General features: G+C 44.6%; 42 protein-coding genes and 2 tRNA genes (2 of these 44 cut by a window edge). 26 read left to right on the forward strand and 18 right to left on the reverse strand.

Annotation, left to right across the window (positions count from 1 at the left end; all coding sequences use genetic code 11):
- The 4 genes from ACED28_RS06370 to ACED28_RS06385 all read left to right on the forward strand — a co-directional run.
- Nucleotides 1-1,067, forward strand: the 3' portion of a protein-coding gene (locus ACED28_RS06370; protein ID WP_122045983.1) for an ammonium transporter. Its footprint begins 163 nt before the window's first position; only the last 1,067 of its 1,230 coding nucleotides appear in the window; its start codon lies beyond the left edge, outside the window; the stop codon is at nt 1,065-1,067.
- Between the two features lie 164 nt (nt 1,068-1,231).
- Nucleotides 1,232-2,248: a Fe(3+) ABC transporter substrate-binding protein gene (locus ACED28_RS06375; protein ID WP_012604721.1), complete on the forward strand. Its 1,017-nt coding sequence runs from the start codon at nt 1,232-1,234 to the stop codon at nt 2,246-2,248.
- Nucleotides 2,249-2,491: 243 nt separating this feature from the next.
- The gene (locus tag ACED28_RS06380) at nt 2,492-4,117 is read left to right on the forward strand and encodes an ABC transporter permease (protein ID WP_371709511.1); all 1,626 of its coding nucleotides are present in this window, start codon (nt 2,492-2,494) and stop codon (nt 4,115-4,117) included.
- Nucleotides 4,117-5,145 carry an ABC transporter ATP-binding protein gene (locus ACED28_RS06385; protein WP_017097323.1) on the forward strand — a complete coding sequence of 343 codons (1,029 nt, stop codon included), beginning with the start codon at nt 4,117-4,119 and terminating at the stop codon, nt 5,143-5,145. The genes ACED28_RS06380 and ACED28_RS06385 overlap by 1 nt, the downstream gene beginning before the upstream one ends.
- Before the next feature lie 157 nt (nt 5,146-5,302).
- On the opposite strand, the gene ACED28_RS06390 is transcribed toward ACED28_RS06385, so the two are convergent.
- From ACED28_RS06390 to ACED28_RS06450, 13 genes are all read right to left on the reverse strand, one after another.
- Nucleotides 5,303-6,715, reverse strand: coding sequence for a phosphoglucomutase/phosphomannomutase family protein (locus tag ACED28_RS06390; protein ID WP_009847570.1), 1,413 nt, complete (start codon nt 6,713-6,715; stop codon nt 5,303-5,305).
- 74 nt (nt 6,716-6,789) lie between these two features.
- Complete coding sequence (locus tag ACED28_RS06395) at nt 6,790-9,195, reverse strand: GH36-type glycosyl hydrolase domain-containing protein (RefSeq protein ID WP_371709512.1); 2,406 nt, start codon at nt 9,193-9,195, stop codon at nt 6,790-6,792.
- Nucleotides 9,196-9,322: 127 nt separating this feature from the next.
- A complete protein-coding gene (locus tag ACED28_RS06400; protein WP_371709513.1) occupies nt 9,323-11,269 on the reverse strand; it encodes a beta-N-acetylhexosaminidase in 1,947 nt (648 codons plus the stop codon).
- Nucleotides 11,270-11,281: 12 nt separating this feature from the next.
- On the reverse strand, nt 11,282-12,166 hold the full coding sequence (locus ACED28_RS06405) for an N-acetylglucosamine kinase (protein ID WP_017103857.1): 885 nt from the start codon (nt 12,164-12,166) through the stop codon (nt 11,282-11,284).
- Between the two features lie 2 nt (nt 12,167-12,168).
- On the reverse strand, nt 12,169-13,890 hold the full coding sequence (locus tag ACED28_RS06410; protein ID WP_371709515.1) for a glycoside hydrolase family 9 protein: 1,722 nt from the start codon (nt 13,888-13,890) through the stop codon (nt 12,169-12,171).
- 97 nt (nt 13,891-13,987) lie between these two features.
- Nucleotides 13,988-14,983, reverse strand: a complete 996-nt coding sequence (locus tag ACED28_RS06415) for an ABC transporter ATP-binding protein (protein WP_009847565.1) — start codon at nt 14,981-14,983, stop codon at nt 13,988-13,990.
- An 87-nt stretch (nt 14,984-15,070) separates the two neighbouring features.
- Nucleotides 15,071-16,054, reverse strand: coding sequence for an ABC transporter ATP-binding protein (locus tag ACED28_RS06420; RefSeq protein WP_009847564.1), 984 nt, complete (start codon nt 16,052-16,054; stop codon nt 15,071-15,073).
- Nucleotides 16,055-16,056: 2 nt separating this feature from the next.
- Nucleotides 16,057-17,082 (reverse strand): ABC transporter permease, encoded by a 1,026-nt coding sequence (locus ACED28_RS06425; RefSeq protein WP_371709516.1) that lies wholly within the window; start codon nt 17,080-17,082, stop codon nt 16,057-16,059.
- Between the two features lie 2 nt (nt 17,083-17,084).
- The gene (locus ACED28_RS06430; protein ID WP_009847562.1) at nt 17,085-18,071 is read right to left on the reverse strand and encodes an ABC transporter permease; all 987 of its coding nucleotides are present in this window, start codon (nt 18,069-18,071) and stop codon (nt 17,085-17,087) included.
- A 169-nt stretch (nt 18,072-18,240) separates the two neighbouring features.
- Nucleotides 18,241-19,923, reverse strand: a complete 1,683-nt coding sequence (locus ACED28_RS06435) for an ABC transporter substrate-binding protein (RefSeq protein ID WP_009847561.1) — start codon at nt 19,921-19,923, stop codon at nt 18,241-18,243.
- Between the two features lie 710 nt (nt 19,924-20,633).
- On the reverse strand, nt 20,634-24,023 hold the full coding sequence (locus tag ACED28_RS06440; protein WP_135384167.1) for a response regulator: 3,390 nt from the start codon (nt 24,021-24,023) through the stop codon (nt 20,634-20,636).
- Between the two features lie 217 nt (nt 24,024-24,240).
- On the reverse strand, nt 24,241-25,263 hold the full coding sequence (rsmC, locus tag ACED28_RS06445; RefSeq protein ID WP_371709517.1) for a 16S rRNA (guanine(1207)-N(2))-methyltransferase RsmC: 1,023 nt from the start codon (nt 25,261-25,263) through the stop codon (nt 24,241-24,243).
- 110 nt (nt 25,264-25,373) lie between these two features.
- On the reverse strand, nt 25,374-26,459 hold the full coding sequence (locus ACED28_RS06450) for an AI-2E family transporter (RefSeq protein WP_371709518.1): 1,086 nt from the start codon (nt 26,457-26,459) through the stop codon (nt 25,374-25,376).
- A 76-nt stretch (nt 26,460-26,535) separates the two neighbouring features.
- On the opposite strand from ACED28_RS06450, the gene ACED28_RS06455 reads away from it, so the two are divergent.
- A complete protein-coding gene (locus tag ACED28_RS06455) occupies nt 26,536-26,661 on the forward strand; it encodes a hypothetical protein (RefSeq protein WP_009847557.1) in 126 nt (41 codons plus the stop codon).
- A gap of 141 nt (nt 26,662-26,802) precedes the next feature.
- On the opposite strand, the gene hemL is transcribed toward ACED28_RS06455, so the two are convergent.
- Nucleotides 26,803-28,098, reverse strand: a complete 1,296-nt coding sequence (hemL, locus tag ACED28_RS06460; protein ID WP_371709519.1) for a glutamate-1-semialdehyde 2,1-aminomutase — start codon at nt 28,096-28,098, stop codon at nt 26,803-26,805.
- Between the two features lie 296 nt (nt 28,099-28,394).
- On the opposite strand from hemL, the gene erpA reads away from it, so the two are divergent.
- The 3 genes from erpA to ACED28_RS06475 all read left to right on the forward strand — a co-directional run bounded on the left by erpA (nt 28,395) and on the right by ACED28_RS06475 (nt 33,299).
- Entirely contained in the window at nt 28,395-28,736 is a 342-nt protein-coding gene (gene erpA / locus ACED28_RS06465) for an iron-sulfur cluster insertion protein ErpA (RefSeq protein WP_004734539.1), read from the forward strand.
- A gap of 338 nt (nt 28,737-29,074) precedes the next feature.
- Nucleotides 29,075-30,199, forward strand: coding sequence for an efflux RND transporter periplasmic adaptor subunit (locus ACED28_RS06470; RefSeq protein ID WP_371709520.1), 1,125 nt, complete (start codon nt 29,075-29,077; stop codon nt 30,197-30,199).
- A 10-nt stretch (nt 30,200-30,209) separates the two neighbouring features.
- Entirely contained in the window at nt 30,210-33,299 is a 3,090-nt protein-coding gene (locus tag ACED28_RS06475; RefSeq protein WP_102249139.1) for an efflux RND transporter permease subunit, read from the forward strand.
- 96 nt (nt 33,300-33,395) lie between these two features.
- Here ACED28_RS06475 and ACED28_RS06480 read toward each other — a convergent pair whose 3' ends face one another.
- A complete protein-coding gene (locus ACED28_RS06480) occupies nt 33,396-34,685 on the reverse strand; it encodes a peptidoglycan DD-metalloendopeptidase family protein (RefSeq protein ID WP_017097310.1) in 1,290 nt (429 codons plus the stop codon).
- A gap of 129 nt (nt 34,686-34,814) precedes the next feature.
- On the opposite strand from ACED28_RS06480, the gene tyrS reads away from it, so the two are divergent.
- Nucleotides 34,815-36,002, forward strand: a complete 1,188-nt coding sequence (gene tyrS, locus ACED28_RS06485) for a tyrosine--tRNA ligase (protein ID WP_004734518.1) — start codon at nt 34,815-34,817, stop codon at nt 36,000-36,002.
- A 427-nt stretch (nt 36,003-36,429) separates the two neighbouring features.
- Nucleotides 36,430-37,275 (forward strand): magnesium transporter, encoded by an 846-nt coding sequence (locus ACED28_RS06490; RefSeq protein WP_009847552.1) that lies wholly within the window; start codon nt 36,430-36,432, stop codon nt 37,273-37,275.
- A 110-nt stretch (nt 37,276-37,385) separates the two neighbouring features.
- On the opposite strand, the gene dacB is transcribed toward ACED28_RS06490, so the two are convergent.
- Nucleotides 37,386-38,819, reverse strand: coding sequence for a serine-type D-Ala-D-Ala carboxypeptidase (gene dacB, locus ACED28_RS06495; protein WP_371709521.1), 1,434 nt, complete (start codon nt 38,817-38,819; stop codon nt 37,386-37,388).
- 112 nt (nt 38,820-38,931) lie between these two features.
- Nucleotides 38,932-39,993, reverse strand: coding sequence for a porin (locus ACED28_RS06500; protein ID WP_017097307.1), 1,062 nt, complete (start codon nt 39,991-39,993; stop codon nt 38,932-38,934).
- Between the two features lie 515 nt (nt 39,994-40,508).
- On the opposite strand from ACED28_RS06500, the gene greA reads away from it, so the two are divergent.
- Nucleotides 40,509-40,982: a transcription elongation factor GreA gene (gene greA, locus ACED28_RS06505; RefSeq protein ID WP_009847549.1), complete on the forward strand. Its 474-nt coding sequence runs from the start codon at nt 40,509-40,511 to the stop codon at nt 40,980-40,982.
- A gap of 124 nt (nt 40,983-41,106) precedes the next feature.
- On the opposite strand, the gene yhbY is transcribed toward greA, so the two are convergent.
- Nucleotides 41,107-41,403 carry a ribosome assembly RNA-binding protein YhbY gene (yhbY, locus tag ACED28_RS06510; protein WP_371709522.1) on the reverse strand — a complete coding sequence of 99 codons (297 nt, stop codon included), beginning with the start codon at nt 41,401-41,403 and terminating at the stop codon, nt 41,107-41,109.
- Nucleotides 41,404-41,517: 114 nt separating this feature from the next.
- Between yhbY and rlmE the strand changes: the two genes are divergently transcribed.
- The 15 genes from rlmE to nlpI all read left to right on the forward strand — a co-directional run.
- On the forward strand, nt 41,518-42,147 hold the full coding sequence (gene rlmE, locus ACED28_RS06515; protein ID WP_009847548.1) for a 23S rRNA (uridine(2552)-2'-O)-methyltransferase RlmE: 630 nt from the start codon (nt 41,518-41,520) through the stop codon (nt 42,145-42,147).
- Between the two features lie 107 nt (nt 42,148-42,254).
- The gene (gene ftsH, locus ACED28_RS06520) at nt 42,255-44,222 is read left to right on the forward strand and encodes an ATP-dependent zinc metalloprotease FtsH (protein WP_371709523.1); all 1,968 of its coding nucleotides are present in this window, start codon (nt 42,255-42,257) and stop codon (nt 44,220-44,222) included.
- 89 nt (nt 44,223-44,311) lie between these two features.
- The gene (gene folP / locus ACED28_RS06525; protein WP_017101804.1) at nt 44,312-45,142 is read left to right on the forward strand and encodes a dihydropteroate synthase; all 831 of its coding nucleotides are present in this window, start codon (nt 44,312-44,314) and stop codon (nt 45,140-45,142) included.
- Nucleotides 45,143-45,163: 21 nt separating this feature from the next.
- Nucleotides 45,164-46,504 carry a phosphoglucosamine mutase gene (gene glmM / locus ACED28_RS06530; protein ID WP_017101803.1) on the forward strand — a complete coding sequence of 447 codons (1,341 nt, stop codon included), beginning with the start codon at nt 45,164-45,166 and terminating at the stop codon, nt 46,502-46,504.
- A 278-nt stretch (nt 46,505-46,782) separates the two neighbouring features.
- The gene (gene secG / locus ACED28_RS06535; protein WP_009847546.1) at nt 46,783-47,115 is read left to right on the forward strand and encodes a preprotein translocase subunit SecG; all 333 of its coding nucleotides are present in this window, start codon (nt 46,783-46,785) and stop codon (nt 47,113-47,115) included.
- Nucleotides 47,116-47,131: 16 nt separating this feature from the next.
- Nucleotides 47,132-47,216, forward strand: a tRNA-Leu gene (locus tag ACED28_RS06540).
- A 53-nt stretch (nt 47,217-47,269) separates the two neighbouring features.
- Nucleotides 47,270-47,346 (forward strand) — tRNA-Met (locus ACED28_RS06545).
- Nucleotides 47,347-47,583: 237 nt separating this feature from the next.
- Nucleotides 47,584-48,039, forward strand: a complete 456-nt coding sequence (gene rimP, locus ACED28_RS06550; RefSeq protein ID WP_004734501.1) for a ribosome maturation factor RimP — start codon at nt 47,584-47,586, stop codon at nt 48,037-48,039.
- A gap of 35 nt (nt 48,040-48,074) precedes the next feature.
- The gene (gene nusA, locus ACED28_RS06555) at nt 48,075-49,562 is read left to right on the forward strand and encodes a transcription termination factor NusA (RefSeq protein WP_009847542.1); all 1,488 of its coding nucleotides are present in this window, start codon (nt 48,075-48,077) and stop codon (nt 49,560-49,562) included.
- A 22-nt stretch (nt 49,563-49,584) separates the two neighbouring features.
- Entirely contained in the window at nt 49,585-52,275 is a 2,691-nt protein-coding gene (gene infB, locus ACED28_RS06560; protein ID WP_009847541.1) for a translation initiation factor IF-2, read from the forward strand.
- 135 nt (nt 52,276-52,410) lie between these two features.
- Nucleotides 52,411-52,824, forward strand: coding sequence for a 30S ribosome-binding factor RbfA (gene rbfA / locus ACED28_RS06565; protein WP_371709524.1), 414 nt, complete (start codon nt 52,411-52,413; stop codon nt 52,822-52,824).
- Nucleotides 52,824-53,777 (forward strand): tRNA pseudouridine(55) synthase TruB, encoded by a 954-nt coding sequence (gene truB, locus ACED28_RS06570; protein ID WP_012604702.1) that lies wholly within the window; start codon nt 52,824-52,826, stop codon nt 53,775-53,777. Before rbfA ends, truB begins: the two co-directional genes overlap by 1 nt.
- Before the next feature lie 218 nt (nt 53,778-53,995).
- Entirely contained in the window at nt 53,996-54,265 is a 270-nt protein-coding gene (gene rpsO, locus ACED28_RS06575; RefSeq protein ID WP_004734493.1) for a 30S ribosomal protein S15, read from the forward strand.
- Between the two features lie 360 nt (nt 54,266-54,625).
- Complete coding sequence (gene pnp, locus ACED28_RS06580; protein WP_012604701.1) at nt 54,626-56,746, forward strand: polyribonucleotide nucleotidyltransferase; 2,121 nt, start codon at nt 54,626-54,628, stop codon at nt 56,744-56,746.
- Between the two features lie 124 nt (nt 56,747-56,870).
- Nucleotides 56,871-57,671: the 5' portion of a lipoprotein NlpI gene (gene nlpI, locus ACED28_RS06585; RefSeq protein WP_135444201.1), read on the forward strand. It continues 123 nt past the right edge of the window; the window shows 801 of its 924 coding nt (coding positions 1-801); its start codon is at nt 56,871-56,873; its stop codon lies off the right edge, out of view.

The raw sequence follows: 57,671 nt of genomic DNA on the forward strand, positions 1-57,671 counted from the left end.
GTTTGTACGCGATTGCTTGTACGACTTTCTTAGTCGTTGGTTACAACATTATGTATGTCGATAACGGCGAAGGTGGCTGGTTACCGTCATTTGGTACTCTGATTGGTACTCAAGGTGAAGGTGCAGACCACTCATTAGAATCAGACTTCTTCTTCCAAGTCGTTTTCGTTGCAACAGCAATGTCTGTGGTATCTGGCGCGGTTGCTGAGCGAATGAAACTTTGGTCATTCCTTATCTTCTCTGTCGTGCTAACAGCATTCATCTACCCAATGGAAGGTTACTGGACTTGGGGCGGTGGTTTCCTATCAGAAGCCGGCTTCAGTGACTTTGCTGGTTCAGGTATCGTACATATGGCTGGTGCTTCAGCAGCCTTAGCGGGTGTGCTTCTACTGGGTGCTCGTAAAGGTAAATATGGTAAGAACGGTGAAATCTACCCGATTCCAGGTTCAAATATGCCACTGGCAACGCTAGGTACATTTATCCTTTGGTTTGGTTGGTTCGGTTTCAACGGCGGTTCTCAACTAATGGTTTCGGATTTTGAGAACGCAACAGCAGTAGGTCAAATCTTCCTTAACACCAACGCAGCAGCAGCAGCAGGTGCGATTGCAGCACTACTAGTATGCAAAACAACTTGGGGTAAAGCAGACCTAACAATGATTCTTAACGGCGCGTTAGCTGGCCTAGTAGCAATCACTGCAGACCCTCTATCACCATCACCTCTATTTGCTGTAGCGATTGGTTCTGTATCTGGTGCATTGGTTGTATTCAGCATCATCGCTCTAGACAAAGCTAAGATTGATGATCCAGTAGGTGCTATATCGGTACACGGTGTGTGTGGTTTCTTCGGTCTAATGGCTGTGCCACTAAGCAATGCTGATGCAACGTTTGGTGCTCAACTATTGGGTGCAGCAGTAATCTTTGCATGGGTATTCGGTGCTAGCCTAGCGGTATGGGCAGTGCTTAAAGCAACAATCGGTATCCGAGTAACTGAAGATGAAGAACTTGAAGGTATGGACATGCACGATTGTGGTGTCGGCGCCTATCCAGAGTTTGTGTCTGTAAAATAGAACATTATGTATTAATCCATAATTTACAAATATTTACATATTACCCACTTGAAACCTGCTCTCATGAGCAGGTTTTTTTGTGCTCTATCATTGAAATTAATATTTTAATAAATATAATAACGCAACTGATATAGATTATCATTTCGATATAAAGGACTTTACCAATGAAAAAATTGCTAACTCTTTCAGCTCTAGCATGTAGCGCAATCGCACCAACGGCTGCAATCGCTGCTGAAGAAGTAAACGTATACTCTTACCGTCAACCTTTCCTTGTTGAACCTATGTTTGATGAGTTCACGAAAGAGACAGGCATCGAGGTGAATGTTAAGTTTGCTAAGAAAGGTTTAGCAGAGAAGCTAGCTCAAGAGGGCGAATACAGCCCAGCAGATGTGGTATTAACTGTTGATATCAGCCGTCTATCTGAGCTAACTGAAAAAGGTTTAGTTCAAGCTGTAGAAAGTGATGTTCTAGAAAAGAATATCCCAGCTCAATACCAAGACACAGCTAACGAGTGGTTCGCTCTAACAACTCGTACACGTAGCGTTTACTCTTCTCGTGACCGTGTTGGTCGTCTAGGTGAAGATTTCACTTACGCTGATCTAGCTAAGCCAGAATTCAAAGGTAAAATCTGTACACGTAGTGGTAAGCACCCATACAACGTTTCTCTAGTATCTTCGATGATTGCTCACAAAGGTGAAGCTGAAACGAAAGAATGGCTAGAAGGCGTAAAAGCAAACCTAGCACGTAAGCCTCAAGGTAATGACCGTGCACAAGTTAAAGCGATCAAAGAAGGTCTATGTGACGTTTCTCTTGGTAACAGCTACTACCTAGGTAAGATGGTTAACGATAAAGAGCAAAAAGCTTGGGCTGACGCTGTTTACCTTAACTTCCCTAACCAAGAGACAACAGGTACTCACGTAAATATCTCTGGTATGGCAATGGCTAAATTCTCTCCAAATAAAGAGAACGCGGTTAAGCTAATGGAATTCCTATCTGGTGACGTGGCGCAAGGCATGTACGCAGAAGTGAACTACGAATACCCAGTTAAAGCTGATGTTAAACCTTCAGAGCTTGTTGCTTCTTGGGGGGAATTCAAAGCTGATACAATTTCTCTAGACCAGATTGCTGACCACCACGCAGCTGCAATCAAGCTACTAGACGAAGTTAAGTTCGATCTATAATTTTTTACTGTAGGCTTCGGCCCAAGTAAAATGACAGCCTCAAGTCGCCATTTCGGTAACTTGGGGTTGTTTTGTTTTGGAAAATCACTTTTTGATACAAAGCTCCCCGTTAATCCCCAGAGTTATGAGCATCTCACCTTGAAGTCATTACAGTATATGGGTATAAATACCCCCCCATTAAAAGGATATGAGATGTATTTGCAAATGCATTTGTGTTTCATTAAGCCTCGTTGTAGTTAGGCGATGAAAGAAAAGAATTATTTATGGAACACCAGTAGCTGCATCATTGCTGTATTGCTGGTTTTACCGATTTTAGCGATTTTTACGACTGCTGTTGGAGAAACAGATGAGCTATTTTCTCATCTTATGTCCACAGTAATGCCCACCTATACTTATAATACGGTGGTTTTACTCATAGGAACCTTATTCCTGTCTTTGGCTTTTGGTATTCCGTCAGCTTGGATTATGGCAATGTGCCGTGTTCCAGGAGAGCGCGTTTTACAGTGGGCGTTAGTGCTGCCATTAGCCATGCCAGGCTATATTGTCGGGTATATCTTTACCGATTGGTTCGACTTTGCTGGTCCGGTTCAAATTCTGCTACGAGATTTAACAGGCTGGGGGCCCGGAGAGTACTGGTTCCCAGACATTAGAACCTTGTTCGGAGCTATTATTGTTCTGTCACTTGTTCTCTACCCCTATGTTTATTTGCTATGCCGCGCGGCTTTTATGGAGCAAAACGTCTCCTTATTGCAATCCGCTCGGTTGTTAAAGTGTTCACCTTGGGAAAGCTTTCGTCGTATTTCCTTGCCGCTTGTTCGTCCATCAATGGCGGTCGGGCTATCACTGGTTGCAATGGAAACCATTGGTGACTTTGGTACCGTAAGTTACTTTGCAGTCAATACCTTAACGACTGCGGTTTACGATACTTGGTTAGGTTACTCAAGCTTAACGGCTGCTGCGAAAATATCGGCGATTATGCTGATTATCGTGATCCTACTATTGAGTTCAGAGCGCTATAGCCGTCGCAAACAGAAATTATTCCAGAATCAATTCAGTAGTCGTGAAGATTTTCGTTACGACCTTTCCGGTTGGAAGAAGTGGTTAGCATTGTTTTGGTGCTGGGGGTTGGTGTGTGTCGCATTCTTGTTCCCTCTTGCCCAGTTAATGATTTATGCCTACAAATATTTTGCTCAAAGCTGGACCCCTGAATTTAGAGAGTATGCCGTTAATAGCCTTTATGTTTCGGTAGTTGCTGCAATTATTGGTGTCGTTATTGCTTTGATTGTGAACTTCAATCAACGTGTTAGTCCAAGTAAGAAAAATCAGGCTTATATGCGTATCGCTTCCATGGGCTATGCCGTTCCAGGCACAGTGTTAGCCATTGGTGTGATGGTCCCAGTTTTGTTTATGGATCATTTAGTCAACGATATTGCAAAAGTGATGGAATGGACAGGACCAGGTTTGATCTTCTCTGGTTCTATGTTTGCACTTATCTTTGCCATGGTCGTGCGTTTTTCAGCGGTTGCAATTGGCAGCATTGAAAGTAGCTTGAGTAAAGTTTCTCCTTCATTGGATATGGCATCTAAAACAATGGGCTGCAATACCAACCAGATGTTACGTCGTGTTCATTTACCTTTGATTAAACGAGGCGCATTGATCGCCGGATTATTGGTGTTTATCGAATCAATGAAAGAGTTAAATGCGGCATTGTTGCTGCGTCCTTTTAATTTCGAAACGCTCGCGACTTATGTTTATAACTATGCGTCAGATGAGCACCTTGAATTAGCAGCCATGCCTGCTGTGTTGTTAGTCTTGGTGGGTTTAATTCCGCTGATCATCGTAAACCGTTCCTTGGAGCAGAAACACTAATGAGTTGTGCATTATCAATTAAAGATCTGACTTGTAAGTACGAGTCCCAAACTATTTTGGAATCTCTTTCTTTAGAAGTTGAGCATGGTGAAATTGTTTGTTTGCTTGGTGCCAGTGGTTGTGGTAAGACTACGCTGCTTAAAGCGATTGCCGGCTTGCTTCCATTGAGTAGTGGCGTCATGAGCTTGAACTGTCAAACCATCGACGATGGAGACAACTGGTTACCACCTGAGCAGAGAAACATCGGAATGATCTTTCAAGATTACGCCCTGTTTCCGCACTTGACGGTAAACCAGAATATCTGCTTTGGCCTCAAAGGTCTTTCTGAACAGCAAAAGAAAGAGAAAGTTCAAGAGATGTTGGAGCTAGTTCACTTAGATGAATTCGGTGACCGATACCCACATCAACTTTCTGGTGGTCAACAGCAGCGCGTAGCGATTGCTCGTTCTTTAGCGTACAAGCCAGACTTATTATTATTGGATGAACCCTTCTCAAATATTGATACTCAAGTTCGCCATGAGTTGATCTCTCAGATTCGTAAAATATTTAAAAAGCAGGGTGTTACTGCTATTTTTGTAACGCACAGCCGTGAAGAAGCATTCGCTTTTTCAGATAAAATGGCGGTAATGAACCATGGTGTGATTGAGCAATATGGTTCAGCATCTGAGTTGTACTTCCACCCATCGAGTAAGTTTGTTGCTGATTTCTTAGGTGGTGGTAGCTACTTGAATGCACAGCGTATTTCAGATAATGAATTTGAAACGAGCTTGGGTCTGATAGAAGCGAAAGCACAAACTCAAATCGAAGTGGGAGCGGAATGTGCGTTGTTACTAAGACCACAGCATATAGTGGCGAGTCATGATGTCGACAGTAACCTGTCCGTGTTGGAACAACAATTTATGGGCGACCACTGTCGTTATGTGATTGAAGCTAACGGTCAGAAACTGTTAGCAACGTCTTCTGAGGCTCTAGGTGTTGGTATGCCAGTCACCGTCAAAGTAGATACCAAAGGTGTATTGGCGTTTTAATGATACGCAGTAAGTATCGTTCTGCCGAAAAGTAAAATACATTCGTAAAAAAGCCCAGCACTTTGATACAGAGTACTGGGCAAGAGTTCTTCACCTACAGGCTTTAACAAGGCAGTGGTTTGTTAAGTCCCATTCAAAACTGCTGCACTCTATAAATCTATAGAGAGAGGAAGTCTTTCACTTTTTGAAGAACACGTTCTGCAGTGTCTTTATCTTCCATTTCTGCGAAGATTCGCAGTAACGGCTCTGTTCCGGAGAAGCGAGCAATGACCCATCCGCCATTCTTGAAGTACACTTTGGCACCATCTTCATAGCTAACTTTTTCAATTTCGTATTCAAATTCAGGCAGTTGCTTCTCTACGTAAATCTTGGTGTAGAGCGCTTCTTTCTCTGAAGGCTTAAACTGGCAATCTCCTTCTGCCGTGTAGGCATAGCCATACTTAGAGTAGATTTCATCAAGTAACTCAGATAACTTTTTACCTGTTACACTGATCATCTCAACCAGTAAGCTTGAAGCAAATACGCCATCCTTACCTTTGATATGACCTCGAATGGTTAAACCTCCCGAGCTTTCACCACCAATCAGTGAATCATCTGCTTCCATTTGAGAGCTGATATGCTTAAAGCCTACAGGAACCTCAAAGCTCTTCTCACCATGATCTGCCGCTACTTTGTCGAGTAGATGCGTGGTGGCGATGTTACGAACGACAGAGCCCTTCCAGCCTTTGTATTCCAGTAAGTAGTAGTAAAGTAGGAGTAGCACTTCGTTAGGATGAATAAAGTGACCTTTCTCATCAATGATGCCTAAACGGTCGGCATCGCCATCAGTACCAATACCAATGTCATAGCCTTCAGCTGCCACTAAATGTTTTAGGCGGTATAGCGTTGCTGCATTTGGGGACGGCATAAGACCGCCGAAATCTGGGTTCTTACCATCGTTGATTACGTCGACATCACAGCGACCGTTGATCAGTACGGTTTGCAGAGCATTTTTCGCAACACCAAACATTGGGTCAATCAGTACGCGCAGGTTGGCTTTCTTTATCGAGTCGATATCAATGAAGTTGATGATTGAATCAACAAAGTCGTTCATCGGGTTGATGATCTCGATTTCTTTGTCGTTTAACGCTTGTTCGAAATCGACTCGTATAACATCTTCGTTGGTCAGTGTTGCGATTTGCTGTTCGATCTTCTCTGTGATGATCTCGTCAGCATCGCGTCCACCTTCAATGAAGATCTTTATGCCGTTATAGTCCGCTGGGTTGTGAGAAGCGGTAATACACGCAGAGTAAATACATCCCATCTCTTTTGCTTGGAACATCACGATAGGTGTTGGAACGAACTTATCAATGAAGCTTACTTTGATGTTGTTCGCCGCAAGTACTTCTGCAAACCAGCATGCCGCTTTATCTGAAAGGAAGCGACGGTCATAGCCGATAACGAAGCCATTTTTGGCTGCATCTTCATTATTGATGATGTTAGCGAGCGCTTGCGCTACAAGGCGAACATTGTCTCTGGTGAATTCTTCACCAATGAAAGCGCGCCAGCCACCTGTACCAAATTTAATCATTAGAAAATCCTTTTAGTCTCATTGCCTCAAGTCGATAAAGACTTGAGGCAAGAGCTGTTCGTTAAATTAAGTGACTAGCCTAGAACAACGACAACATCGTTCACGCTGCCTTCTGCTTGTACTGGGATTGCACCTTCAACTGACTCACCGTTGATAGTGATAGAGGTAACCCCTTTGCTTACTGCATTCGGGTTTTGCACTGTGATGTTGTAAGTCGCGCCACGCCATTGACGAGTAACCTCGAATTCCGGCCAATCAGTCGGGATACAAGGATCGACTGTTAATCCTTCAAAGCCTGTGCGAACACCAAGAATAAAGTTGGTTACCGCGAAGTAAGCCCAACCAGAGGTACCCGTTAACCAAGGGTGGTTTGCACGACCATGGTCTTGATGATCTTTACCCATGATGAACTGCACGTACGAGTATGGTTCTGCGTAACGTGTTTCAATCATGTCGTTTTGGTTGTACGGGTTCAGTGCGTCGTAGAACTTCATCGCACGGTCACCACGACCTAGCTTCGCTTCTGCTACCCAAGCCCATGGGTTCGGGTGAGAGAAGATTGCGCCATTCTCTTTTACGCCTTGATAAACGCGAGTCACAAAGCCGATATCATCGTTTGGTGTTGCGAATGAAGGAGAATTTAGGTGCAAGCCGTATTCAGAGAATAGGTTCTCATCAACAGCGTCCATCGCTTTCTCGCCACGCTCTTGAGAAACCGCGCCAGATAGAACCGCTAGCGTGTTTGACTCAAGGTGTACACGACCTTCAGCTTGTTGAGCGGTACCGATCTTGTCGCCATTTTTTGTTAGACCACGGATGTACCAGCCACCTTCGTCATCCCATAGGTGTGTTTCACAGGCTTCACGTACGTTCGCGGCCATTTCTGTGTATTTAGTAACGTCAGCATCGTTATTACGGAACTTAGCCAGGTCTAGGAATTCTTGTAGAGCCCAGAAGTGTAGGAATGAAACCATTGACGACTCACCGCCACCTAGGTTTAAACAGTCATTCCAGTCTGCACGAAGGCCCTTACAAATGCCCGTTTGACCCACGTATTCAGCAGAGAAGTTCAGTGCCGCTTTCATGTGTTCGTAAACGGTCGCTTCGCCACCGTCTGCGTATGGGATCACTTCATCAAAGAAGTCGTGTTCACCGGTTTCCATTACATATTTGATGATGGTCGGAACGATCCATAAGTGATCATCAGAACAGGTGTCTTCAATGCCATGGATCTTATCGTCGTCTGAAGGCGTTGGAACAACCGTTGGCGATTTTGAAGGTTCAACATCTGCTTTTTCTGGATCGAACCAGTCAGGATCGAACAAGTGTAGACCGTAGCCCGCTTTCACTTGGCCGCGAAGCAGGTCGATAATACGTTTCTTGGTCATTTGTGGGTTGGCATGAGGTACTGAGATGGCATCTTGCGCAGTATCACGGTAACCAAGGCCAGTACGACCACCCACTTCAATGAAGGATGCAAAGCGAGACCAAACCACACAGGTTTCGGCTTGGTATAGCGTCCATGTGTTGATCATGGTGTCTAAGCCTTCGTTTGGAGACTTAACTTGGAATTTGTTGCAACGCTCGTCCCAGTGATCTTTGATGCCTTGGAAAGCGGCATCGACGTTAGCTGTGTCTTGGTACTTTTCACGTAGGCGCTCACCGTTGCCTTTACCGATACCTAGTACATAAGCAAAGCGAACTTCTTCACCCGGCTGAATCGTAAATTGCTTGTGCAGAGAACCACAGTGGTTGTAACAGGTTTGGGCGCTGTTAGAACATTTACCGTTCTCAACGGCAATTGGGTTCGCTTCATCACGGTACATGCCAAGGAAGTTATCACGTTGGCCGTCGTAGCTGTCTGGTGAGAAAGTTGAAGCTAGGTAGTAGAAACCTTCAAAGTCGTTAGTGTTGTAGTACAGGTCGTATTCAAGAACACCTTCTTGGTAAGACGTACCCGCAGAGTACAAAGACATCTGATGGTTCTGATTATCCGATTGGATGTGGCTGAACGAGAACTCAACAAATGAGAAAGTGCTGATGGTTCTTGGCTTGTCAGTGTTATTTTTCAGCACGACGTCCCAAACTTCCGCATCTTCACCCTTAGGAACGAATAACGTTTTGGTTGCTGTAATACCACTGTATTCACACTTGAATTTTGAGTATGACAGGCCGTGACGAACTTCGTAGTTCGCTTCATCTAGGCTCTTTGCCACAGGCTGCCAAGAGATAGACCAGTAATCGCCCGTCTCATCATCACGCAGGTAAACATAGTGCCCTGGACGGTCGAAGGTGCCGTTTGGACGGAATTTAGTAACACGGTTGTATTCCGGAGAATTGTAGAACGAGTAGCCGCCAGCATTGTGCGAAATCACGGTACAAAACTTTTCAGTACCTAGGTAGTTGGTCCAAGGTGCTGGTACATCAGGGCGAGTGATGACGTATTCGCGATTATCGTTATCGAAATAGCCGTATTTCATTGTCATTTCCTTTTTAACAAACTGCATCTATGCAGCTAATTTTTAAATAATGATGCTGAGTCGAATCTGACTGAGCACCTTAATCAGGGGAAGCAAGCTCTCGACTTGAGTGTGCTTTGGCTTCGTTTTATTCAGCTTTCCAAGGGTTGCGATAATCAACATTGAGTCTGTCGAGTAATGGCAGATGGCCCTTTAGGCGAGATAGGTAATCTAGCCAGTTTCGGTTGTGTTTATGTGTCCAACATCCTTCAGCTAAAGCGCTAATTCTTGGAAATACCATGTAATCCATGCGCTTTTGATTGGTAACGATCTCACACCATAAAGCACACTGAATTCCGCGGATCCGCTTACGAATTGGATCTGTGTCGGATATCTCTGCGAGGGCTTCGTAGGTATAAGCTTGTTCTAAGGGGATAACGGCAGCCCAATCTACGCCCGGTTCTTCCGGTGCATAATCTTGGGTCATGTCGAGATAGGTAAACTGTGCTGGTTGCAGCACCACATCAAAGCCTTGGCGAGCACAATTGATAGCGGCTTCTTCACTGAGCCATGAATAGATGATGGTCTCTTTGCTCACCTTGTCGCCGTGCTGTGCTTCTTCCCAGCCCACCATGCGCTTACCAAGTTGTTTGAGTTTGTTCTCGGCATAGCGGAATAGGTGGCCTTGTAGGTCTTTGCTGTCTTGATACTGGTGCTCTTTCATCAGTGCTTGAGCGGCAGGGCTGTTGGTCCACACACCGGGTGGTACTTCATCTGCGCCCATGTGGATCAATTCGCTAGGGAAAAGCTCTGCAACTTCTTCAATAACGGCATCTAGGAATTGGTAAGTACCCGGTAAACCTGGATTTAGCACGTTGTCGTTGTAGTGCTGAATACTCTTGTATTGTGTGGTGTCTGCTTGCTCAACTAGCATGTCTGGTAGTGATTTGATCGCGGCGCGACAGTGTCCTGGGATATCGATCTCTGGGATCACCGTGATGCTGCGTTGCTCTGCGTATTCAATGACTTCGCGAATCTGTTGCTGCGTGTAGAAGCCGCCATAGTTATCCGCAAGGTGGGTGTATTGCGGTTTTAATGCATGATCAGGACCTCGCCAAGCGCCGATTTCAGTCAGCTGAGGCAGGCTCTTAATCTCAATTCTCCAACCTTCATCGTCAGTTAGGTGCCAATGAAATACGTTGAACTTGTAGTGCGCCAGTTGATTGATTAAACGCTTCACTTGCTCTACCGAGTGGAAGTGACGCGCGCAGTCCAACATCATGCCTCGGTACTTAAAGCGAGGGTGATCGGCGATTTTGCAGCATGGAATAGAAAAATTTTCGGCATCCAGTTGTTGAATCAATTGAATCAGACTTGCCACGGCGTGTGTAAACCCAGACTGGCTACCTGATTCAACAATTATTTGTTGTTCAGTAATGCGGAGTTTGTATTCTGCTTCGTCTAATGTTGGATTGCTGCGAAATAGAATGTCGCCGCTTTCGTCTTTTGAAAGTTCAGTTGAAAGCTCATTCGAAATCGACAGTTCAAAGGTAGAAAGTAACTCTTGCTGCAACCAAGAGACGGCTTTATCTGCAAGGTGAGATTGAACCTCAATCTTGCATTCACAGCTTAGCGCGAAACTACCTTGCTTGAGTTCGATCTGATTTGGTTGAGGAATCAATGCTATCTCAGAAGCGTTAACTTCAGGTATTTGATTGCGTTCACGGTATGGCGAAGCCAGTACTATGGGTGATATCGCGACAGGCAGTACCGATGTTTCTCCATCATGATGTGATTGGATAAATGCATCATTAAGGCCATCAGAATAGAAGCGGAATGGGGCGCTTTGAATACTGAATTCAAGGTAGTAATGGTTATTGGCCTTTAACACGGGCGAACTTGGTTTGAACGAGCAATAGCTTCCAACTTGAGTCAGTTCACCTTGCGATAGACTCTCAGGAAGGATGAATCGGTCAAATGCAAAATGCAGAGACCAATCTTTTACGTCGAGGTCACTTAAATTATGTACCGTAAGGCCAAATCGGCAGTTATTTTTTTGTTCAGAAAGAACAGCTAAGTCGATGCGATAATTCATATAACTTCCCTGCTAAGCCTGTTGATACAAGTTGTGTTGTGACTTGCCGGCAAACATCAATGCGCCTTCGATAGCGTCAAATTGAGGTTTAACGATCCATTGTTGTACTGGTGGTGATAGCCAGTTGAGAATACGCTCAGCGATACTTCCCATTAAGCACACCTTGTCAGCGCCTTTTCGATGCAGCGCTAATACAAACATTTCGATATCGGCTGCAGTCTGCTTAAGCATCTCTATAGCCAGTTCATCGCCTTCATTTGCCAGTTGAAAAATGACGGGAGAGAATTGACCGTAATCTTTTGGAATCGCGCCTTTTGACCATGCCACGATCGCATCAACATCATTATTGAAATGATTCATAACATGTTGAGTCAGTGGGGTTTTGTTACGAATACCATCTTCAGCGAGTAGAACTTGCTGAATTAAACGAAGGCCCATCACTGCGCCGCCGCCTTGGTCAGAAATTGGAAATTCACGACCACCAACCACGTGTTGTTCGCCGTTGTTTAGGTAGATACCACATGAACCTGTACCACCAATCATGATCGCGCCGTCTTGGCCATTATGTGCACCAATACATGCACCATAGGCGTCTGTATTGAGTGTCATACTTGCGAAAGGGTGTGCTTGTGCCATGAAGTCGAGCCATGCTGACTTCTGTTCAGCACCAGCTAGCGCCAAACCAACATGCATATTAGAAAAATCGTTAGAGTTGAGTTGCCCTTGTTGTGCGGCTTTAGTAATCGCATCAACAATTGAACTCATTGCAACATCGACACCCAAAAGGATGTTGGCACTGCCACTTTTCGCTTCACCAATGAGTTTGCCTTGGTCATCACGAATGCGAGCACGGCAAGATGTACCGCCACCATCAATACCTACGTAGTAAAGCGTCATGATTATTGCTCCTTACTTTGTGCTAGGAAGTTGAATTGCGCAGCCGTTGCTAGCAAATACCACGCTCCATGAGGGATCCATTGTTCACCCCAGCGCCAGTTTTGAAGCATGTCGTCTTTCTGTGCTGGTGGGTTGAATGCGATGTCTTGTTCGTCTTCGAACCCTGCCGTGATGCCATTGCAAATCCCGCCTTTGGCATTGAAGAAACCAAGTTGTGGTAGATAGTCTGGGTTGTTATGACCGTGGCCATCAAGCATGCACATGTGGTATGGGTTGAGGCCCAAAATCCAGTCAAGGCTATTTTGTGAAAGTTGGATTAGACTCTGCTGAAGGTCATTATCTTTAATGTGCGGTTGAACTAGGTAAGCCATGGTCGCAATTGAGCCAAGACGTGCGTTTTCGCCTTGCCACCAGTAGCCAGTTTCGTTTTGTTGAGCGACAAAGAAGGCATCGCGCTTAACACCATCGACAGACTTTACGTACTGTCTTGGGTAGCCAAATGGATTGATAACTTTGTCGGTAATGTTGATTTCGAACTGACAAGCTTGCTCAACAACCACACGTGCTTGTTCTTTCAACTCAGTGTCAGTTTCATTATCGATGTACTCGCATAGAGCAATTACAGGAAGGCCAGCTTCAGCTGCATGGAAATAGGGGCGAGAGCCATCAGCATTAGCTGACCAAAAGTGCTCAAATGAATCATCAGATTGCTGACGAGAGATCAAGCGACTAGCCCAAACTCTTGCTTCGGATAGGTATTGCTGGTCTTGAGTTACGCGATACAGCTCATTGGCTGCGAGCAGGGCACAATACTCATCGATGATGTTCTCTTCACCATCGTTTAGGTACTGGAGGTTGTACTCTTTTAGGTGCCAGTAACCCTTAACAGCCGTTTCAAGGTAGGTGTGGCTCGAGTAACTGCCAGAGGTTTCAAGCTCAGATGCAGCAGCCAGTGCTGCAATAGCGACGCCTGCACCTTGTCGGTAGCCAGCTTGTAAGTCTGTTGATTTATGGCCTTCTTGAGTCGCATAAGCGCAGATGTCACGTTGATTGATGTCTTTACTCCACTTGTCGAATACCGTCATGTAAAAGTATCCGTCAGCGTCCTGCATACGCACTAAGAAATCGGCACCGAATAGGGCTTCTTCCACTAAACGAGTCATAGAGAATTTAGGAAAGTCTGGGTTATTGCTAGTCAAGCGCACGCTTTTGAGCATGTTCCAAACAACCATCGGAATTTGTTGTGGGTTGAGATAATTGCCATAAGATAGGTGGCTAAAGTACTTACTTACATCACCCGATGCGTCGTACCAACCGCCATGAACATCGACGTATCTGTCAGTGCCCATAATTTGTGCTTGTCGATCTTTTTTGTCGAAACTACCGCCACAGCGTTGTGACTTAAAGTAATGAAGCACATCAGAAAACGTGTGGTTCATTAATAGGTTGCTACCAATCTCAAATACTTCAGAGCGTAGGTTGTCAAAACGTAGGTAGTAGCGACCAGATTCAGTGAATGAACTGAAATCGATAGTGAAGAATTGCCCTTGATGCCAATTTGCTACGCGGCCTTGTTTAACCACATCAAAACTTCCGACAGTGATATGGTTGTCGGCACACACCAAAAGTGCAGTCGTACTTGATAAGCGAGCTTTCTTCGTTTGCAGAATAGCCTGCTTTGGAGCCGTGGATTCGTAGCCAATATGGTTGGTCAATAACAGCATCAATATTCTCCGACAGTCCTAGTTTCTATTGGCTAGGTACTTGAATGTTTTGGATATAAATAGTTAGGGCCCGCAGACCCTAACTTGGTTTTATTGCTTAGCTTTCGTGTAGGTAACAACGCACAAAGTGGTTATCAGCTAACTGCGTAACCCCTGGTAACTGCTCTTTACACTTGTCCATTGCATGAGTGCAACGGCCTGCAAATGGGCAACCTGCTGAGACTGGTGTCCAAAGAGGGATCTCACCTTTGTTGCCTGCGAGTTGTTCGTGGATCGATTTTTTAGGATCTGGAACCGCAGAAACAAGCAGTTGGGTGTAAGGGTGCTGAGGGTTAGCAATCACATCATCGGTATCGCCCCATTCCACCATGTGTCCTACGTACATCACTGAAAGATCTTCAGCAATGTAACGAGCGGTTGCGATATCGTGGGTGATGTAAAGTAGAGACATTTGTTTCTCAAACTTCATTTCTTCCATCAGGTTCAAAACACCAGCACGAATCGATACATCAAGCATCGATGTTGGTTCATCGGCTAATACAACTTCTGCACCAACTGCAATGTTACGGGCTAGGTTGACACGTTGACGCTGACCACCAGAGAGTTGATGAGGGTACTTCTCTGCCGTTGCTTGTGGTGGCACTAAGCCAACTTGCTCTAGAAGATCGTACACACGTTCCTGTAACTCTTTCTTGTTGCCCGGAGATACTTTTTTGTGGATCAACAATGGTCGAGCTATGTGGTGAAAGATGTTATGTGTTGGGTTCAGGGAACCAAACGGGTCTTGCCATACCATCTGCACGCCTTCACGGTAGTGCATAAGATCTTTTCTGCTTGAGATCTCTTGGATATCACGACCTTTGTATTCGATCGTGCCGCCCGAAGGCGCGTACATTTTTGCGATCATTTTTGCTGTTGTTGATTTGCCTGAACCAGACTCACCAACCACAGCTAGGCCGCGACTTTTATACATCTTGAATGATACGTCGTTAATCGCACGCATCATTGGGGTTTGAATTGTGGTGCTGCTTATTGGGAAGTCTTTTACGACATTCTTGCCTTCTACCAATAATTGACCGAAATCTTTGCTCATAATTGTCTCCAGAATCCTTATTCGCTTTGCTTGCATTTCGGCGGTCGAGCCGCCTTATTCGTTATTCACGCTGAATCAGCGTGCAAGCTATAGCTTCCTTTGTACTATTGGGTCACCGTACAGGTGGCAGTTAGACAAATGTCCCGGGTCGATAGAACGCAGCTTGGTTGGCACCTTGGTACACGTTTCATGTACACGATCACAACGAGCTTGGAAACGACACCCTTCAGGAATCTCTAACAGGTTCAGAGGGTTACCCGGAATGCCTGCTAGTTTTGTCTTTGGCCCTGTTAGTGGAGGGAAAGAACTTCCCAGCCCTTTGGTATAAGGGTGGTAAGGGTTTTCTAGAATATCTTGAGCATTGGCAACCTCGATGAGCTCACCTGAGTACATGATGCCGATACGGTCAGAGAACTCGACCATCAATGACAAGTCATGGGTGATGAACAGGATCGAGAAGCCAAACTCTTCTTTTAGTGCATAGATCTTTTGTAGGATTTCGCGTTGAACAACCACATCAAGTGCGGTCGTTGGCTCATCCATAATGATCAGCTTTGGATTCAATGCTAAAGCGATAGCAATAACCAAGCGCTGACGCATGCCGCCAGAGAATTGGTGAGGGTAGTCACTCAATCTGCTCGGGTGAATATCTACGATTTCAAGTAGACCTTCAGCGCGTTGCTTAGCTTGCTCACGAGTCATGTTGGTGTGACGCATAATTACGTCACAGAACTGCTCTTCCATTGGTAATACAGGGTTGAGTGCGTTCATCGCACTCTGGAATACCATCGACATCTCGCTCCAACGGAACGCTTGCATACGGTCATCACTGTATTCAAGGATGTTCTCTCCATTGAAGATAACCTCACCACCACTGATGTAAGCGGGCGGCTTATGCAGACGCATAAGAGAGAAAGCAACAGTTGATTTACCACAGCCAGATTCACCAGCTAGGCCGAATACTTCACCTGGAGCAATGTCGAAACTTACGTTGTTACACGCACGTACATCGCCAGACTCTGTGATGTAATCCACGCATAAATTGCGGATAGAAATTAGTGGTTCAGACATGATTATTTATCTCCGCTCCAAAGTGCATTTTGTGGTGGTAGTTCAAGTTCACGTTCTTCTTTGTCTTGTGCTGCTAATTTCTTCCAACGCTTCATGCCTTTGTGAGAACGCAGTTGCGGGTTGGCAATTTCATCGACAGCGAAGTTAAGTAGAGCAAGACCAGTTACAAGTAGTGTCAATGCGATACAAGGAGCCAACAGTTCCCACCAAGCGCCAATCAGCATTGATGAAGAGGTTTGAACGTTGTAAAGCATGATGCCCCAGCTGATTGTGTTCGGGTCACCAAGACCTAGGAACGAAATCGTTGCTTCCATCATGATTGCGTACATCACCGAGCCGATGAAGCTCGCGCCAACGATAGAGATAAGGTTTGGAAGAATCTCTACGAAGATAATACGAAATGAAGATTCACCCAGAACTTCAGCGGCTTTTACAAACTCTTTTTCACGCAGTGCTAAGGTCTGGGAACGAACAACACGCGCGCCCCAAGCCCAGGACATAAAGCCGATAACCAAGGTTATGGTGAGTGGCCCTGCCTCACCGATAAAGGCTGCAACTACGAACAGTAATGGGTATTGAGGAATAACCAGCATGATGTTCATTGCGGCTGTCAGAACATCATCGACACGGCCGCCAAAGTAGCCTGCGGAAACACCGATAACCGTTGCTAGTAAACATACGGTAAGACCCGCACCAAAACCTACAGCAAGAGATACGCGTGCGCCGTATACCACTTGTGACCAAACGTCACGACCCATACGAGTTGTTCCCAGTACGTGGTCTGCCTTCTTAGACATTATCAACGTACGACGATCGTCTGCTAGGTTTTTAGCAACCCAGCCATCAGGGTTAGTTTGTGCAGACTTAACCACGAAGCCAGGGTATTCGTGTGGATTACCTGTACGTTTGTCTGGCACATGTTTTGTGATCAATGGAGCCGCAATCGCACCAAGAATAAAAATACTTAGGATGATGACGCCGGTTAAGGCCATCGGGTTACGCCAAATGAGTTTTAGAATATCTTTCATGATTATTTACCACCCTTACGAAGACGAGGGTCAAGAACAACGTAAAGCATGTCTGCAACTAGGTTAAAGAACAGCATGAATAGCGTCATGATAAGCAGTTGGCCTTGCAGTACTTGGTAATCACGAGCGTTAATTGCGTTGAAAAGTACGCTGCCAAGACCTGGGTAGTTAAAGATGATTTCGATAATTAACTGACCACCGATTGCCATACCTAGCGACATAGAAAGTGCTGTCACACTTGGTAGCATCGCGTTGCGAGCTGCGTAATTGAATACCACTCGGTTTTCGCTCAGGCCTTTGCCTTTCGCCATGGTGATGTAATCTTCAGCTAGCAGGTTGATCATGTTGTTACGCATGTTTACTAGGAAGCCACCAATTTGAACAATAGATGCACATAGCAAAGGTAAGAAGGCGTGGTAAGCGACATCTTTAATGAATGCCCAGCTTGTCCAATCTGGAATCGTACCTGCGGTATAGGCGTAACCTGTTGGGAACCATTTCAAGCCGATTGCGAAGGTAAACAGCGCAATCATGGCAATAACAACTTGAGGAACGGCTTGTAGAATAAGCATCCCTGGAGTAACAAAAGCATCGTATTTGCTGCCACGTTTCCACGCTGCAAAAATACCTAGGATTGAACCAATAGAGAAAGAAAGAATAACGGCAGTGCCTGCTAAGAATAGCGACCAACCGAATGCGCCACCTAACAGTGTATTTACTGAAAGTGGGTAGAATTGAATTGATGTACCAAGCTCCCAGCTTAGAATGTTCTTCATGTATGCGCCGTATTGAACCAGTAAGCCACCATCAACGAAGCCTAATAGTTCTTTCATTGCCGCAATACGCTCAGGAGTAACTTGTACAGAAGCGTTCGCAAACATCATGGTAACTGGGTCACCAGGCATTGCTCTTGGAATAATAAAGTTTAACGTCGCTGCAACTAATAGCGCGACAAAATAAAATGACAAACGTCTTAAAAAATAACCCATAACTCACACCTTACTCACCCAGATTGTTTCCCTGTTTCTGGATTCAGGTCGCTCCTAGCGAAATTTGGAACGAAAAATCCCCTGACGACTAGCGCCATACTTTCAATTGATAGTGTGGGGATTTTTATAAGCGGCGTAAGAAGTTACGCCGCAAAGATTGAACGATTACTTATTTAACTGGTTTTAGGTCCAGTACATGAAGTAGACGCTCTGGAATACCAGCCCAAATGTTTGGACGGCCTTTTGGATTTTCTTCGTTCCACCAACCAGTGAATCGAGTTGTGTTGTATTGGTACATGTAAGCACCAGACATCACAGGGATAGTTACTTGGTCTGCAGCGATAATTTGCTGGATACCATGTGCAATATCTAGCTGTTCGTTCTTGTCAGCTGTTTTGTAGAAGCTGTTTAGAAGACCATCTAGCTTGTCATTTTTGTAGAAGTGCATAGCGAAACGAGGCATACCATCACCAGATTGTAGTGATGAGTTGTAAGCACTGTTCCAGTACGTGTATGGATCCGCACCGTGGAAGTAGTTTGTGTATGCTACGTCGTATGTACCTTCAAGCATTGCTTGATTGTAAACAGAGAAGTCAGGTGTACGAGCTTTCGCTTTAATACCGATTTCGTTTAGTTGCTCTACCGCAAGTTGAACTGTGTTGTTGAAGTCAGTCCAGCCGTTTGGCGATTGAATCATTAGTTCGAAAGATTTGCCTGATGGAGTGTCAACAAAACCATCTTTGTTTACATCTTTGAAGCCAGCGTCAGCAAGAAGCTTCTTCGCGCCTTCAGCGTTGTAAGTGTTGAAGCCTTTGTATTTGTCGTGAGTTTTTTCATCAGACCAAGCTTCAAACGCGTAGCCAAGACCTGATGCGAAATCGTTCACAGTACCGCCACCGTAGAATGCGATGTCGATGATAGTTTGGCGGTCAAGAGCCATAGAGAAAGCACGACGGAATTCAACGTTGCTCAATGCTTCATGCTTCGCAGCATCAGGGTGTTTGAAGTTAACGATGAATGCTTGTGTACCTGCTGGCGGGTACCAATAGTGGTGTTTAGGGCTTGCTGCAGCGTATGTACGATCGATATCTGGAACGAAAGAAGACGTCCAGTCCATTTCACTGTTTACAACTTTACCTAAGAACTGGTCGTTGTTCGCAATTTGTGGAACACGTAGACAGTCAACATCTAGGTTGTCTGCATCCCAGTAGTTCGGGTTTGCACACTGGATGTACAGTTGCGCTGTAAACGTATCGATTTCTGTAAATGGACCAGAACCTACCGGGTTCTCATTGGTAAACGTTGATGGATCTTTAACGTCTTTCCAGATGTGCTTAGGTACTACAGGTACTTTAGCAATCTCGTAAGGTACGTTTGAGTTTGCTTCTGTTAGTGTGAACTTAACTTGGTTGTCGTTCAGTTTTTCTACAGAAGTTACCCAAGAGTTGATACCAGATTGGTCAAGCTCTGGCTTCTCTTTTACAAGGTTGAAAGAAAAAACAACATCATCAGCAGAGAAAGTTTCTCCATCAGACCATTTAACACCCTTACGAATGTCGAAAACAACGCTCATCAGATCATCTGACATTTTGAAGTTTTCAGCTAGACGGAACACCGGAGTGTTACCGTGCATTTCGTTAAATACTACTAAAGGCTCGTACATGAAGTCAGTTGTAGTATGTAGGTTAGTAGCACCAAGGTACGGGTTAAAGTTACGTACGAATGTAGTGTACTCTTTCGGGTGAACGGTCAGTTCGCTGCGCTCTGCAGCGGTTGCTACTGATGCAAAACCTGTTGTAGCAGTTGCAATAATTGCTGTTGCTATTGCTGTTTTTTTTATATTGGCAAGCATAGCTGTTCCTTACTATTTGCTTTCATTTCACTAATGGATTGAATGTTATCTGTCGCTAATTAGTTAGTAGATACACACTCTAGTTAAAGGCCTACCTCTTCTTCGTTGCTCCAGATTCATCTTTGATTCTGAGAAGTGGTAAGAGTGGCCTGTAGGCCTTTGGCAGGAGTAAGAAAACACCTTATCGATGAATTAATCAAACTCGTTTCCCGTCAAAAACGTTAAAAACACACAGCACCACGTCATTAACGTCAAAATAGCTTGCTTTGGTGGTTTTTTGTGCGCAATTGTTAAGGTGATGTGACTCGCATTTGGTTTTGTGGTGGCGGCCTATTGTAAGTGGTCACTAACCTTTTTGGCTTTTAATTATAGGGGGCTTATCTTGCTGTGGTGTAATTGTAGATCTCGGTCACTTACCTATTTTACGTTAAATTTTTCTAGAAAATTAAATCTGCCGTTCTGTTGTGACTCGCTTCTCAAACTGCAACAAAGAGCCGGAGGAATGTGAAATTCAGCCAAGAATAAGGCTCAAAATAGTAACTGAACTGGTGATTGTTTAAGATTGAGCAACGTGTCATTTTGCTTGTTTAATGCCGTAAAAGAAGTGTGTTTGAATCGACGTCATTGTCCTTTGGTCGCGTATGATATTCACAAAAAAGCCCACGCTAGGTGGGCTTCATTATTTACAATAGCTTGAGCTTACTTCAGAGCTAACTGGTCAGTAGTTTTTGTAGCTTATCCCTTAGTGTCTCAATATGAGTTCTTTCAGGTGTCTGTTCTTTACAGTGCTCAAGTATAAACTCGATAGAGCTCAGTACCGTTCGCCAGCGAGGCGTTTTCGGTAGAGTTTCTACACGTAGATATTTGTCTAGCGTTCTAGTTTGCAGGGTACTGCGGTCTAGGTAGACACGCCACAAGCCACTCTTCTCTGCGAAGGCAAACTTGGTTTCCCCTGTAACAGACTCCCAGTAGATGATGGCATTAGTCATGACATCGACCAGCACTTCACGCATCAGTTCTTGTTTGTTTTTACCTTCACCGGTTGCTTTATCTGCAAGGCGAGTAAATTCACCGCCAAGTTCTTTCAGTTGTTGAAGTTTATCTTTGTCACCCTCAAAGGCGTAGCTTGAAAGTGCCTCAACCGCCGTTTCAAGGTTATTGACTCGGTTTGAGTTAACCCCACCACCAACATTAAAGATATACATGGTGTCGAGCCCTGAGCCTTCAGGTAGCTTAAGGATATCACTTGGTATGCGCTGACGAGTGTCGTCTATATAGATGTCAATATCACCACAGTAGTGAGCTTGTTCCACCTTAAGGTATTTAGGCGCAATGATCTCATCGGCCATAGAGCGTTTAAGCTGCTCTTGCCCGCGCCTAAATAGTTTTGCTGCAGCTTCGTTGGCAAATCGAATTCGTTGGTCATCACGAATACAGATGATGGCCTCAGGGGCTGATTCTAGCTGCTCTAGCAAGCGCCCTTGAGTTTCTAGCAGGTTCGCTTCAACCATGGCTCTGTGTTTAAGCTCCAGTTGCAACTGATCATTCTCAAGACGCCTTTGCTCAGCTTTACTTGCTGATAAGTGAGCCGTAATTCGCGCCGCCAGCTCTTGTTTGTTGAACGGTTTAGACAAGTAATCGTTGGCACCAGCTTCAAAGCCACGAACACGGTCTTCTGCTTGATTAAGAGCTGTGAGCATGATGATTGGCAACTGTGCATGATCGTATTGCTTACGCAGTGCTTCACACACCTGATAGCCACTCATACCTGGCATCATAATATCGAGAAGAAGTAACTCTGGCTTCTCTTTCTCAATCAGTTCAATGGTTTCTGGGCCGTCACATGCGGTGCGCACTCGATAACCTTCCAATTTCAAGAAACTGTCTAGCACGCGTAAGTTTACTGGTTCATCGTCGGCGATAACCAGTAACGGACCGTCTGGATCTTCACTGATAACACTATTTTCTTGTTGGCTGTTATCAATTAAATCTGGCGCTTGGAAGTGCGAATAGCTTCCTGAATCACTGTAGTTATCCAATTCTTCTTGGGTGGCTAAAGGCAGGGTAAAGCTGAACGTCGTGCCAAGCATTGGTTGGCTACTTACGTACAGTGAACCGCCCATCAGTTCAATCAGTTGACGACTTATGGACAACCCAAGCCCTGCACCTTGGCGATAGTTACTTGAGTCTTGTCCTGCTTGAATCAGTGGTTCAAAGATGTGTTCTAAGTATTCAGCAGGTATGCCTTGGCCTGTATCAACAACTTGTACACGAATGTTCTCGTCGATAACGCTTGCTGAGATAACAATTTTACCTTCTGATGTGTACTTGATGGCATTGCCGACCAAGTTATACATCACTTGTTCTAATCGTTGAGGATCGGACGAAACCAACCCTAAGTCACTGGGTACTTGGTTAATAATTCGGATTGGCTTATTGCCCAACAGATGATGAGACAATTCTAGTACCAAGCTGGTAGCAGCAGATAAATCAACAGCAGATTTATTTATGTCTAAACTGCCGTAGCGCATTTTGTGGTAATCAAGTAGATCATCGACCAGTGTTGCCAATCTCTGGCCACTATTGATGATGATATCCAACTGGTACTTCTGGTTGGCAGGAATAGGACCGTTTGCACCAGATATTAGCGCTTCAGCGATACCTACCATGCCATGTAATGGCGTTCTCAATTCGTGTGATGTTGTTGCTAAGAATTCATCTTTAAGTTTGTTGGCCAGTTGCAACTCTTCATTTTGTTTTTGAATGGTCTTAAGGTTATCCTCAAGCTCATCATTTTGGCTCTTAATGAGCAGCATCTTTTCACGAATCGAACGTTGCATTCTTTCGAAGCTTACCGCGAGGCGGCCTATCTCATCTTTTCGTTCGGTATTAATCATGGTTTCATCAAGGTCACCCGCAGAGACTTTCTCTGCTGCCCATGTGAGCTTGAGTAACGGTGATGTGATGAAGTTAGACAGATAATGGGATGCGACAAATACAAGAATAATCGCCGTCAACATCACGATCACAAAGATCTTTTCTAACTGATGAATACGGGCAAACGCTTCTTTCTCTGGAAGCTCGACGACCAGTGCCCAAGTCGCATATTTGAGCTCAATTGGAGTATATGCAGCGATGATCGCTTGATCCTGAGCGTTGTCGAAGGTGCCAACGGCCGTTTCTCCTGCCAGAGCTTTATCAACAACATCTAAACTCAGATTAATCGACTCTTGTGAATGGGCAAGGCTACGTGGCAGATGATCATCGCCGACAAGCAAGGTTTGAATATTCGAACTCTTGTTGAGATCGGCAATAAGCTTAGTAATACCATTGATGGGTAGTCTAAACATGGCGTAACTGTGTAGGTAGCCCTGTTGAACGATAGGTGCGCCTAACCATGCGGTCTGTTTACCATTTTCGTCTTTAAAGTCAGAAACGATAACCGGCGTGTAGTCTTCGTTGGATTTGCGTTTGTCTTTTACGTCCTTTTCCAGGCGTTGAAAGGTTTTGCCGAGGTTTGCATCTTTGTACTTACCTGTCAGCAAGTTGGTGCCGTAGTCATCGCGCTTAAAAACTGAATAAGCGATGTTGCCGTTAATGTCGACCAATAAAATGTCGTCAAAATCAGAACGCTTAAGCAGCTCCAAATAAGAGTTGTGGTAGCGCTTGTGAAGTAGACGATAGCGCTCGCTGCCAATAAAGCTGCTGGATTCAGGGAGAATCGATGTTTTGATTTGATCGCCCGATCCTTGAATGTAGCGTTGCTGCGCATTAGCGCGTGCTTCGTCAATGTCTAAGCCGAGGCGTTGGAATGCATTGATCAAACCATAGAATCGTCCGCCACTGGCATTGGCAAGCTCTGAGCGAACAAAACCCATCACTTGGGATTCTTGAGCTTGTAGGTAATCGACAATTTGCTGCTGTTTAGTATCACGGACGGAAACAAGGTGCGAAGTACTTTGTTCCTGAAGATCCTGACTGTGCGATTGGAGGAAAAATATCGCGATAAGTGTTACTGGGGTAATACTAAGGACAAGAAATGCCAGCATTAGGGTATTTTGAAGGCGCTTAAACTTCTGCTTACGATAGAATCTAAACATAAATTGGGTACTACTTTCCTTTGATGTACTGCTTGAAAGGGATGAAAACAAGTACAGAGAATAGAATTAACGGGTTCCAATTTAACGAAATTAACGAGTTTTTTTACTTTGACAAGTAAGTGGTATTTAAAGCGTGTGCAAAAGCTCATTTTTATGGGCTTTTGATAGAAATATGAACAGATAGCGCAGATATTGACCCTGCGCTGTGTTAGATAGGCTATTTGCTTGCGTGATAGATCGCGAATTTGGTGGTCTTATTTAGAGTCGCGCATTTTCCAAAAGCTTGCTCAATAATTGGAATGTATTTTAAAAAACTGTTCGCAACAATAATCATCTCACCAGAACGCTTCATGTGGTTAGGAGCCTGAGCAAGTAAGGTTTCAGTCGCACTGTAGCTTGTATCCAAACCAGAATGGAATGGTGGATTACTGATGATGAATTGGTAATCTATTGATGTGTCAGAGTAGACATCCGAGGCGAAGACATTACCTGTTAAACCATTCGCTTCTAGCGTTGCTTGGCTAGACGCCACGGCAAATGCACTGATGTCGCACATTTCCAGTTCTATATCAGGGTGACGAGATGCCATTACTGCGCCCAATACGCCTGCACCACAACCGAAATCCAGTACTTTACCTTTTAGTTTTGGCAGGGTATCAAGTAATAGTTGGCTACCTACATCAAATTGACCATGACTGAAGACGCCTGGAAGACTTTTCACGGTTAGTGATTGTTCACCAATGTTAACCGTGTAGGTTTTAAACCACTCTTGCAGGTTGAAGGCTGGTGGTTGCTCGAAGCATTGACCCCAGTAGAAAGAACAACGACGTGCTGAATCGTATTTCACGACTTTGCCGTAAGGAGTGAACATCTTCTCGATACTTTTAACACCAGAACGATTTTCGCCAACTACGACAATCTCGGTATCTTTACCTAGCTTGGCAAATAACATCGCCAGCAGAAATTCCGCTTCCGCTTTGGCCTTTGGCCAGTACAGCATCACTAAGTCGGCTTTGGTCTCTTCGGTAAACTCCGCACCATAAAAACGTTGAATGGTGTTGCAGCCTTCTAATTGACGGTAGTAGCTGTAATTAGAAGTAAACACGGTGACTGATTCACAATGTTTCGCTAATTCAACAGGGAATAAGTCTTCAGCCTCACCGGCAACTAAAACATGTTTGCCTTCAAAGTAGGCAAGTTGGCGCTCAGCAATTTGGCTTGGGGCAATATAAGCTGACATAGGACACTCTATTGAATCGTTAGCAAAAAATGAGGGCGGATTTTCGCATAATCCGCCCAAAGCTTGAAGTGTTTAATACGGGTTCGGCAACCAAGTTGCTGAACAGTTGATTAACTCTTGTCTTGCTGGTTTAAAAAGTCTTTAAACTCTTCATCGTAAATATTGAAAAGAACGATAGTAATAGCGAAGATCAGTGGGCCGTAGATAAGACCAATGAGGCCAAACAGTTGAATACCACCCAACAGTGAGAAGAAGATCATTAGCGTATTCATGCCTGCACTGCCTTGCATCAGCAGCGGGCGCAGTAGGTTGTCAATTGAGCCAACAATCGCGACACAGTAAACCGTTAGGAAAATTGCCCACGTGGTATCACCGGTTAGGAATAAGTAGGTTGCGGCTGGGATCCAGATTAGAGCGGTACCGACCACTGGGATGAAAGAGGCAAAGCCCATCATAGTGCCCCAGAACAACCCAGGGAAACCAGCAATCCACATACCTAAACCACCCGCAAAACCTTGCGCTATTGCGGTTAAGAATGAGCCCATAACGGCAGACTTAGAAACTTGCTCAATCTCAGTTAGGAGCTTGTCTTCTTGGCTACGAGATAGCGGAAGAATATGACGAACCACACTGATGATTTTGTCGTGATCTCTTAATAAGAAGAACAGAACAAACAGCATCAAGAAGAAATCCATTAAGAAGTTGGTCGCATCACCAAGGATTTTCGCACTGATACCAACCAGTTTAGAACCAAAACTTGTCGCGAATTCTCCGACTTTCTGTGCGATGGCTTGGGGCTCAATGTTGTCGAAGGGCAGGTAGTCATTTACAAACGACAGCGCTTTGACCACGAGTGGGTGTGCAAACAAAGTCTGAATACCGCCGTGTGTCACCCATTGGTAGGTGTTCTGAGAGAACAGAGAGCCTTGCTGCACGATGGCTGCAAATACTGCCAATAAAGGGATAACAATAATGAAAGTCAGGATCACACAAGAAAGTAGAGAGACTACTTTCTCTTTATTCGGTATCTTCTTTTCAAGCCATTCGTGAATTGGAAACATCAGCAACGAGATGATGAATGCCATTACTATGGAATTTACATAAGGCTCGATAAGCAAGTAACAAGCATAAGCCGCCGCAAGCAGGGCAACGATGATCACCCAGTGGCTGGTATTGATTTTGAGTTTTTCTGACACGTTAATGGTCTCTATATTTGCGTTCTGAGTTTATAATGGCTGCAAAACAGAGAGTTAGCAATGAGGAGTTTTGATAATGGGATGCTGTAATAAAGATAAGAAATGCCAAGACGAAGAACAGCAAATAAAAAAAGAGATCCCTTGGTTCAGAATGTTCCTAGGTACGCTGATGTTGTTGGTTTTTCTTTTCTGGGAACGTTAGACGTTTTTAGTTCAGTTTTAGCCTTAATCGAAGGGTAAATAATCTGTCATATTTGTGGTTAACGAGCGTGATGTATTAAAAAGGGCTGCATCTAATGCAGCCCTAAATTCAATCGGTTAGCGACTTATAAAGTGCTTTCGATTATTTGCTTTCAACAGCAATGATCGCAAGAGAGCGGTCAGCAGCTTCTAGTGTGGCATCCAGTTCTTTTGAACCATGAGCAAGAGAAGTAAAGCTTGCTTCGAATGCTGAAGGTGCAAGGTAAACACCGTGATCTAACATTAGATGGAAGAAGCGCTTGAAGCGTTCTACATCACACTTAGTTACATCTTCGTAGCACGTTACCGTTTCTTGGTCTGTGAAGAAGAAACCAAACATACCGCCAACTTGGTGAACTAGCATAGGGATGCCGTGCTTGTCAGCAAGTTGCTTGAAGCCATTTGCCAACTGCTTAGTTTTAGACGCTAGACGCTTTTCGTTGCCTTCTTCTCTTAGAAGATTCAAACATGCGTAGCCAGCAGCCATTGCAACAGGGTTACCTGAAAGCGTACCTGCTTGGTAAACAGGCCCCGTTGGTGCGATGTATTGCATCACGTCTTTACGACCACCAAAAGCACCCACTGGCATGCCGCCGCCAATCACTTTACCAAGACACGTTAAGTCTGGCTTGATGTTGTAGTAAGCCTGAGCACAACCTTCAGCAACGCGGAAACCTGTCATTACTTCATCAAAGATTAGCAATGCACCTTCTTGATCACAGATCTCACGTAGACCTTCGTGGAAGCCTTCTATTGGTGGGATACAGTTCATGTTGCCCGCGACAGGCTCAACGATGATACACGCGATCTCACCTTTGTTTGCTGCGAAGATTTCACGTACTGAATCTAGATTATTGAACGTTGCAGTTAGCGTTAGTTTCGCAAAATCAGCCGGTACGCCTGGAGAGCTTGGTTGACCTAAAGTCAGTGCGCCAGAACCTGCTTTTACAAGTAGGCTGTCTGCGTGACCGTGGTAACAACCTTCAAACTTAAGGATTTTGTCACGACCAGTAAAGCCACGAGCGAGACGAATCGCACTCATTGTTGCTTCTGTACCTGAGCTCACCATACGCAGCTGTTCCATTGATGGAACCATCTCAGATACAAGTTCAGCCATCTTGATTTCAGTTTCGGTTGGAGCACCAAAGCTAAGGCCGCGTTGAGCTGCTGCAATAACAGCGTCACGAATAACAACGTGGTTGTGACCAAGGATCATTGGACCCCAAGAGCCAACGTAATCGATATATGCTTTACCATCAGCATCAAAAATAAGTGGGCCATCAGCGCGTTCAACGAAGATAGGAGAACCACCTACGCCATTGAATGCACGAACTGGAGAGTTTACGCCACCAGGAATAGTTTGCTGTGCTTTTTCGTACAGCTCTGCTGATTTGGTCATTGATATATCCTCTTTTGACTGTCGGACCAATTGGCACGCATTGTACCTATCCGGAATCCAACTAGGAATGCCTTCGCTGATATAATCACCCGAATCTGGTTGTTTTGTGTGGTTACGCGTTTTAATTGTCAGATATTAGCGAGTTTACAGCAGTAAAAGGAACGATCCTGTGGTGAATACTTGAACGTTTCAGTCAGGTATTAGATAATCACCAGAATATAAGAAAATACTCAACAACTATGGTCTCGATTTAGATTTGTATCATGTTGTTTTTGACACAGGTAAGAGAGGTTGTCGTGAGCGAAGTAAATATCCCATTGTCCTTTTCTGATGCAGCAGCTACCCGCGTACAAACGCTAATTGCTGAAGAAGAAAACCCAGAGCTAAAACTGCGTGTATACATTACAGGCGGCGGTTGTAGTGGCTTCCAGTACGGCTTCACATTTGATGAAAAAGTAAATGATGGCGACACTACCATTGTAAATAGCGGTGTGACGCTGGTTGTTGACCCAATGAGCCTACAGTACTTAATGGGCGGCATGGTTGATTACACTGAAGGCCTAGAAGGCGCACGTTTCTTTGTGAACAACCCGAACGCGACAACAACATGTGGTTGTGGCGCATCATTTAGCGTTTAGCGTGCACTGAAAGGTAGCTTGAACGGAAAGCTACATTAGAAATATTTTAAACGCCGAGCCAATGCTCGGTGTTTTTGTTTGTAAAAAATACACCATACAAAACAGACAGTAAGTCGACTTATTCTAGGCATGTACGCCAAGGTTATTTTGGGTGATTATGCTTAAGCTCCACTTTATTCATTTGCTTTATAGTAAACGCCATATTTTTTAAACTGTCGATAGCGTCCAACTTCGTTGGGTGTGGGTCTGTTAAAGTTACCTCTGTGCATCAGGATGTTGCATATGACGGTGTTAAGCTAATTAGCGCGCCTTAATCACATCGGACAAAAGGATTTGCTATGCCCACTCTATTTTCTAACTCTCCATTTTTTCAGAAACTGAAGCAGCCGTGGTTGGTTTCTCTGGTTCTAGTTGTACTGTTGTCGATTTGGCTTGGTTTAGGAGTGGGGCAAGCGAAAGAGTCGCCAGCAAAAAAAGCGACAGAAATTCCGTTGGCTAAGGTTTCCTTTCAAACATTCACTTCATCCCCCACCTTTAAAACCATAGATCTTTATGGTCGCACAGCACCCGATAGGCATGCTCGATTGGGAGCGGAAGTTGCGGGCAAGATTGTTAGGTTGAACGTTGTAAAAGGCGATGCGGTTAAAGTAGGGCAGGCCATTGCTCAGATAGATAAAGGTGACTTAGAGATTCAGCTAGAGCGAGCTTCGGCTTTATATCGATTGAAGCAGAAAGAATTTCAGGCGGCGCAGTCGCTGAAAAAAAGAGGCCTGCAAGGCGAGATAGCCTACACCACAGCTGAGGCTTCGTTAACTGAAGCGAAGGCTATGAAGCGTAATGCTGAACTGGTTCTAAAAAATACAGTCATCACATCGCCTTTCTCCGGTGTGGTTCAAGACTTGATGGTTGAGCTTGGAGATTTCGTAGGCGTCGGCGATCCGGTTGCTGGCGTGATTGATCTTGACCCTTTGGTTATTGAGGCCGATGTCAGTGAGCGTCATATCCAGCATTTGTTAGTCAATCAATCTGCTTTGGTTCGTCTGTTAGGGCGAGAAGAAGCGGAAGGTCGTTTACGTTATGTTTCACGAATCTCTTCTGCTTCCACTAATACCTTCCCAATAGAGATTGAAATCGATAACTCCAAAGGCCTGTTACCTGCCGGTGTCAGTGCTGAAGTAACACTCAACCTAGAAACAAGTGATGCTATCAAGATAACACCTGCGATGCTGGCACTGGATGAGGTCGGTAATCTTGGGGTCAAAACTTTGGTTTCAGCCGATGACTCACCAACCGTGAAATTTATAGGTATTCAGCTAGTAAAGGCAGAACAAGATGGAGTTTGGCTCACAGGGTTAGGTCAGCGAGTTGATATTATAACTGTAGGCCAAGGGTTTGTGCGTGATGGTGATTCGGTGATTGCTGTTGAGCAAGGTGTTGAACTCTCTAACGTAACTGCAGAGTAGGAGATAACCGATGTATTCAATTATTGATGCAGCCTTGTCTCGCGCTCGAACAATGCTCTCTCTTTTGGCACTCATATTGGTCGCAGGTGTTGTTACCTATATCACGATCCCCAAAGAATCGAGCCCCGACATTACCATCCCGATTATCTACGTTTCTGTTGGGCACCAAGGTATTTCGCCAACCGATGCAGAACGCTTATTGGTTAGACCGATAGAACAAGAGCTGAGGTCGATTGAAGGCGTAAAAGAGATGACCGCAACCGCAGCAGAAGGCCACGCCTCAGTTGTGTTGGAGTTTAATGTTGGCGTTGATCTCACCAAAGCGATGGCTGATGTGCGTGATGCTGTCGATTTAGCCAAACCAAAATTACCAGAAGACAGTGATGAGCCGACCGTGAATGAGGTGACGCTCGCGTCTGAGCAGCCAGTGTTGTCAGTTGTTCTGTTTGGTACCGTTCCTGAGCGCACCATAGTGCAAATTGCTCGAGAGCTTGGGGATAAGCTCGAAAGCTATCGCCAAATTCTAGAGGTCGATATTGCAGGCGATCGCGATGACATTGTTGAGATCATTGTCGATCCGCTGTTGATGGAGAGCTACAGCCTAGATCAAGCGGATATCTATAACTTGATCGCTTTAAATAACCGAGTGGTTGCGGCAGGTTTTGTAGATACGGGTTATGGGCGTTTCTCTGTCAAAGTTCCTTCGGTGTTTAACTCTCTAAAAGACGTGCTTGAGCTACCAATTAAAGTGGATGGTAAACAGGTTGTAACCTTTGGTGATGTGGCCACGGTTCGTCGAGCGTTTCGAGATCCTGAAAGCTTTGCCCGTTTAGATGGTAAATCTGCGGTGGTCTTGGATATCAAGAAGCGTGCGGGTGAAAATATCATCGAAACCGTAGAGTTAGTTAAAGCGGTTATGGCTGGTGCTCAACAACAAGCGGAATGGCCCAATAACTTATTGGTTAAATACACCTGGGATGAATCTAAAGATGTGAAGATCATGCTCAACGATCTTCAAAACAATATCTTGTCCGCCATCATTTTAGTGGTGATCGTTATCATCGCCATTCTTGGTGTTCGAACCGCGTTATTGGTTGGAATTTCAATACCTGGATCATTCCTCACGGGATTGTTGGTGTTGTCTGTGTTTGGTCTAACCGTCAACATTGTGGTTCTGTTCTCTTTGATCATGGCCGTTGGTATGTTGGTCGACGGCGCGATTGTTGTTACCGAGTTTGCCGATAGGCGAATGCAAGAAGGTGAAGGTAGAAAAGAAGCTTACCGAGACGCAGCGAAACGGATGGCATGGCCGATAACCGCATCGACAGCGACAACCTTAGCTGCATTTGCTCCGTTACTGTTTTGGCCGGATGTGACAGGCGAATTCATGAAGTTTCTGCCACTAACACTGATTGCAACGCTAACCGCTTCATTGATTATGGCGTTGTTGTTTGTACCTGTATTAGGTGGCTTGATTGGCAAACCTCAATACGTATCGCCCAAGAGCCAAGCTCGAATGGTGGCACTGCATAATGGTGATTTTTCACAAGCAACGGGCTTAACCAAGGCGTATTACCACACGCTTTCGATTGCGATTAAGCATCCCTTTAAGATTCTGTTCAGTGCGATATTGCTCGCGGTTGCAGTTGGTTTTACTTACTCCAAAGCGGGCCTAGGTGCAGAGTTCTTCCCTGAGGTTGATCCACCATTCTTTAATGTCAAAGTTCGCTCACATGGTGATCTTTCTATTCAAGAAAAAGATGACATCATGCGCGATATTGAGCAAATGATGCTTAATCATGATGAGTTCGATACTGTTTACACACGCACGGGGGGGGACGACCAGATTGGCTTGATCTCGATTACTCCTGTTGATTGGCAATATCGTCGTAGTGTTAAAGCGATTATTGATGAATTAAAGGTGCAAACCGATCAATACGCTGGTGTTGAGATTGAATATAAGTTTCCAGATGCAGGGCCTCCGGTTGAAAATGATTTAGTGATTGAGCTGTCAGCAACAACACCAGAACAGCTGAATCAGGCTGCAAAAATTGTAAGAAACTGGGCGGATGGTAATCAAGCTCTGACTAACATCAGTGATACAGCAAGCAAAGATGGCATTGATTGGAAAGTGGATATTCGCCGAGACGATGCCGCACGCTTTTCCGCTGATGCGACCTTGGTGGGTAATACCGTTCAATTCGTTACCAATGGTCTCAAGATTGGTGATTACCTGCCTGATGACTCATCAGAAGAGGTCGATATCTTGGTGCGTTACCCTAATGATAAAAGAGATATCGGACGCTTTGACCAGTTGAGAGTCAAAACACCTGCTGGCTTGGTGCCGATCACCAACTTTGCTCAGATTGTTCCCGACCACAAGCAAGATACGATTAAACGCCTCGATGGTAAGCGCGTAGTGAACATCATGGCGGATATGGAAGAGGGCTATAACCTTGCCCTCGAACTGCCAAAGATTGAGCAAGCGTTAAGTGAATTGGGGCTACCTAGTAGCGTAGAATTTCGTATCCGTGGTCAAAATGAAGAGCAAGAAAACTCTTCTGCCTTCTTACAAAGTGCATTCATGGTTGCACTGGCGGTAATGGCGTTGATTTTGATTACTCAGTTTAATAGTTTCTATCAAGCATTCCTGATTCTGAGTGCGGTGCTGTTCTCTACGGTTGGTGTGTTTGTTGGTCTGCTTATCTTCCAACGTCCGTTTGGTATCGTGATGTCCGGTATTGGGGTGATTGCACTGGCAGGTATAGTCGTGAACAACAATATCGTGCTGATTGATACCTATAATCAACTAATCAAAAGAGGCTTAGATAAGCGCGACGCAATTCTAAGAACTGGTGTCCAGCGTTTAAGGCCAGTGATGCTGACGACCGTGACTACGATCTTAGGCTTGATGCCGATGGTATTAGAGATGAACATTGACCTGATTAACCAAAAAATAGAGTTTGGCGCGCCGAGTACCCAATGGTGGTCGCAACTCGCTACGGCGATTGCGGGAGGGTTGGCATTTGCAACGGTACTAACCTTGGTGCTGACGCCTTGTCTATTAATGCTAGGGCGAGATAAGAAGCCTGAAAAATAGTAGATACAGTGGTTCGATGAACATAAAAAAGAGCGCCTTGGTGGGCGCTCTTTTCGTTGGTTTATAGGGCTCTTAACCTAATTGGTATCTAGTTGCCTAATTAGTCGCTAGTAACTGGCCGTATCGCTCAAGGTTATTCAGTCGAATCTCTGAGTTGGCAATAAAGGTTGCTTTTGCTTTACCGGTTAACGACTTAGATTGCGGTAATTTCACGGTTCGCGCATTTTTATGTACGCCATTGACCAAGAATTCATAGTGTAAGTGCGGGCCAGTCACACGGCCTGTACCGCCCAAAGTACCAATGGTTTGGCCTTGTTTTACGCGCTGACCTGTTTTCACCATACGTCGCTTCATATGCAAGTATTTAGTGATATAGGTGTTGCTGTGGCGAATGAACACGTAGTTACCATTGAATTGGTTGTAACCCGATTTCTGAACAATACCGTCACCGGCTGCCCAGATAGGTGTGCCAACAGGGGCTGCGTAGTCGGTGCCTCGGTGAGCTCGAACCTTACCGGTTACTGGGTGTTTTCTACGAGGGTTAAAGTTCGATGTTACACGGCGAAAATCAATCGGTGAGCGCAAGAAGGCTTTCTTCATGGCACGACCATTTTCATCGAAGTAGTTGCCGCTTCTATCATCTAATACCGCGGTAAATGAATCACCTTGGTTTTTGAATACTGCCGCCATGATCTTGCCGCGACCAATCACTTCGCCTTCAACGACTTTCTCTTGGTACAAAATCTTAAAGCTGTCGTTGTTGCGAATATCCAACGCAAAGTCGATATCCCAACCGAAGATGCCCGCCAGTTCCATAATTTGGTTTGCAGTTAGGCCTGCATTGACGCCGGCGTTCCAGAAGTTAGACGTGATGTTGGCTTCGGCATAGTTGTATTGGTAGGCCACTTCCTTTTTGTCGAAGCTAGAGGAGAATGAATCGCCAGACTTAGTGATCTTGAAGCTTTCAAACGCACTAAGTTGTCGCTTCAACTGAATAAGGTCGTTGTTTTCATCAAAGCCGAATTGTAATACGTCGCCAGGTCTTAGATTGGACAGCTGCTTCTTAATATCATTATTGGTATTGAGTAGAGTGATCAGTAAACGGTATGAAAGGCCAATACGTTCAAATAAAACAGAGGTGCTTTCGCCAGAGCGAACGGTGTATTTCTCCCATTTGAGTACTGTCGTCGGTGGTGCGTCACTTGAGCTAACAAGTGCTGATGCACTGATCGTCAGTGGGTAGTGTTTTCCAACGACTAAAGCTCCCGTATCGTCACGTAAGCTGTTGACGTCGGGGAGTAAGAAAATAGCGATAAAAATTACGGCACTAAAAAATGCGATAAATGCCCGGTGCAAAATGGGAAGGCGTGCAAAAATAGACAACATGTTCCGGTTCGTTCTGTAAATATTATGAAAATAGACGACGGAATAGTGTAACTGGTTTCAAAATACATCGCTATTCAAGTAAGATGTCTAATTATTATATTTTTGCCAAATCTGTGGGAGTGAACAAGAATGGCGAGTATTGAAGCTGCACTAGCCGAGATCAAACGTGGCGTAGAAGAACTGATTCCAGAAGACGAACTGATTGCGAAACTAAAAGAAGGTCGTCCTTTACGCATTAAACTGGGTGCCGATCCAACCGCTCCAGATATCCACCTAGGCCATACGGTTATCTTTAACAAGCTTCGTGCTTTCCAAGAGCTTGGTCATGAAGTGACGTTCCTTATCGGTGATTTCACAGCAATGGTTGGTGATCCATCAGGTAAGAACTCAACACGTCCACCGCTAAGCCGTGAAGACGTATTGAAGAATGCTGAAACTTACAAAGAGCAAGTATTCAAGATTCTAGATCCTGCGAAAACGCAAATTCGTTTCAACTCTGAGTGGTTATCTGAGCTTGGTGCAGAAGGCATGATTCGTCTTGCTTCTAACCAAACTGTTGCTCGTATGCTTGAGCGTGATGACTTTAAAAAGCGTTACGCTGGTGGTCAACCGATCGCAATCCACGAATTCATGTACCCACTTCTTCAAGGTCACGACTCTGTTGCACTAGAGAGCGATGTTGAGCTTGGCGGTACTGACCAGAAGTTTAACCTTCTTATGGGTCGTGAGCTGCAAAAAGCAGCAGGTCAAAAACCACAAGCGGTACTGATGATGCCACTACTTGTTGGTCTAGACGGCGTTAAGAAGATGTCTAAGTCTGCGCACAACTACATCGGTATCAGCGAAGCACCAAGCGAGATGTTTGGTAAGATCATGTCTATCTCTGACGATCTAATGTGGAGCTACTACGAGCTACTGTCTTTCCGTCCTCTTGAAGAAGTTGCGGAACTGAAAGCTGGCGTTGAGGCGGGCAAAAACCCTCGTGACGTGAAAGTACTTCTTGCTAAAGAGATCATTGCTCGTTTCCACAGCGAAGCAGATGCTGAAGCGGCTGAGCAAGAGTTCGTTAACCGTTTTGCTAAGAACCAAGTTCCTGATGAAATGCCTGAATTTGAATTCGAAGCCGGCCTACCGATTGCGAACGTTCTAAAAGAAGCGGGTCTTGTAAACTCGACTTCTGATGCGATGCGTATGATCAAGCAAGGCGCTGCTAAGCTTGAAGGCGAGAAGATTGAAGACAGCAAGTTTGTACCTGAAGCAGGTACTGCAGTTTACCAAGTAGGTAAGCGTAAGTTTGCTCGTATTACTATTAAGTAATAACACACATCAATAATTGAACAAAAGGCATCCACGGATGCCTTTTTTATTGACACAAAGTTGACGAAGTTTTTGAACGTGCATTGCTACACTATGCGCGCTGTCATATTGACAGTAATTCTGGAGATTTTTATGAACAATACCGACCATCCTCCTAGTTTGAATGGAGAAGAATAACCCGTCTCGGTATTGATCTATTGTCCTGCCGTTCGGGTAGGGTATCTTTGTTTTTCCCCCTCATTCTTTTCCACACACTAGATTCTAACAAGTAGACACATCAGTGCTTTAAGCTCTTGGTGCGCTTAGTTGTATATTCTTGATGTATATAGCTATACGCTCCTGGTGTACACCGCTTTATACTCTCGCGGTACTCTCTATAGGCTACTTGTTTTGATGGTCGTTACCTTTGCCAATCGGGAGATTCGCCATGACGGTAATGAACAACACTTTTTTATCTATTGAAGCTCTGTACTCAGAGCAAGACATCCAAGCTGTATCGAATGCCTTTCAACAGTATGGGCGTGAGCAACAAATTAACCTTTTAAACCGAATGCCACTTGAAGATGCGGTGTTAGTGCTTGGGCAATGCTCTCTTAGTACGATTCAGACTTTACTTAGTGAGCTAGAAGAGCAGGGCTTTGAGAAGCGCTCTCGACATCTAGCTCACCAACTAGGGCTGATCTACTCAGAGGTTGAACCTCAACAAGGTTACCTTTCAACTGGAGTGCTTAGCCATGTTAGGCAGCGTATCGGTTGGATTATTGCCTTAGCACTGCTAGGCATTGTCTCTGGGCTTATCATTGCTCAGTATGAAGACATTCTTAGCCAGCTAGTACTTCTAGCGATCTATATGCCGGTAATCGCTGCCGCGGGTGGCAACACAGGAACACAAGCTGCGACTTTGGTCATTAGAGCCTTAGCCACAGGGGAATTAAAGAAACGCCAGTGGGCCAACGTTCTATGGAAAGAGCTTAGAGTCGCAATTTGCTTAGCTCTTGCGATCGCCTTAGTGATGATTGGCCGAATCTTATTATTCAGTGACAACCAGTCAACGGGTGGTTACGACATTAATATGATTGCTTACGCGATTGCTGTTGCTCTGTTTATTCAAGTGACCATATCAACTGTACTCGGCGGCGGGTTACCGATAGTCGCTCGATTCTTCAAACTTGATCCTGCTGTGTTAGTGAGCCCTGTACTGGCTTCGATAGTGGATATCTCTGGAATGTGGATCTACTTCACTGTGGTTAATTCATTCTTAGGGATCGCTTAGCATTTATAAAAATAGCTAAAAGCACCTTATGAGACAAAAATGGCGCTGAAGATTCAAGATCTTCAGCGCCATTTTTATTGCTTAAGTAGAAGCTTAAACAGAGTTGAACATTACTTAGGTTTGCTCTGTGTTTGACTGAATTCAACTACATCTGTGTAGAAAGCTCGTTCAAACTGGGTGATGGGTGCTTCTACTGGTTTTTCTGGATCTGGTGTGTCAGGAAAGTAATCACGGACAAACTGTACAAATAGAGAGTTTGGTTTTCCCGCTTTATCTAAACCAAAGCCTGCCATGTTGTAGCTCCCATACAAAGAACCACTTTTGGCAATAATGTTGCCTTGGATTGGTGCTTTTCGCATGCTTTGACGGTATTTGAGCGTGCCATCAGTGCCAGATGTAGGCATAGCCTCAATCAGGTTGAGCTGTTTATCGTTCTCCCAGATATAACGAAGCACCTGAGCCATGGTTTGCGAGGTCATGCGATTATTTCTGGATAGCCCTGAACCATCGACCAACTGTGTTTTGCTTAGGTCAATATTGGCTTTGGTCAGTAATATCTGCTTTATCGCTTCAGTGCCGTTATTAAAACTGCCCGGTTGAACATAAAATGTCGCACCCAGCGTTTTAGTTAGATTGTCAGCGATCAGGTTGTCTGATTTCTTGAGCATGATATTGAGCAGTTCGGGAAGTTTCTCTGAGCTGTGACTTGCGATTAACGTGCTTTTGCCTGATTTATCTTTTTTACCAACGACCACATTGCCTTTTACTTCAATTCTCAGTTCTTTAAGAATCGATGTAACGACTTGATAGGTGTAAAGCTCTGGATTTTGAATCGCGAACTTGAGCGGCAGTGGTTTCTTACGCTCAACTAAGCAACCAGAGAGCTTGTAAGTGTTGTCTGGTGTCGTTATGAGCTCCAAGTCGCATTGTGTTGCCTTCTGCCCAGAGCGCGTTACCGTGGCGGCAGTAGTTGTCACGTCTATTGGGTAATGAGCTGGGATATATACGCGTGTTGTACCGTTATCTTTTGTATAAATAGAGGCTTGTGCGCAGTTACTGTCTAAGGTCATTGCACTAGAGGGAGCGCTGTAACAAACGCCTAAAATGTCCCAAGGCCAACCAACCGCTCGTTGATAGCCAGTAAAACCTGAGTTATCGAGGTATAAGTTGCCCTTGATTGTTTTAGATTGCGACTTAGCATATTGATATAAAAGGTTTTTTAGATGCTCTCTTTGTAGTGTTGGGTCACCACTGAATGCGATCACGACATCTTTATTAGAACGCGCAATGCTGGTCGTGTAGTTAAAATTATCTCCTAACTCCAATTTGGCTGCCAAAGCGGTGACTAGCTTTAACGTACTGGCGGGTGGGTAAAAGCCATCGCTATTGGTGTTCAACTCACTCGAATCATCACTCAATGACTTCAGTATCAAGCTTGTGCTACTGCCATCGGGCAGTTTATCTAGAGGGAGGTATTCGAAAGCACTAATTGAATAACTACACAGTGACAAACCACATAGGAGTAAACTGGATAGAAGGCGCATAGAAGATTTTCTTGGATGACTGATGTTTTCAGTATACAGATATAAAAAACGCCCGCTATAGAGCGGGCGTTTTGATTCTCAATTAACTAATTAATCAATTAGATAATCAGAATTAGAAGTCGTAACGTAGACCTAGAGCTAGCTCGTCTTCAGCTTGTGCTGAAGTTGCAGGTAGGTTAGTACCTTCTGTACCGAACTGGTCACCCGCTGAGATTAGGTTGAAGTTGTACGATACGTAGCCACGGAAGTTAGGCTTGAAGTAGTACGTCGCGTCGATTGCGATATTGTCTGCAGACGTTTCGCCATTAGTTTCAGCGTTGTTGTATGTAGATGAGAATACTGTTTGACCTAGAGTGTAAGCCGCTGCTACTTCGTAACCAGTGTAATCACCGTCGTTCTTAGCAACTTGACCATCTGTGAATACACCAGCGAAGTATAGGTCGCCCATAGTGTAAGAACCCGAAAGCATGTATTCGTCTTGAGCTTCATCACCAGAGTATTGGCTTGCGTAACCAGCACCTAGTTTAACGCCAGTTTCACCGATTGCGTAGATACCAGATAGAGAGTAACCATCAGCGCTGTTGTCACTGTATGATGCTACTTTAGCATTCGCGTTACCATTAGCTTCACTAATAACTTTACCTGATGCATCTAGTTCAGTACGGTCAGCAAAACGGTAGCTTGCTTTAACGCTTAGGTCTTGGAATTGACCTTTGTAAGAAAGCATGTTGTCAGCACGGTCAGCAGCATTGATTTTCATTGCTGCAGAGTTACCGTGGTAAGCCATGATATCGGTAAAGTCAGTGATTACGCCTAGAGCGCCGTCGTTTTTACCGTAAGTTACTTCACCGAATGTACCGCCAAGTCCAGCGTAAGCGTAACGGTTAGTTAGGCTGTCGCTGTTTTTGTCAGTGCCTTCGCCGTTTTCAGCAGTTGTGAATTCGCCTTCGTAGAAACCAACACCGTATAGGCCATCTTGGATTTCAACTTGACCTAGAAAGTTAAGACGGATTCGAGAATTGTCTTGAGCGTTACCATCTTTCATAGATAGACGAGCTTCCGCACGGCCACCCATTTCTAGAGAAGTACCGTCTTGGTTGTATAGTTCTGAAGCGTTAGCACCAGTAGCAAGAGCTGCAGCAGATACAGCAAGCGCGATCATAGTCTTGTTCATGTTATTAATTCCTAATTACTGTCCATAAAGGTATTTATCAAGGATTTGAATCCTTTTTGTGTATTGCTCGTATTAATCAAGCTTCATAATCATGCTTAGAACAAAAGCGTGAAACTTGCCAGAACAATCCGTGGGGTACTTTTTAACCCTAAAGTTCCACCATCAGGTAGTAAAATGATATCAATAAAAATTATGCACACCGTTTTATTGAGTTTGTTTCTATCTAAGTCGTTGATTTTGTGTGGTTTTTATAAAAGTGTGATCTGTGTTTATTTGGTTTATTTTTGTTTTTTTTAGATATTTCATCGCCAACTTATTGATGGTGAGGTTATTATTCATTTTTGTGATGTCTGTAATTTAGACCTAGATAAAGCTTTTATAACGCAAAGTGGAATAAAGGTGATTTAGCCATAAAGTTTGTTTACACTAAGCCAAATCGTTTTGTTTCTATCACCCAATAAGTATGTTGGGTGGATTTATGTTGGCCAAAGAAAGCTTTGGCATAGAGGTAAAAAATGGAAAAGGTTCCAATGACAGTACGTGGCGCTCAGCAGCTACGTGACGAATTAGATCGCCTACTTAAGCTACGTCCTATTATTTCAGCAGCTATTGGTGAAGCTCGTGAACTCGGTGACTTGAAAGAGAACGCTGAATACCACGCAGCTCGTGAGGAGCAGGGTATCTGTGAAGCTCAAATTCGAGATATTGAATATAAGCTATCACTGGCTCAGATCATCGATGTAACGCAGATGGATAACACAGGTAAGATTATCTTTGGCACGACAGTGACTTTGATTGACGTAGATACGGATGAAGAATTCCGCTACCAAATCGTTTCTGAAGATGAAGCCGATATCAAAACGGGTCGCATTTCTGTGAAATCCCCAATTGCACGTGGTCTTATCGGTAAGATGGAAGGCGATGAAGTACTGATCTCTACCCCAGGTGGTGATAAAGACTTCGAAATCGACAAAGTAGAATACATCTAATTGAATTTTCTTTGTTTTTGATAAGTAAAAAGGTCGCTAATGCGACCTTTTTCGTTTCTCACGCTACACTAAAAGCTAAGCGCAGTGGCTTCCTTTTAATGAAGTTAGCTTATATTAAGCTCGCTTACTTGCGTGGAATCTCGATTTTACGTGCTTCTGACTGACGGAACAGTACTAGAACTTTACCGATAGTCTGTACTTTCTCAGCTTTAGATTCACGTACAATTGCCTCGATAATCAGTTGCTTAGTCTCACGGTCTTCTGATGCAACTTTAATCTTGATCAGTTCGTGGTGGTCTAGAGCTAATTCGATTTCCGCTAGAACAGCTTCAGTAAGTCCATTTGCGCCCATTAGCACAACAGGTTTTAAACTGTGAGCTAGGCCCTTTAGATGCTGCTTTTGTTTGGTACTTAGGTTCATTACGCGGCCAATTTTATTTAGTATTAGGGTTGAAAAAACCTATTTTAACGCCATCTAAAGCTGAAGACTATAATTTATTCAGCAATTAGTACTTTCCTCCAATTTAGGTATCCAATGAGCAAACAGAAACACTCGGCCAGTTCAGGCCGTTGGTTGAAGGAACACTTCGACGACAAGTACGCAAATGAAGCCAGAAAAAAAGGCTATCGTTCGCGTGCTTATTTCAAAATGGAAGAGATTCAAACGAAAGATAAATTGCTGACTCCAGGGATGACCATTGTGGATTTGGGTGCAGCGCCTGGCGGTTGGTCTCAATATGCTGCTAAGATTATCGGAGACAACGGTCAAATCATTGCGTGTGACTTGTTACCAATGGATCCGATTGCTGGAGTGAGCTTTTTACAAGGCGATTTCCGCGAAGAAGCTGTGCTAGATGCGTTGCTGGAACGTATACAACCAAACATGGTTGATGTCGTGATGTCTGATATGGCACCTAATATAGCAGGCAACAATTCTGTGGATCAGCCAAGAGCTATGTATTTAGTTGAATTAGCTTTGGATATGTGTCGACAAGTTCTAGCTACCAATGGTAGTTTTGTTGTAAAAGTATTCCAAGGCGAAGGGTTTGACCAATATGTTAAGGACGTCCGTGAGATGTTTAAAACAGTCAAAGTTAGAAAACCCGACTCTTCTCGAGCTCGCTCTCGTGAAGTGTTTATCGTAGCAACTGGTTACAAAGGTTAACGATTCTCTTCCAAGAGTGAGAGTTAACAACATGGCTACAGGTTACAAACTGTAGTACCCTACCTTTAATTACAATTAGTTATCGAGAGGCTTACACCTTGAGTGACATGGCAAAAAATTTAATTCTGTGGCTTGTTATCGCGGTAGTGTTGATGTCGGTATTCCAGAGCTTCGGCCCTGGGGAAAGTAACGGCAGAGCAGTAGATTACACCACGTTTGTACAGGAAGTTGGCCAAGGCCAGATTCAAGACGCACAGTTCAATAACAGCGAAATCACTTTCACACGTCGTGGTGGCTCTAAGTATGTAACTTACATGCCTGTTTATGATCAAAAGCTACTTGATGACTTAATTAATCAAAACGTAAAAGTTCAGGGTACACCACCTGAAGAGCAGAGCCTGCTTGGCACTATCTTCATTTCATGGTTCCCAATGATCTTACTGATTGGTGTGTGGATTTTCTTCATGCGTCAAATGCAAGGCGGCGGCGGCGGTAAAGGCGCAATGTCTTTTGGTAAGAGCAAAGCTCGAATGATGAGTGAAGAACAAATCAAAACGATGTTTGCTGATATTGCTGGTTGTGACGAAGCAAAAGAAGACGTGAAAGAGCTTGTGGATTACCTTCGTGACCCAAGCCGCTTCCAAAAGCTTGGTGGTAAGATCCCGACAGGTATCCTGTTGGTCGGTCCTCCTGGTACGGGTAAGACATTGCTTGCAAAAGCGATTGCTGGTGAAGCTAAAGTACCGTTCTTTACTATCTCTGGTTCTGACTTCGTTGAAATGTTTGTTGGTGTTGGTGCATCTCGTGTGCGTGACATGTTCGAACAAGCGAAGAAAGCAGCGCCTTGTATCATCTTTATCGATGAAATCGATGCGGTAGGTCGTCAACGTGGCGCTGGTGTTGGTGGTGGTCACGATGAACGTGAGCAAACACTTAACCAAATGCTGGTTGAGATGGATGGTTTCGAAGGTAACGAAGGTATTATTGTTATCGCTGCGACTAACCGTCCAGACGTACTAGACCCTGCATTACTTCGTCCTGGTCGTTTTGACCGTCAAGTTGTGGTTGGTCTACCTGATGTACGTGGTCGTGAACAGATTCTTAAAGTACACATGCGTAAAGTGCCACTATCAGGTGATGTTGAACCATCTCTGATTGCTCGTGGTACTCCAGGTTTCTCTGGTGCAGACCTTGCGAACCTTGTTAACGAAGCGGCTCTATTTGCTGCTCGTGGTAACAAACGCAATGTATCTATGGTTGAGTTTGAACTTGCGAAAGACAAAATCATGATGGGTGCAGAGCGCCGTTCAATGGTGATGTCTGAGGAAGTGAAAGAGTCAACGGCTTACCACGAAGCAGGTCACGCAATCGTTGGTCGTTTGGTACCTGAACACGATCCAGTGTACAAAGTATCAATCATCCCACGTGGTCGTGCGCTTGGTGTAACTATGTACTTACCTGAGCAAGACCGCGTAAGCATGTCTCGCCAGCATCTAGAATCAATGATCTCTAGCTTGTACGGTGGTCGTCTTGCTGAAGAGCTTATCTACGGTAAAGACAAAGTTTCGACTGGTGCGTCTAACGATATCGAGCGTGCAACTGATATTGCTCGTAAGATGGTTACGCAGTGGGGCTTCTCTGAAAAACTAGGTCCTCTTCTTTATGCTGAAGAAGAAGGCGAAGTTTTCCTAGGTCGCGGCATGAGCCAAGCGAAACATGTTTCTGACGATACAACTAGATTAATCGATGAAGAAATTCGTATTCTTATCGACCGTAACTATGCTCGTGCGAAACAGATTCTTGAAGAGAACATGGATATCATGCACTCGATGAAAGATGCGCTAATGAAGTTTGAAACGATTGATGCAGGTCAGATTGATGACTTGATGGAACGCAAAGACGACATTCGTGAGCCTGCTGGTTGGGGTGACCAGGCGAAAGCAGAACCTGCAAAGGAAGAAGCTAAACCTGAAGCTAAATCAGAAGAGAAAGCCGAAGCCGAGCCAAAAGCTGAAGAGTCGACAGTTGAAGAAGCTAAATCTGAATCAGATGACGCTCAAAACAAAGATTCTTAATCGCTAAGCTATTAATTAAAACCCTGAGTACGCTCAGGGTTTTTCTGTTTCTAGGCCAAGATATTTTTTACCTTTAAGACCCACCTTCCATGATATTAAAAGCACACAATAAAACGCTCGTTTTAGACCGCCCACATGTGATGGGTATCCTCAATGTTACGCCTGACTCTTTCTCTGATGGCGGAAAATTCAATTCATTAGATAATGCTTTACTGCAAGCAGAGCGAATGATTCAGGCTGGCGTTAGCATTATTGATATTGGTGGTGAGTCGACTCGTCCGGGTGCTCCAGAGGTGTCCTTAAAGGAGGAGTTAGCTCGAGTTATCCCGGCGATTAAAGCGATTCGCGCCAAGTTTGATGTTTGGATCTCGATTGATACCAGCAAAGCTGAGGTGATGCGCCAAGCTGTTGAAGCAGGGGCGGATTTGATCAATGATGTACGCGCACTGCAAGAGCCCGGAGCTCTAGAAGTGGCCGCAGAGGCTAATGTACCTATTTGCTTGATGCACATGAAAGGTCAGCCAAGAACCATGCAAGCCAATCCAAGCTACGAAGATGTTCTAACAGATGTCGAAGACTTTTTACAAGAAAGGGTCGAAGCTTGTGAGGCGGTCGGTATATCAAAAGAGCAGCTGATTCTTGACCCTGGTTTTGGTTTTGGTAAAACCATCGAACACAATTACCATTTATTAGCGCACCTTGAAAAGTTTCATACGCTTGGTTTGCCTGTCTTAGCGGGGATGTCGAGAAAATCGATGATCTTTAAGCTACTAGACAAAGTCCCAGCTGACTGCATGGTCGCTAGCGTTACTTGCGCAACAATCGCAGCAATGAAAGGTGCACAAATTATTCGCGTTCACGATGTTGAAGATACATTGGAAGCGATGAAGATAATCGAAGTGATGAATAACAATCACTAATCATAATTAAGGAAAATCAATATGTCTGATAAAAGACGTTACTTCGGCACAGATGGTGTACGTGGAAAAGTGGGCCAGTACCCAATCACACCTGATTTTGTTTTGAAGCTTGGCTGGGCTGCTGGTCGTGTTCTTGCAAAGCAGGGCACAAAGAAAGTGATCATTGGTAAAGATACTCGTATTTCTGGCTACATGCTAGAGTCTGCTTTAGAAGCTGGCTTAGCTGCTGCTGGTCTTCAAGCCACGTTTACGGGGCCAATGCCGACACCGGCTGTTGCCTACCTAACACAAACTTTCCGTGCTGAAGCGGGAATTGTTATCTCTGCATCGCACAACCCCTTCTATGACAACGGCATCAAGTTCTTCTCGTCTGAAGGTACTAAATTGTCGGATGAGATTGAACTCGCCATCGAAGCTGAGCTAGACAAAGATATCGAGTGCGTGGAATCTTCCGAATTAGGTAAAGCGGTACGCCTAAATGATGCAGCAGGCCGTTATATTGAATTTTGTAAAAGTACATTCCCACACAAAATGACGCTAGCGGGTATGAAAATTGTGGTGGATTGCGCGCATGGTGCGACTTACCACATTGCGCCTGCTGTATTTAAAGAGCTGGGTGCTGAGGTTGTTGCGATTGGTGTGGAGCCAAATGGAACTAACATCAACCACGAAGTCGGTGCGACTGATGTGCGCGCTCTGCAAGCTAAAGTGCTTGAAGAAAAAGCGGCGTTAGGTCTTGGCTTTGATGGTGATGGTGACCGCATCATCATGGTTGACGAGCTAGGCAATAAAGTTGATGGTGACCAAATTGCTTACATTATTGCTCGCGATGCACTGCGTCGTGGTGAGTTGAAAGGCGGCGTTGTTGGTACGCTAATGACCAACCTTGGGATGGAAAACGGCCTTAAGCAGTTAGGTATTCCGTTTGTACGTGCTGCTGTCGGCGACCGTTACGTTATGGAACAACTTCTAGCTAAAGGCTGGAAGATCGGTGCTGAGAATTCGGGGCACGTTATCCTATTAGATAAAGTGACGACAGGTGATGCTATCGTTGCTGCTCTGCAAGTATTAGCCTCAGTTGTCGATAGTGAAATGACACTGAATGAGCTTTCTCAAGGTATGACGTTATACCCTCAAGTTCTAGAAAATGTTCGTTTCAGTGGTGATTCAAACCCACTAGAAGCAGAGGCTGTGAAAGCAGCTGTTATTGAAGTCGAGACGGAACTCGGTGAGAAAGGTCGTGTGCTATTACGCAAATCGGGTACTGAGCCACTACTGCGCGTAATGGTCGAAGGTGAAGATGCTGAACTTGTTCAGAGTTCTGCACTGAAAATTGCTGATGCAGTAAAAGCGAATTGCTAATAAAACATTTGCCGTAACATGCAAAGTCGGTCTCACTTGTGGGGGCCGGGTTTTAGTTATGTGATGATTAAAAAGGGGCGCAAATGAGTTTTGTGTCCCTTTTGCCCTTTTTTTGACCACTTGCTTGGTAAAGGCTTATTTTTTAGTAAATTCCCCTTGTCAGTCATCGCCGCATTCGCTAGTATTGCTCGGCCTTCAGTTAGGAGGTCGCTAGCCTTGTTCTTAAAAATAGTTTTTTGAACGGCGCTGGCTCAACAATTAGGAACATAGGTGGAAAAATGTTTACAGTTCTACTTGTGATTTACCTGTTGGCAGCGCTTGGTGTAATTGGCCTAGTGTTGATTCAACAAGGTAAAGGCGCAGATATGGGAGCCTCTTTCGGTGCTGGCGCTTCAAACACTGTGTTTGGTGCTGGTGGCTCAGGAAATTTCCTTACCCGAATGACTGCAATTTTTGCAACTACATTTTTTATCCTTAGCTTAGTGCTTGGTAATATGTCTACACATAAAACTGAGTCACAATGGATTGACCCGACCCAAGGTCAGGTGATTCAACAAGCTGAAGATGCAGTGAGTGAAGTTCCGGCGCAAGGCGACGAAATTCCACAATAATCTGTAAAGATTTGATGCCGAGATGGTGAAATTGGTAGACACGCTAGCATGAGGTGCTAGTGCCTTAAGGTGTGAGGGTTCGAGTCCCTCTCTCGGCACCATGTTTACAAACTTGTAAAACATCTTGTTGGGCGTATAATGCTCACAAGTCGGACGCGGGATGGAGCAGTTTGGTAGCTCGTCGGGCTCATAACCCGAAGGTCGTCGGTTCAAATCCGGCTCCCGCAACCAATTTCAATGCTATTATATAGCTTGTATTGGTAGCAAGTTTGCACAGTGTGAACCTCACTGTGAGTTAAGTGTGATATCAAATATGATGACACTTAACATATAAGGGTCCAGCAACAAAAACCCCGGCTTATACGGGGTTTTTTGTTATCTAAGCATTTATAAATGCATTTAGATGATAATGTTTGCTTGGAATTTAAATTGGGCTTTGAGCCCTTTTTTTGTTTCTGGAGTGGTTAAATGACTGGTTTAGAAAGACAACTTACTGAAATGCTTGACGCTCCAGTAGCAGCATCGGGTTATGAGTTAGTTGGATTAGAATTTATTCGTGCTGGTGAGCACTCAACGCTACGCATTTACATCGATTCACCAAATGGTATCAATGTAGATGATTGCTCTGAAGTTAGTCACCAAGTAAGTGCCGTAATGGACGTTGAAGATCCAATTTCAGTGGCTTATAACCTTGAAGTGTCTTCACCAGGTTTAGAGAGACCACTGTTCAAAGCTGAGCATTACCAACAATTTATTGGTCACGAGGTAAGCATCGTTTTGAAAATGGCTGTCGGCAACCGTCGTAAATGGAAAGGTGATATCCAATCTATCGAAGGCGAGACAGTGAAAGTATTAGTTGAAGGACAAGAAGAAGAATTCGTCCTGAGCAATATTGCGAAAGCTAACCTGATCCCTAAATTTTAGTTCTCCTAGAGAGAAGAGCTTAAGAGGCTAGATTAATGAACAAAGAAATTTTGGCGGTAGTAGAAGCTGTTTCTAATGAGAAAGCAGTTCCTCGTGAGCGTATTTTTGAAGCGCTTGAAATCGCGCTTGCAACGGCAACAAAAAAGAAAAGCGAACTAGAAATCGAAGTTCGTGTTGAGATTGACCGTAAAACGGGTAATTTCGAAACTTTCCGCCGTTGGGAAGCTGTTGAGGAAGTTGAATTCCCAACAAAAGAAATCTCTATTGAAGCTGCAAAGTACGATGATCCAGAGATCGAACTTGGCGGTTTCATTGAAGATGATATCGAATCAGTAACGTTTGACCGTATTACGACTCAAACAGCTAAGCAAGTTATCGTACAGAAAGTACGTGAAGCTGAACGCGCTCAAATCGTTGAACAGTTTATTGATAACGAAGGCGAGCTAGTCACTGGCGCAGTTAAGAAAGTTAACCGTGACACAGTGATTCTAGATCTAGGTAACAACGCTGAAGCGGTAATCCTTCGTGATGACCAACTTCCTCGTGAAAACTTCCGTCCAGGTGACCGTGTTCGTGGTCTTCTATACGCAGTTAAGCCAGAAGCTCGTGGCTTCCAGCTTTTTGTTACTCGTTCTAAACCAGAAATGCTAGCTGAACTATTCCGTGTTGAAGTGCCTGAGATTGGTGAAGAGCTAATTGAACTTAAAGGTGCTGCACGTGACGCTGGTTCTCGTGCTAAAATCGCCGTTAAAACAAACGACAAACGTATTGACCCTGTTGGTGCGTGTGTTGGTATGCGTGGCGCACGTGTACAAGCTGTATCTAACGACCTTGGCGGTGAGCGTATCGATATCGTGCTTTGGGATGATAATCCGGCGCAATTCGTTATCAATGCAATGGCTCCTGCTGATGTTGCTTCTATCATCGTTGATGAAGATACGCACTCAATGGACATCGCGGTTGAAGCTGACAACCTAGCGCAAGCTATCGGTCGTAGCGGTCAAAACGTACGTCTAGCGTCTCAACTTACTGGTTGGGAACTGAACGTAATGACTGTTGCTGATCTAGAGAAGAAGCACCAAGAAGAAGCTGTTGCTTCTATTGAAAACTTCATGAAGCACCTAGATATCGAAGAAGACTTTGCTCAAATGCTTGTTGAAGAAGGCTTCTCTACGCTTGAAGAAGTAGCCTACGTTCCTGTGAACGAGCTTCTTGAAGTAGATGGTCTAGATGAAGGTATCGTTGAAGAATTGCGTAACCGCGCGAAAGACGCACTGACAACTCTAGCGCTAGCGAAAGAAGAAACTTTCGATGGTGTTGAGCCAGCTGAAGACCTACTTGCACTTGAAGGTCTTGAGCGTGAAATGGCTTACAAGCTAGCAGCAAAAGGCGTTGCGACATTGGAAGACCTAGCTGACCAAGGCGTTGATGAACTAGAAGGCATCGAAGACCTAACTGCAGAGCGTGCAGGCGAGCTAATTATGGCTGCGCGTAACATCTGTTGGTTCGGCGACGAAGAATAATTCAGCAAGGAGAGAGAGCGGTATGACACAATTAACAGTTAAAGCACTGAGTGAAGAGATTGGTACGCCAGTTGACCGCTTAATTGAACAACTTGCTGATGCAGGCATGAAGAAAGCAGGGTCGGACCAAGTGACTGATTCAGAGAAGCAAACATTGCTAACGCACCTTAAAAAGGAGCACGGCGATACTTCTGGTGAAACAGAACCGACTCGTTTAACTCTTCAACGCAAGACCCGCAGCACGCTAAGTGTTGCCGCTGGAGGCGGTAAGAGTAAGGATGTTCAAGTTGAGGTACGTAAAAAGCGTACTTACGTGAAGCGCAGCACTATTGAAGATGAAGCGAAACGTGAAGCTGAGGAAGTAGCTAATCGTGAAGCGGAAGAGAAAGCACAACGCGATGCTGAAGAGCAAGCGAAACGTGATGCTGCAGAGAAAGCACAGCGCGAAGCCGAAGCAAAAGTAACACGTGAAGCGGATGCAAAACGTGAAGCTGAAGAGAAGGCTCAACGCGCACAAGCTGAAAAGGCTAAAAAAGACATGAATTCAAAAAACGCAGACGCTAACGCACAAGCGAAAAAAGAAGCGGATGAACTTAAAGCTCGTCAAGAGCAAGAAGCAACTCGTAAAGCCGAAGCTGAAGCAGCTAAGCTTGTTGAAGAAGCTCGTAAGTTAGCAGAAGAGAACCAAGAACGTTGGTCTGAAGAAGAGAAGAAGAAGAAAGAGCAAGAGAAATCTGCGGATTACCATGTGACGACTTCTACTTACGCTCGTGAAGCTGAAGATGCGGCAGACAAAAAAGATGAGAAAGCACCTCGTCGTCGCAAGAAGAAACCAGCTCCAGCAACTCAACCTGGCAATAACCGTGGTGGTCGTAACCAACGTGGTCGTGGCGGTAAAGGTAAGCTTGCTAAACCAACTTCAATGCAGCAAGGCTTCGATAAGTCAGCGACTGTTGCAAAATCTGACGTTGCTATCGGCGAAACTATCGTTGTTTCTGAACTGGCTAGCAAAATGTCAGTTAAAGCAACTGAAGTTATCAAAGTAATGATGAAGATGGGCGCTATGGCGACTATCAACCAAGTGATCGACCAAGAAACAGCACAACTTGTTGCTGAAGAAATGGGTCACAAGGTAATCCTACGTAAAGAAAACGAACTTGAAGAAGCAGTACTAGCTGACCGTGATAGCGATGCTATCGCTGAAGGTCGTGCTCCTGTTGTTACTATCATGGGTCACGTCGACCACGGTAAAACTTCAACACTTGACTACATTCGTAAAGCACACGTTGCTTCTGGCGAAGCTGGCGGTATCACGCAGCACATTGGTGCTTACCACGTAGATACTGACAACGGCATGATCACGTTCCTTGATACTCCTGGACACGCGGCCTTTACTGCTATGCGTGCTCGTGGTGCTCAAGCGACAGATATCGTTGTACTTGTTGTTGCTGCAGACGATGGCGTAATGCCACAAACAATCGAAGCAATCCAGCACGCGAAAGCGGCAGGCGTTCCTCTGATTGTTGCTGTGAACAAGATCGACAAAGAGGGTGCAAACCCAGACAACGTTAAGAATGAGCTAGCTCAATACGACGTTATCCCTGAAGAATGGGGCGGTGAGAACATCTTCGTTCACATCTCTGCAAAACAGGGTACAAACATTGATGGTCTTCTAGAGTCTATCCTTCTTCAGTCTGAAGTTCTTGAGCTTACAGCGGTTAAAGAAGGCATGGCATCTGGTGTTGTTGTTGAATCTCGTCTTGATAAAGGTCGCGGTCCAGTTGCAACAGTGCTAGTACAGTCTGGTACTCTAAACAAAGGCGATATCGTTCTTTGTGGTCAAGAGTACGGCCGTGTTCGTGCAATGCGTGATGAAAACGGTAAAGACATCGAAACTGCAGGTCCATCTATCCCTGTAGAAATTCTAGGTCTTTCTGGCGTTCCTGCTTCAGGTGATGAAGCGACTGTTGTACGTGATGAGCGTAAAGCTCGTGAAGTTGCAAACTACCGTCAAGGTAAATTCCGTGATGTTAAACTAGCTCGCCAACAAAAAGCGAAACTAGAGAACATGTTCGCGAACATGACGGCAGGCGAAGTTGCTGAACTTAACGTTGTACTTAAAGCTGACGTTCAAGGTTCTGTAGAAGCGATTGCTGACTCTCTACTGAAACTGTCAACTGACGAAGTTAAAGTGAACATCGTAGGTTCTGGTGTTGGTGGTATTACTGAAACTGACGCAACACTTGCTGCAGCTTCTAACGCTATCATCCTTGGTTTCAACGTTCGTGCTGACGCAACTGCGCGTAATACAGTTCAGAACGAAAACCTAGATCTACGTTACTACTCAATCATCTACCAACTAATTGACGAAGTGAAACAGGCAATGGGCGGTATGCTTGCTCCTGAATTCCGTCAAGAAATCATTGGTCTTGCACAAGTACGTGACGTATTTAAGTCGCCTAAACTTGGTGCAATCGCTGGTTGTATCGTTACTGAAGGTACGATTAAGCGTAGCAACCCAATCCGTGTACTTCGTGAAAACGTTGTTATCTACGAAGGTGAACTAGAGTCACTTCGTCGCTTTAAAGATGACGTTCAAGAAGTTAAGAATGGTTACGAGTGTGGTGTTGGCGTTAAGAACTACAACGACGTTCGCGTTGGTGACCAGATTGAAGTATTCGAAATCGTTGAGGTTAAACGTACTCTAGACTAATCAGTCTGTACGACTCGACATATTGACTAAGGTTACTAACATTACTAATAAAGGTAATAAGGTAATCGGTTGTTGAATACACCATGGGGGGCTGGTAATTACCAAGCCCCCCATCTTTCTAAGTGAGAAAAGAAAATGTCAAAAGAATTTAGCCGCACACAACGTGTGTCTCAGCAGCTTCAAAAGGAGCTTGCGCTTATCCTACAACGTGAAGTTCGTGACTCACGTATCGGTATGGTAACTATCTCAGACGTAGAAGTGTCTCGTGACCTTGCTTACGCAAAAGTGTTCGTTACTTTCCTATGTATCGGTGAGCAAACACCTGAATCATGTCTTGCTGCTCTTAAAGAGCATGAAGTGCCAGTTCGTAGGGCTCTTGGTAAGCGTATTCGTCACCGTCTAACGCCTGAAGTGCGTTTTACTTACGACAACACACTAGTAGAAGGCATGCGTATGTCTAACTTAGTAAGTGAAGTTTTAAACGACGATAAGCGTAAGCAAGAAGAGTCTGGCCGAACTGACGAAACTCAGTCTAAGGGCGAAGAGTAATGGCTCGCCGTCGTAAAGGTCGCCCTATCAACGGGGTAATTCTGTTAGATAAGCCAACGGGCATTTCGTCTAATGATGCACTGCAAAAAGTAAAACGTATTTACTTTGCAGAGAAGGCAGGGCACACCGGTGCTCTTGATCCTCTTGCGACTGGCATGCTGCCAATTTGTCTTGGTGAAGCAACGAAGTTTTCTCAGTTTCTATTAGATTCTGACAAGCGCTACGTAGTAATCGCTAAGCTTGGTGAGCGTACCAATACTTCTGACTCTGATGGTGAAGTGGTAGAGACACGAGATGTTAACGTGACTCAAGAGCAACTTGAACGCTGCATTGCAAGCTTCAAAGGGGAAACCGACCAGATTCCGTCAATGTTCTCAGCATTGAAGTATCAAGGTAAGCCTTTGTACGAATACGCACGTGCAGGTATCGAGGTGCCTCGTGAATCTCGTAAAATCACTGTTTACTCTATTGAACTGCTTCGCTTTGAAGGTGATGAAGTTGAGATGGAAGTGCATTGTTCAAAAGGCACTTACATCCGCACAATTACCGACGATCTTGGTGAAATGCTAGGTTGTGGTGCCCACGTGACCATGCTTCGCCGTACTGGTGTTGCTAAGTATCCGTACGATCGTATGGTGACTTTGGAGCAGTTGAACGAGATCCTAGAGCAAGCGCAGGCGCAAGAAATTGCACCCAAAGAACTGCTTGATCCACTATTAATGCCAATGGACACAGCCGTTGAAGACTTACCAGAAGTTAACTTAAACGCGGAACTGACTGACCTAGTTCAGCACGGTATGCCCGTTCAGGTTTCTGGTGCGCCAACTGAAGGTACGGTTCGCATGACAAGTGGTGAAGAGAAACTGTTTGTTGGTGTTGCTCAGATTGCTGAAGATGGCCGAGTTGCACCGAAGCGTTTGGTTGTTTTCAGAGATGAAGAGCCACAAGCATAACGCTGAAACCTAGTTAGGTATTGGCGCTTAGCCTGGAAAAGCGAATCAATAATATAGAAAGCGAGCCCTTAATTTTAATGGTTCGCTTTTTTCGTTTTTCATCAGTTCGATTGTTATTGCACCAACTCGTAAACTTCCCTATAATCCTCGGCTCGCGTAGCGGCTGAATCAGAGATTGGCTGCTACAAATATAAACTTACTCTTATCAGGAGAGATTTATGTCTCTGAATGCAGAAACTAAAGCAGCAATCGTTGCAGAATACGCACAATCTGAAGGCGACACAGGTTCACCAGAAGTACAAGTAGCACTACTTACTGCTTCTATCAACCACCTACAAGGTCACTTCAAAGCGCACAAACACGATCACCACAGCCGTCGTGGTCTATTACGTATGGTTTCTAGCCGTCGTAAGCTTCTTGATTACTTGAAAGGCAAAAACCTTACTCGTTACCAAGACCTAATCAAGCGTCTAGGCCTACGTCGCTAATAGCGATGTCTGCAAAGACAGTTTGAAGAAAAGGAGCATTTATGCTCCTTTTTTTGTGCCTGTTATATTTTTAATGTTAAAAATGAAGGTTCTCTGTGCGGTTAACCTGATTTTTAATCGTGAAAATGTCTCTTGCCAAGAAAATAGTTTATACTCTCGCACGCGAATAATTGTTTGATTATTTCGCACCCTAATTAGCTCAACAATAACAGTCACAGATGTCGGCCAATAGGTCGCGACTATTAAAAGCAGATGTTTAGTATGATTGAACTTTTCGTCTTTTTTTACTAGTCGCGATTAGTTATTGCTGAGCATTCATTCACTTATTCTGAAAAGAGATTTTCAGATGAAGGATATACAATGTTTGAAAAACCAGTTGTAAAGTCATTCCAGTACGGTAACCACACCGTTACTCTAGAAACGGGCGTAATGGCACGTCAAGCTACTGCTGCTGTAATGGCGACTATGGACGATACATCAGTATTCGTTTCTGTTGTTGCTAAAAAAGAAGCTGTTGCGGGTCAAGATTTCTTCCCTCTAACAGTTAACTACCAAGAGCGTACATACGCTGCGGGTAAAATCCCTGGTGGTTTCTTCAAGCGTGAAGGTCGTCCATCTGAAGGCGAAACACTAACAGCTCGTCTGATTGACCGTCCAATTCGTCCACTTTTCCCAAGTGCGTTTAAAAACGAAGTTCAAGTTATCGCTACGGTTGTTTCTATCAACCCTGACGTAAACCCAGACATGATCACTATGATCGCAACGTCTGCTGCACTTGCTATCTCTGGTGCTCCATTCAATGGTCCTATCGGTGCTGCACGTGTTGGTCACATCGACGGCGAACTTGTTCTTAACCCATCAAATACTGAGCTTGAAAACTCTAAACTAGACCTAGTTGTGTCTGGTACAGAAGGCGCAGTACTTATGGTTGAATCTGAAGCAGATAACCTATCTGAAGAAGAAATGCTTTCAGCTGTTGTTTACGGTCACGACCAACAACAAGTTGTAATCAAAGCAATCAACGAGTTTGCTGCTGAAGTTGCAACTCCATCTTGGAACTGGGAAGCGCCAGCAGTTAACACTGAGCTTAAAGCTCAAGTTGCTGAACTTGCTGAAACTCGTCTATCTGACGCGTACCAGATCACTGAGAAAATGGCTCGTTACGAGCAAGTTGGCGCAATCAAGAACGACACTGTTGAAGCTCTAATTGCACAAGACGAAAACCTAGATGAGCGCGAAATCCGCGGCATGCTTGGTTCTCTAGAGAAAAACGTAGTACGTAGCCGCATTATTGCTGGCAACCCACGTATTGATGGCCGTGAAAAAGACATGGTTCGTGCGCTAGACGTACGTACTGGTGTTCTTCCACGTACACACGGTTCTTCTCTATTCACTCGTGGTGAAACTCAAGCACTTGTTACTGCAACGCTTGGTACACAACGTGATGCACAAATCATCGATAGCCTAATGGGTGAGAAGAAAGACAACTTCCTTCTACACTACAACTTCCCTCCATACTGTGTAGGTGAGACTGGTTTCGTTGGTTCTCCTAAGCGTCGTGAAATTGGTCACGGTAAGCTTGCTAAACGTGGTATCCAAGCAGTAATGCCTTCTGTTGACGAATTCCCATACACAGTTCGTGTTGTATCGGAAATCACAGAATCTAACGGTTCTTCTTCAATGGCTTCTGTATGTGGTACATCTCTAGCACTTATGGATGCTGGTGTTCCAATCAAAGCTTCTGTTGCGGGTATCGCAATGGGTCTTGTTAAAGAAGGCGACGATTTCGTAGTTCTTTCTGACATCCTTGGCGACGAAGATCACCTAGGTGACATGGACTTTAAAGTAGCAGGTACTAACGCTGGTATCACTGCACTTCAAATGGACATCAAGATCGAAGGTATCACTAAAGAGATCATGCAAATTGCTCTTAACCAAGCGCAAGGTGCACGTAAGCACATCCTTTCTGTAATGGATGAAGCTATCTCAGGTGCTCGTGAAGATATCTCTGAATTCGCTCCACGTATCCACACAATGAAAATCAGCTCTGATAAGATCAAAGATGTTATCGGTAAAGGCGGCGCAGTTATCCGTGCTCTTTGTGAAGAAACAGGTACTACAATCGAAATCGAAGACGATGGCACAATCAAGATTGCTGCTACTGAAGGCGCAGCTGCTAAAGAAGCTATCCGTCGTATCGAAGAGATCACTGCTGAAGTTGAAGTTGGCCGCATTTACCAAGGTAAAGTTGCTCGTCTAGCTGACTTCGGTGCATTCGTTACTATCCTTCCAGGTAAAGATGGTCTAGTACACATCTCTCAAATCGCTGATAAGCGCGTTGAGAAAGTGTCTGACTACCTAACTGAAGGTCAAGAAGTACCAGTTAAGGTTCTTGAAATTGACCGTCAAGGCCGTGTACGTCTAAGCATGAAAGAAGCAGTTGAAACGCCAGCTGAAGGCGAAGCACCTGCTGCTGAGTAATTCTTAGCCTATTAATGGGACTATCGCTTTTTAGTGATTTCTAACCCATTGGTAAAAAAGCATGTTATAAAGGGGAGCATATCGCTCCCCTTTTTTATTGCGGTCATAACAGGAGTAATTATTTGTGAAATGGTTTCAAACCGCGGGTATGTGTTTACTGCTTGTACTAACAGGTTGTGCGACAACATCAGATAACACCTCACGTTGGGTTTATCCACCAATGGCTGTGCCGCTGCAACCAAGCGTTCAGCAAGAGGTTCAAATTGCACGTCTTAGTCAATTATTACAGCGCCCGGACTTGAACGATGAAGTTCGATCTAAGATGCTGTTTGAACGTGGTAACTACTACGACAGTGTTGGCCTGCGTGATTTAGCACGTCTTGATTTCAATCAGTCTCTTTCATTGAACCCCGCTCAACCTGATATCTTCAACCTTTTGGGTGTTTACTTTACGCAAGTAGGGGAGTTTGATGCCGCTTATGAATCTTTTGATTCTACGTTAGAGCTTGATCCTGCAAACTCTTACGCAGAAAGAAATCGCTCTATCGCACTCTACTACGGCGAACGTTATGATTTAGCCAATGAAGAGATGACGAAGCATTATACCGATGATCCAAGTGATCCATTCCGTGCGCTTTGGTTGTATATTATTCAGCACGAACTCACGCCAGAGCAAGCCAAGCTTGATTTGCAAAAACGTTACGAGAGCCGTGATGAGCAGTGGGGGTGGGTATTAGTCGCGATTATGCTTGATGACATTACTGAAGAGCAGGCTTTTAAGGCGATATTGACCGGTACTCGTGACAACACGTTACTTGCGCAGCGTCTAACTGAGACATATTTCTACCTTGCTAAGCGCTACCATATGAATGGGGACTACGCGAATGCGATCTCTCTGTACAAGTTGTCAGTGTCTTTCAATGTG

Source organism: Vibrio sp. 1F253 (assembly GCF_041439295.1).
Taxonomy (GTDB): Bacteria; Pseudomonadota; Gammaproteobacteria; order Enterobacterales; family Vibrionaceae; genus Vibrio; species Vibrio tasmaniensis_A.

Excerpts from the sequence above, each read along its gene's own strand:
- ACED28_RS06375 (WP_012604721.1), top strand. The coding sequence starts at position 1,232 with ATGAAAAAATTGCTAACTCTTTCAGCTCTAGCATGTAGCGCAATCGCA.
- ACED28_RS06425 (WP_371709516.1), bottom strand. The coding sequence starts at position 17,082 with ATGAAAGATATTCTAAAACTCATTTGGCGTAACCCGATGGCCTTAACC.
- ACED28_RS06500 (WP_017097307.1), bottom strand. The coding sequence starts at position 39,993 with ATGAACAAGACTATGATCGCGCTTGCTGTATCTGCTGCAGCTCTTGCT.
- ACED28_RS06405 (WP_017103857.1), bottom strand. The coding sequence starts at position 12,166 with ATGACGCTTTACTACGTAGGTATTGATGGTGGCGGTACATCTTGCCGT.
- dacB (WP_371709521.1), bottom strand. The coding sequence starts at position 38,819 with ATGCGCCTTCTATCCAGTTTACTCCTATGTGGTTTGTCACTGTGTAGT.
- ftsH (WP_371709523.1), top strand. The coding sequence starts at position 42,255 with ATGGCAAAAAATTTAATTCTGTGGCTTGTTATCGCGGTAGTGTTGATG.
- ACED28_RS06430 (WP_009847562.1), bottom strand. The coding sequence starts at position 18,071 with ATGGGTTATTTTTTAAGACGTTTGTCATTTTATTTTGTCGCGCTATTA.
- ACED28_RS06420 (WP_009847564.1), bottom strand. The coding sequence starts at position 16,054 with ATGTCTGAACCACTAATTTCTATCCGCAATTTATGCGTGGATTACATC.
- pnp (WP_012604701.1), top strand. The coding sequence starts at position 54,626 with ATGTTTGAAAAACCAGTTGTAAAGTCATTCCAGTACGGTAACCACACC.
- folP (WP_017101804.1), top strand. The coding sequence starts at position 44,312 with ATGATATTAAAAGCACACAATAAAACGCTCGTTTTAGACCGCCCACAT.
- ACED28_RS06440 (WP_135384167.1), bottom strand. The coding sequence starts at position 24,023 with ATGTTTAGATTCTATCGTAAGCAGAAGTTTAAGCGCCTTCAAAATACC.
- rpsO (WP_004734493.1), top strand. The coding sequence starts at position 53,996 with ATGTCTCTGAATGCAGAAACTAAAGCAGCAATCGTTGCAGAATACGCA.
- infB (WP_009847541.1), top strand. The coding sequence starts at position 49,585 with ATGACACAATTAACAGTTAAAGCACTGAGTGAAGAGATTGGTACGCCA.
- ACED28_RS06390 (WP_009847570.1), bottom strand. The coding sequence starts at position 6,715 with ATGATTAAATTTGGTACAGGTGGCTGGCGCGCTTTCATTGGTGAAGAA.
- ACED28_RS06415 (WP_009847565.1), bottom strand. The coding sequence starts at position 14,983 with ATGAGCAAAGATTTCGGTCAATTATTGGTAGAAGGCAAGAATGTCGTA.
- ACED28_RS06410 (WP_371709515.1), bottom strand. The coding sequence starts at position 13,890 with ATGCTGTTATTGACCAACCATATTGGCTACGAATCCACGGCTCCAAAG.
- ACED28_RS06475 (WP_102249139.1), top strand. The coding sequence starts at position 30,210 with ATGTATTCAATTATTGATGCAGCCTTGTCTCGCGCTCGAACAATGCTC.
- tyrS (WP_004734518.1), top strand. The coding sequence starts at position 34,815 with ATGGCGAGTATTGAAGCTGCACTAGCCGAGATCAAACGTGGCGTAGAA.
- greA (WP_009847549.1), top strand. The coding sequence starts at position 40,509 with ATGGAAAAGGTTCCAATGACAGTACGTGGCGCTCAGCAGCTACGTGAC.
- ACED28_RS06490 (WP_009847552.1), top strand. The coding sequence starts at position 36,430 with ATGACGGTAATGAACAACACTTTTTTATCTATTGAAGCTCTGTACTCA.
- rimP (WP_004734501.1), top strand. The coding sequence starts at position 47,584 with ATGACTGGTTTAGAAAGACAACTTACTGAAATGCTTGACGCTCCAGTA.
- ACED28_RS06385 (WP_017097323.1), top strand. The coding sequence starts at position 4,117 with ATGAGTTGTGCATTATCAATTAAAGATCTGACTTGTAAGTACGAGTCC.
- ACED28_RS06480 (WP_017097310.1), bottom strand. The coding sequence starts at position 34,685 with ATGTTGTCTATTTTTGCACGCCTTCCCATTTTGCACCGGGCATTTATC.
- hemL (WP_371709519.1), bottom strand. The coding sequence starts at position 28,098 with ATGACCAAATCAGCAGAGCTGTACGAAAAAGCACAGCAAACTATTCCT.
- ACED28_RS06470 (WP_371709520.1), top strand. The coding sequence starts at position 29,075 with ATGCCCACTCTATTTTCTAACTCTCCATTTTTTCAGAAACTGAAGCAG.
- rbfA (WP_371709524.1), top strand. The coding sequence starts at position 52,411 with ATGTCAAAAGAATTTAGCCGCACACAACGTGTGTCTCAGCAGCTTCAA.
- ACED28_RS06435 (WP_009847561.1), bottom strand. The coding sequence starts at position 19,923 with ATGCTTGCCAATATAAAAAAAACAGCAATAGCAACAGCAATTATTGCA.
- secG (WP_009847546.1), top strand. The coding sequence starts at position 46,783 with ATGTTTACAGTTCTACTTGTGATTTACCTGTTGGCAGCGCTTGGTGTA.
- yhbY (WP_371709522.1), bottom strand. The coding sequence starts at position 41,403 with ATGAACCTAAGTACCAAACAAAAGCAGCATCTAAAGGGCCTAGCTCAC.
- rlmE (WP_009847548.1), top strand. The coding sequence starts at position 41,518 with ATGAGCAAACAGAAACACTCGGCCAGTTCAGGCCGTTGGTTGAAGGAA.
- truB (WP_012604702.1), top strand. The coding sequence starts at position 52,824 with ATGGCTCGCCGTCGTAAAGGTCGCCCTATCAACGGGGTAATTCTGTTA.
- rsmC (WP_371709517.1), bottom strand. The coding sequence starts at position 25,263 with ATGTCAGCTTATATTGCCCCAAGCCAAATTGCTGAGCGCCAACTTGCC.
- nusA (WP_009847542.1), top strand. The coding sequence starts at position 48,075 with ATGAACAAAGAAATTTTGGCGGTAGTAGAAGCTGTTTCTAATGAGAAA.
- ACED28_RS06455 (WP_009847557.1), top strand. The coding sequence starts at position 26,536 with ATGGGATGCTGTAATAAAGATAAGAAATGCCAAGACGAAGAACAGCAA.
- glmM (WP_017101803.1), top strand. The coding sequence starts at position 45,164 with ATGTCTGATAAAAGACGTTACTTCGGCACAGATGGTGTACGTGGAAAA.
- ACED28_RS06395 (WP_371709512.1), bottom strand. The coding sequence starts at position 9,195 with ATGAAATACGGCTATTTCGATAACGATAATCGCGAATACGTCATCACT.
- ACED28_RS06380 (WP_371709511.1), top strand. The coding sequence starts at position 2,492 with ATGAAAGAAAAGAATTATTTATGGAACACCAGTAGCTGCATCATTGCT.
- ACED28_RS06400 (WP_371709513.1), bottom strand. The coding sequence starts at position 11,269 with ATGAATTATCGCATCGACTTAGCTGTTCTTTCTGAACAAAAAAATAAC.